Origin of the sequence: Micromonospora arborensis, from assembly GCF_003205615.1 — a bacterium.
Lineage (GTDB): Bacteria > Actinomycetota > Actinomycetes > Mycobacteriales > Micromonosporaceae > Micromonospora > Micromonospora arborensis.
Map to the genome: position 1 here is coordinate 1 of NZ_PYBV01000038.1, position 53,866 is coordinate 53,866.

Here is a 53,866-nt window from a genome sequence, read left to right on the forward strand (position 1 = left end):
GGCGCGGGTGGGAGTCGTGGGGGGGGGGGGGGGCGGGGGGGGGCCGGGGGGGGGGGGGTGGGGGGGGGGGGGGGGGCGGGGGGGGGGGGGGGGGGGGGTGGGGGCGGGGGGCGGGGGGGAGGGCGTGGGCGGGGTGGGGGGGGGTCTTGCAGGGTGGGGGTGGGGTGGTCAGCCAGGTGATGGCGGTGTCGCGGATCGGGGTGGGGATCTCGTGGCCGCCGTGGAACTCCTCGTAGGTGACCTCGTAGCCGAGGCCGTGCAGGTGTGGGACGAGCCGGCGGCTGCACACGTCGATGGGCAGCACCCGGTCGTCCACACCGTGCGACACGAAGATCCGTGGACGGCCGTGCGTCGCCGGTGGCGCGGCGAAGCCGGGTGAGAAGGCCAGCACCGCGTCGACCAGGTCGCCGTTGGCCAGGCCCAGCGACAGCGCGTACGAGGCGCCGTCGGAGAAGCCGCCCAGCGTCACGTCGCGCACCGGGTAGCCGTCGAAGGCGGACGCGAACAGGCCGTCGATACGCTCGACGTCCGCGCCGAAGCCGCCGGCGATCAGGTCCCAACTCGCCGCCGACGACTGTGGGGCGACCAGCAGCAGGTGGTGCGCGTCCGCGACAGGTAGGAGCAGGTCCAGCCCCTGCCGCGCCGAGCCGCCCGCACCGTGCAGGAGTAGCACCAACCGGTACGCCGAGGCGTCGGTTGCCGGCTCCGGGGCGTACGCCATCGCCAACCGCTCACCGTCGGGGCCGGTCATCGGCACGAGCCCGGTGGGTGCCGGTGCCACCGGCGGGTGGCGGCGAGCGGTCAACCGGCCGCGCCGAGGCCCCTGCGCGGGATCCCACTGCGACGGGGAGGAGTCGGACACGGCGTCCCTCCTCGCGGTCGACGGAATGCCCGACGCGGTTACCCGGCCCGCCAGGGGTTATTCGTCAGGGCTCGCCGGTCGGACACCTCGGCCGTCGTACACCGTTATTTGTCGAAGCGGATCTCGACCCGGCGGTTCTTCGCCCGGCCGGCCGGGTTGTCCCGGCCGTCCGGGGTGGTCTCCACGGCGATCGGCTCGTCCTCGCCGTGACCGGCGGCCTGCAGGGTCACCGAAACGCCGGCCAGCAGGGCGTCGAGCGCGGCCCGGACGCTTTCGGCACGCCGTCTCGACAGTTCCTGGTTGTCGGTCGGGTTGCCGATCCCGTCCGTGTGCCCGTCGATCCGGACCACGCCCCTGGCCTGCTGGCGGATCCGTTCGGCGACCTGAGTCAGCCGCTGCTGCGCGGCCGGAGACAGGTCGGCCTTGCCGAACGCGAACAGCACGTCGGCGCCGAGGATCAACTCGACCCGGTTGGAGCTCTCGGCCTCGGTGCTGTCACCCTCGACGCTGCCGGTGATGACGAAGACGTCCAGCGCCGGTGTCACCACGTCGAGCACCGGAGCTGTCACCTTCCCGTCGCCGGCTCCGAGCCGTGGCCCGTCCACCACCAGCGTCGGTGGGCCGAACATGTCGCCGGGTGCCGCCCACGCCGGCGCGGGGCAACTGAGCAGCAGACCGGCGACGACCGTGACGGCGACCGGCCCGCGTGGACGGCTAACCGAGCGGAACATTCTCGAACACCGGAATCTGCGGGATGGTCAGGTCGACGGCGGTCACGTCCGCCGGTGGGGCCCCGAACGTGGCGAAGAGATCGGTCGTCTGCTGCGGCTTCACGAACACCGCTTCCAAGTTGGACGAGGCGAGAAACTCCTCGTTGGCGTTCCGCGCCACCAGGTACTGCTTGTGGTTCTTGCGGTCCAGCAGGTACAGGCCGGAGAAGGCCTGTTTGTTGTTGACGCTTCTGGTCTGCCCGGCGAAGGTGTTGTCGATCTGCCAACCCGACGAGTTGCCCTGGCCTTCCGGCGTCAGGTTCGTCAGTCGGACGTTCACCGTCACGAAACCTTGGTCCCGGCGTGGCCCGAACAGCTCGACCTTGAGCGGTACGACGTGGCCCGCGTGGCTGACCTGCGCCTGGACCGTCGCGACGACCGGTGCCCGCTCGTCGGGCTTTCCCGGCGCACCGCCGCCGGCGGCGGCCTGCCCGCCGGCAGCGGCCTGGTCCTGATCCGACTTCGTCCCGAGCCCGCAGCCGCTGGTCACCAGGGTTGCGGTCAAGGCCAGCGTGAGCGCGGTGATCGCCTTGGACAGTCGCACCGTGGTCCTCATCATTCGTGTCCCCGTTTCCGGGCCTGGCGCCACGGCGGCGGAACCGTGCCCAGTTCCCTGGTTTGTTCCACCCTGCCATCCGTTGATCATGCCGCGTTCGCCAGGGGTGGGCATGGCCGCGCCGACCGCGTCGAGCGTTGCGTCTTCGGCGCCGGGCGTGGGGTTTCGGGCGCCGTCGCGTCACCGGATCCGTGACCGGGTGGCACCCCCGGGGTCAGGCGCTGGCCCGGGCCACCAGGGCGGACGGGAAGAGGGTCACCGGCACGGCCGGACGTCCGTCCAGCAGGGCGGTGGCCGCGGCGGCGGCGATCCGCCCCACCGGGTGACTCGCGGTGGTCAGCGCGGGGGCGGTCATGCCGGCCAGCGGGATGTCGTCGAAGCCGGCGACCGCGACGTCACCCGGCACGCGTACGCCGGCGTCCCGCAGGCCCGCGATCACCCCGAGCGCGGTGTCGTCGCTGATCGCGAAGATCGCGTCGACGTCCGGCCAGCGGTGCAGCGCCTCGCCGGCGGCCACCCGGCCGCGCGCTGCGGTGAAGTCCCCTGGCAGCTCCCGTTCCGGCAGGCCGGCGTGGCCCATGAGTCGACGGTACGTCTGCACGGGGCGCTGCGCGCAGGGCAGCCACCGGGGGCCGGTCACCATGGCGATGCGACGGCGACCCGTCGCGTACAGGTGGCGCAGCACCGCCTCGGCGCCGGCGCCGTTGTCGACGTCGAACGAGGGCACCGTCTGCGACCCGACGCCGATCGAGACCACCCGGCCACGGAGCGACCGGGGCACGGCATCCAGCACGTCCTCGGTGGTGTTGACCAGAATCACCCCGCAGACGGTGCGATCCCCGCCGAGCTGCTCGAGGCCACGTGGGTCGCCCAGGGGCAGCCAGTGCAGCGCCACCCCGACGCCGGTGGCCGTGCAGACCCGGGCGGCCGAGCCGACCACCTGGTGGACGTACGGGTCTTCCAGCACCGCCGCGCTGGTCCCCAGGACGGCCACGACCAGTCGTACGCCGCCGCCGCGGACCAGTGCCCGGGCGGCCGGGTTGGGGACGTAACCGAGCTGGTCGACGGCGGCCGTGACCTGTTGCCGGGCGGCCGGCGACGCGAACCCGGTGCCGGCGACCACCCGCGACGCGGTGGACCGGGACACCCCGGCGACCCGCGCGACGTCCTCGAGGGTGGCCGGTCGGTGTGCCGCTGTCGTCATCGTCGCCTCCTGCGGCGGCCCGTCCGGTCGGACAAACGCCTGCTCACATCATGCCCCGGCCGGCCCACCGCCGGTAAGGGGCGTATCCGCTTGTGGTGGTAGCGCTCTCAGGTGTGCGATCGTCCCGAGAGAACACCCCGAGAAAGAGGACCTGCCTCCGTGAGCGCCCCCACCAGTCGACCCGCTGCCCCGGCCACCGCACCGCCGCCTTCGCGGGCTGTGCTGCTCGCCCGCAACGGCGTCGCCGTCACCTTCACTCTCAACGGGCTGGCCGTCGGTAGCTGGTTCTCCCGGGTGCCGGCGGTCCGTGAGGCGTTGGACCTCTCCGCCGGCCGGCTCGGGCTGCTCCTGCTGGCGATGAGCGTCGGCGCGCTACTCGCCATGCCCACCTCCGGCCTGCTCGCCCAGCGACTCGGCGCCGCCCGCACGGTGACCCTGGCGACGGTGCTGGTCGCGGTCGGCCTCACCGTGGCGGGGCTGGGTGCCACGATGACCGGGTCGTTCGCCGTCGTCGCGCTCGGGTTGGCCACCTTCGGCTACGGCTCCGGCGCCTGCGACGTGGCGATGAACGTCGAGGGCGCGGCGGTGGAACGCCGGCTGGGTCGGACGATCATGCCCCGTTTCCACGCGGGGTGGAGCCTCGGGTCGGTGGCCGGCGCGGGGCTGGGCGCCCTGGCAGCCCGGTTCGACGTGCCGGTCGGCACGCATCTCGTGACGGTCGCGGTGGTCGTGTTGACCGGCACCGTACTCGCCGCCCGGACGTTCCTGCCCGTGGCCAACGATCACACCGGCGACCCGGCGGACGCCACCCCGGCTGCCCGTCGCCGTGCGCAGCTCGCCGCCTGGCGGGAGCCGCGCACCCTGCTGATCGGGTTGTTCGTGCTGGTGGCGGCGTTCACCGAGGGTGCCGCCAACGACTGGCTGGCAGTGGCGTTCATCGACGGACGGGACCTGAGCGAGGCCGCCGGCGCGGCGGTCTTCGGTGTCTTCGTGGTGGGCATGACCGTCGGGCGCACCGCCGGCACCATCGCGCTGGACCGGTGGGGTCGGGTGCCGGTGCTCACCGGCACCATCGGGCTCGCCGTCGTCGGGGCGGGCCTGGCCGTGCTGGCCGGGTCGGGGCCGGTGGCCATCGTCGGCGTCGCGCTGTGGGGCCTCGGGGCGTCGCTGGGCTTCCCGGTCGGGATGAGCGCGGCGGCCGACGAGGAGGCGCACGCGCCGGTGCGGGTGAGCGTGGTCGCGGTGATCGGCTACACCGCGTTCCTGGGTGGACCGCCGTTGCTGGGGCTGCTCGGCGACGAGGTCGGCACCCTGCGCGCGCTGCTGGTGGTGCCTCTGCTGCTGCTGCCGACCCTGCTGCTGGTGCGTGTGCTGCGCCCGCCGCACGCCGTCGAGACGGCTCCGTCAGCACACAAAAACTAACCCACGCCGCCGCCGAGCGGTATCGGGTGCGCGGCCGACTGCGCCGCGTACCCGTGCTGGCTATGGTCGCCCGATGCCAACCGACGAGATCACCGCCGCCGCGGCGGGCAACTGGACCCTGGGCGACCGGACCGTGCACCGGATGGGCTTCGGCTCCATGCGGATCACCGCGAACCCCGACCGCGACCGGGCCGTCGCCCTGCTGCGCCGTGCCGTGGAACTGGGTGTCAACCACATCGACACCGCCGCGTTCTACGTCTCACCCGGGGGCACCCTGCGGGTCGGCACCGGCCCGGCCCGCTACGCGACCGAGCTGATCCGCGCGGCGCTCGCCCCGTACCCGGAGGATCTGGTGATCGCCACCAAGGTCGGCTTCGGGTACGACCCGGTGGCCGGCTTCACCGAGGCGCTCACCCCGGCGCAGCTGCGCGCCCAGGTGGAGGAGAACCTCCGTCGGCTCGGCCGTGACCAGCTCGACGTGGTGAACCTGCGCCTCGGCCGGGGACCCGGAGCGGTGCCGCTGGTCGACCGGTTCGGCGCCCTCGCCGAGTTGCGCGCCGCCGGGCTGATCCGCCACCTCGGGCTCTCCAACGCGCGTCCCGAACAGTTGGACGAGGTGGCGGGTGTCGCGCCGGTGGTCTGCGTGCAGAACAACTACGGGGTGGACGCGTACCGGGAGCAGGACGGGTTCGTCCGGCTCTGCGGCGAGCGGGGCATCGCCTACGTGCCGTTCTTCGCGCTGGCCGGCACCGGTCGGGAGGCGGGCGCGAGCGCCGCGCAGACCGAGGCCGTCGAGGCGGTCGCCCGCGCCCACGGGGTCACGCCGCAGCAGGTACGCCTGGCCTGGACGCTGCACCAGGGCCCACACGTGCTGGCCATCCCCGGCACCGCAGACCCGGAACACCTGGAGCAGAACATAGCGGCCGGAGCCCTACGCCTAACCCCCGAAGACCAAACAAACCTGTCCTGACCCCCACCCGCCCCCATCCCACCCCGCCCCCGCCCCATCCCACCCCGCCCCCGCCCCAGCCCCCGCCCGGCCCCGGCCCGGCCTCTGGCCCCGGCCCTGGCCCACGTTGATCATGGGGTTATTGCCATCCAGTCCGGCGTGTCGCGGCAATAACTCCATGATCGACAAGGGCGGGGCGGGGCGGGGCGGGGCGGACGGGGGCGGGGTGGGTGGGTGGGTTAGGTGTTTAGCCAGACTCGGAGGGGGCCGGTTGGGGTGAAGCCTGCTTGCAGGGCTGGGGTCAGGTCGGGGGTGGATTCGTAGCCGACCAGTTGTGCTGCGGGCACGGTGGCGCAGACTCCGTGCCAGATGTCCAGCGGGTCGTTGGTGTGGGTGAACAGGTTGGAGACGCCGTACCGGCCGTCGTCGCCGCTGAGTATCGCGCCGCCGGTGAGCACACCCCGGTCGTCGTGGCGGGCGAGCACCCGTACCCGTGGGTCGGCCAGGAGCGCCGGGCGGAACAGGGCCCCGCCGCCGTGCGCCGCTGCCCAGGCCGCCAACTCGTCGGGGGTGCCGACCGGGGTGAGCGGCGCGTCGACCGGTGGTACCGCCGGTGGGCGGTGGATCCACTGGGCGTCGAAGAGCACCCGGAATCCGTACCCGGACAGGTCGAGGTCGGCGAAGCTGTCCTTCACCGACGCGCCGGGACCCGCGTCGATCCGGGCCAGCAGGGCTTCGGCGTCGACGCCCGGCCGCAGGGTGACTGCGTCCGGGTACCACGGCGGGGAGCGGCGGGGGACCGACCAGGCGTCGGCGTCGGTACGGCCGGCCAGCCCGTGGCTGCCGCAGACGATGTCGCACCATTCGGCGTTGTTCCGGGCCGCCGCCGGCCGCACGTCTTTCAGCACGCACGGCAGCGTAGTACTCCAGCTGTAGATCGTGATCTTGCCGCGAGGCGCTCAGTCTTGCGCCTGGGGCCAGGCGTCCAGTGCCAGTTCTGCCGTTTCGGTGAGCTCCATGGTCGTTGCGCCATCCCGGGCACGCTGTGACATGCCCTGGATGACTGCGGCAAAGTACGCGGCCAGCGCGCGAGGGTTGGCTGCGGCCGGTAGTTCGCCTTGCTGCTGCGCGGTCGTCAGGCGTGTTTCGAAGGCGGCCAGGTTCGCGTTGCGCAGATCGCGTAGGAATGCCGCGACCTCGGCGTCTTGGACGGTGACGTTGGTGGCGGCGCTGATGGTCAGACAGCCGGCCGGGTGGGAGGGGTCGGGGTAGACGGCTGCCGCCTCGCAGAGGATGCGGCGGAACGCGCCGTGGGCTGTGGGCTCCTCTTCCAGGGCGGTACCGATGAACGCACCGACGGGAGAGCGTCCGTAGGTGTGGACGACCTCTTTGAACAGGGACTTTTTGTCCCCGAACGCCGCATACAGGCTGCCGGGTTTGATGCCCATTGCCCGAGTCAGCTCGCCGACGGAGGTGGCCTCGTAGCCATGCTCCCAGAACAGTCGGGTGGCGGCCGTCAGGGCTGTCGTGCGGTCGAACGCCGGCGGTCGTCCTCGCTTTACGCCTGCTCCACTCATGCCGTTAATTATAGAGCGATCACTCAAGAACGTGTGCTACGTTCATTCTTGAGTCATCACTCAAAAATGCGGAGGCGGACAACAGCCATGGCAACAGGAGCACTTGAGGGCAAGGTTGCGCTGGTCACCGGCGGCAGCCGAGGCATCGGCCGGGCCATAGCGGAACGACTCGCCCGGGACGGCGCCGCCGTCGGCGTCGCCTACGCCCGCGATGAGACGGCGGCAAGCGAGACCGTCGAGCGCATCCGGAAGAACGGAGGGCTAGCCTTCGCGCTGCGCGCGGAGCTGGGACGGCACGGCGACGCGACGCGCCTGTGGGCCGCCTTCGACGCCGCGGGCAAGGACCACACGCCGGACGGGAAGCTCGACATCATCGTCAACAACGCTGGCATAGGACGCAGCGCGGCGCTTGCCTCGTTGACCGAGGACGGCTTCGACGAGGTCTTCGCCGTGAACGTGCGGGCGCCGTTCTTCATCGTGCAGCAGGGGCTGTCGCGTCTGCGTGACGGGGGCCGGATCATCAACATCTCCAGCGGTGCGGCCAGCCTGGCCATGCCGGAGATCATCGCCTACGGCGCCACCAAGGGCGCACTGGACACCTTCACCCTCAACCTCGCCAAGGAACTGGGCCCTCGGGACATCACGGCCAACTCGGTGGCCCCCGGGATCGTCGATACGGATGTCAATGCGGCCTGGCTTCGGGGCAATCCGCAGGCCGAGGCACATGCGGCATCCCTTGCCGCCCTTGGCCGCGTCGGGCAGCCAGCAGACGTGGCCGACATCGTGGCCTTCCTCGCCTGCAACGACGCGCGCTGGGTGACCGGCCGGGTCATCGACGCGACCGGGGGCGCCGGGCTGTGAGTCATTCCCCTTGGGCGGGAGCACCGCGCCGTGGTCTCCCGCCCGGGGGGCGTTGGCGGGCGGCGCTCGCTGAGCTGATGGGCCGGATCGCAGGCTGGTTCGCCCGGGTCGAACCACGATGAAGATCACGATCTACGGCTGGAGTACCAGGCGGGTGCCGCACGACCCGAGCACGTCGGCTCGGGCCGGGCGGCGTCGCGGCAGCTCATGGGGCGTAGACCAGGTCCATCGTGTCGGTGTGCCCGGACCAGCGCAGGTCGAGGTGCCAGCAACCGGCCTGCGGCATGTCGATGATCGACGGACCAGGACCGCCGGCGACCTCCCGGGTCACGCGGGTGTCGGTGCCGTCCAACGTCGCGGTGATCACCAGGGTCGCCGGTGCCGTCGGGTCGGGTGACGTCGTGGAGGCACGGGCCACCCAGAGGATCTTGTTGTTCGACCCGTCCTTCCGGTCCTGCCGCAGCGGGTGGGCGAACAGCACCGCCACGATGTCACCCGTTGCGCCGAACACGTGCGGCATCCGGGCGTCCCCGTGGAAACCGGCGTCCGCCCAGTCGGGCAGCGACCCCGTCTCGACCCGCGAACCGCAGCCCGCCGCGGCGCTCGCGGTGGTGGTGGCGCTCGCGGTGGTGACGGCGCTCGCCGTGGTGGCCTCAGCGCTCGTCGGCACGGCCGACCCGCCGCTGGTCGTGGTCGTGCACCCCGCCAGCAGGACCACCGACGACGCCAGCATCAACCTGCCCCATGCACCCATCTCGCCCCTCCCGGTACGCGGGCCGCGACCCCGGACTGGAGCAGGCCGGGCGTCGACGACTCGTCGTACCTTCACGACACCGACCGGGCCCGCCCGGTTCCCTAACGCAGCGATTGGGCGACCTCGATCGCCTCAACCTTGGAGAGGGCGCCCTCAAGTCGGTAGCTCACATCGTCGTCCTCCCAGATCAGGGTCGAGGCGGCCAGCCGGGCGGTCTCTTCGCGGACCTGTCCGGCACGGTCCACGTACGACAGCACGTGCGGGTGGTCGACCCACACGGCGAAGTCCCCGTTGACCTGGACCCACTCCACCCCGGGCGGGGTGGCCTTCTTGTGGAAGGCCAGATTGAGACGGCCATCGAACGCGTCGACGCGCAGCGCGCCCCCGCCGTAGAGCAGCGTCGCCACCCGGTAGGTGCCTGTCGGGTCGGGGTCGGCGACCAGCACCTGCTCGGGCGGACCCAGCTTCGCCGGTAGGCGGACCGGGAATCGTACCGACCGTTGGGCCTCGTCCAGGGCGACGGACCGCTGACTGGGCAACGGCGAGGGAGTGTCACCGGGCAACGTCCGGGTGGGCGTGGTGGCGATGCTGACACCGGCGAAGCGCAGCAGCCCCGTGACGGCGTCCGCGACGGCCGCACGGGTCGGCGGCACCACCGCCACGACGACGGCGACGAGCGCCGCCACGGCGAGCCGACGCCACGGGCGTGCCGGCCTGCTGAGCCGTACGCGCACCCGAGCGGTCACGTCGGGCGGGTCGGGTGTCTCCAACCAGGCGGACAGGTCGCGCAGTTCCCGTTCGAGGTCACCCATACCGGACCTCCTCCCGGTCGAGCAGGCCGCGCAACTTGGTCAGGGCCCGAGACGTACGCGACTTCACCGTGCCCCGGGGCCAGCCCAGCGCCGCCACCGTCTCCTCCTCGCTGAGGTCAAGGAAGAACCGGCAGACGATCACCTCGCGATCGCGTACCGGCAGTTGACGCAGGGCCTCGACCAGCGCGGTGCGGCGCTCCCCGGCGAGGACCGCGCTGACCGCCCCGTCCTCGGCGATCTCCGACGTCGGGTTCGCCGCGGCGGCCCGCAGGACGAGCCCGTCGCGCCGGCCACGGGAGCGGTGCAGGTTGCGGGTCTCGTTGGCGACGATCGCGAGCAGCCAGGACCGGAACGACGACTCGCCCCGATAACGGGACAGCTTGCGGTACGCCTTCACGAACGCCTCCTGGGTGACGTCCTCGGAGTCCGAGCCCGCGCCGAGCAGCACCGCCGTCCGGTACGCGGACGCGGTGTGCCGGGCGACCAGGAGGTCGTACGCCTCCAGGTCACCTGCCCGAGCGCGGGTGACGAGTGCGTCGTCGTCCAGGGCGAACCTCCGTTCCGGTCAACACCCATGACACCGCTCACGCGCCGCGGGTTCCAATTCCTGGTGGCGAAAAGCGGGTCAGCTGTCTCCCACCCGGCGTGCAGCGTATTTCCAGGAATCGGTGCTGCACTAAAGGGGCGTCGAGGAGAGGGGCTGGGCATGAGCTGGTTCAACCGCCGGTCACGGGGTGCCGAGGCGACCCCGACGAAGCTGGACCGCGAGGCGACCCGCGACGATCTCGCCGCGCTGGAGACGTTCGTCGCCTCTCGGCGGGGGGTGGAGTTCTACCTGGAGCCGGAGACCACCGCGACGGACACCACCGTGGTGGCGATCGCCCACGACGGCGAGTGGATCCGCCGCCGTACCGGCACGCCACGCGCGGCGGGGGCCATCGCCCGCAAGCACGCGGTGCCGCTGTACGAGGCGGCGCGCACCGGCTACCCGGAGCGGATGCGTACCTGGAACCGGGCCCACCCGGAACGCCACGCCCGCTGAGACTCGCACCCGTTGAACGCCGCCGCGCCGCCGCGCGCTCAGGCGCCGGCGGCTGAGCGGGCCTGCTCCAGCGTCATCGGCTCGGCGTGGCTGGAGACGTACCAGTGGTAGGTGTCGTCAAGCAGTCGCCGGACCAGGCCCAGGTCGAGGCCGTCCTCGGGGCGGCGCAGGTGTGCCGGCGGCGGGTAGAAGCAGTCGCCCAACAGCATGACGCCCGAGTCGGGCACCAGCACGACTGTCGAGTCCGGCGCGTGCCCGCCGCCGACGTGGCGTAGCCGAACCCCGACCGGCAACTCGTCCACGTCGGTGAAGGTCCGGGTCGGCGGCAGGACGACGAAATCCTCCCAGGAGTCCACCGCGCGTGTCCGGGCCCGGAAGCTCGGGCCGAGGCGGGGATTGGCGCGTATCTGCTCGCGCAGATAGTGGTGACTCCACGGTCGGGCGGCCTCGGCGCGAAGGAGCATCACGGCCGTTTCGTGCCCGACGATCTCGACCCCTGGCCAGGCGCAGGCGCCCCAGACATGGTCCCAGTGGTGGTGGGTGTAGACGAGCCAGCGCGGCTTCGGAAGGCCGGCGGCGGCCAACGCGGCCTGGATCTCGCGGGCGTGCGCGGGGCTCTGTCCGGCGTCGATCATCACACTGCCGCGTTCGTCGGCGACGACGGCGACACCGGCCTGGACCGCCTCCGGGTCGGGATTGCCCGGACAGAGCCAGACACGGCCGGCGAGGTGGCGGAACTGCATGGCGACGATGGTGATCGACCCCCGGCATTGATCGCGGACGCTGGTCCCGGCGATCGTCGATCCTAGGTGACCGGGCCGCCTGTCACCGCCCTGTCGGGCGATCGGCACAGGCCAGGGTACGTATACGCACCCTTTGCTCTGCTTCCACGGAGGCAACGAAAAGGTGTCGCCACTGTTGCCTCCGCGGAAGCAGAGCAAAGGGTGCGCGGCATTGACCCGGGGTCTTACGCGGGCCGGTTCTGCGAGCGAGCCAATCACCAGTCATCGATGAATGGGCCTTGCCCGGTGGTGCCGGGGTCGGCGTTGACCGGCGGCGCGGCGGTGTGGCAGCATTCGCGGCCTGACGGCAGTGAAGGAAGTCGGTGCAATTCCGACGCGGTCCCGCCACTGTCACCGGGGAGCGATCCCCCCTCGTGAGTCACGGCCGTGTGTCTGCGGTTGGAAGGCCGGGGGAGAGCGTCGATCCGGAAGCCAGGATACTTCGGCCGTCGGGACGTACCCCAGGGCGTGGACACCCGAGGAGGACCCGATGACGCACGGCGTCTCATTAATCGACGGACACCGTCATGGCCCGCACAGTGAGCGCTGCACCGCGCCCGTGACCGACCGCGCCCGCGTTCTCCGGGCCGGTTGCGTCGACGCGCTCCAGGTTGTCCGCCACCGGTCCCGTTGAGCTGCGCGCCCGGCGCTGGACGGCCCCGACGCACGCGTCGGTGAGCCGTCCGCCCGGCTGTCGTACCGGCTGACGCCGCACCCACTCGCATCGTCCAGGTCACCCCCCCGGTGGTGGCCAGGGCGTCACCTCCCGGAGCCTGCCGTGCACATCCTGTTGCTCTCCACCGCCGACACCGACCTGCTGGCCGCCCGCGCCAGCGGCGCCGACTACCGGCTGGCCAACCCCGCCCGGGTCGCCGCCGACGAGGTGCCCGCCCTGCTCGACGGGGTCGACCTCGCCGTCGTACGCCTCCTCGGGGGTCGGCAGGCGTGGCCGGACGGCCTCGCCGCGGTGCTCGCCAGCGGCGTCCCGACGGTCGTGCTCGGCGGCGAGGCGCTACCCGACGCGGAGCTGATGGCCATCTCCACCGTGCCGTCCGGGGTCGTCACCCAGGCGCTGGCGTACCTGGTCGAGGGTGGGCCGGACAACCTGGGGCAGCTGGCCCGGTTCCTGTCCGACACGGTGCTGCTCACCGGCGAGGGGTTCGCCCCGCCCGCACCGACTCCGGCGTACGGCGTGCACCGCGAGTACCCCACCAACCCGGAACAGCCCACCGTGGGGATCGTCTTCTACCGGGCGCACGCCCTCGCTGGCAACACCGATTTCGTCGACGTGCTGTCCGAGGCGGTGCGGGCAGCCGGCGGCAACCCGCTGCCGATCTTCTGCGGCTCGCTACGCGGGCTGACCGCGAGCGCCGGCCCGCTCGGGCTCTTCACCCGCTGCGACGCGCTGCTGGTCACCGTGCTCGCGGCCGGCGGCGCGGTCGCCGCGGACGCCTCCGGAGGCGGCGACGAGGACGCCTGGGACGTCGGCGCCCTGGCCGCCCTGGAGGTGCCGATCATCCAGGCGCTCTGCCTGACCAGCACCCGTGAGCAGTGGGCCGGCAGCGACGCCGGGCTGTCCCCGTTGGACGCGGCGATGCAGGTGGCCATCCCCGAGTTCGACGGCCGGATCATCACCGTGCCGTTCTCGTTCAAACAGATCGACGCGGACGGCCTCTCGATCTACGCCGCCGACCCCGAGCGGGCCGCCCGGGTCGCCGGCATCGCGGTGCGCCACGCCCGGCTGCGGTACCTGCCCAACCCCGACAAGCGGATCGCCGTGGTGCTCAGCTCGTACCCCACCAAGCACTCCCGGGTCGGCAACGCCGTCGGGCTGGACACCCCGGTCTCGGCGGTCCGGTTGTTCGCCGCGCTGGCCGAGGACGGCTACGACCTGGGCGACGCGCCGCCGCCCACCGACGGGGACGCGTTGATCCACGCGCTGATCGCCGCCGGTGGCCACGACGTGGAGTGGCTCACCCCGGAACAGTTGGCCGGCGCCGAGGCCCGGATTCCGGGGCAGACCTACCGGCGCTGGTTCGACCAGGTGCCAGCCGAGCTGCGCGAGCGAATGCGCGAGCACTGGGGTGAGCCGCCCGGCGAGCTCTACACCGACGGCGGCGACATCGTGCTCGCCGGGTTGCGCTTCGGCAACGTGGTGCTGCTGATCCAGCCGCCACGCGGCTTCGGGGAGAACCCGATCGCCATCTACCACGACCCGGACCTGCCGCCGAGTCACCACTACCTGGCCGCGTACCGCTGGTTGTCCGCGCCCGTCGCCGACGGCGGCTTCGGCGCGGACGCCGTGGTGCACCTGGGCAAGCACGGCACCCTCGAGTGGCTGCCCGGCAAGGGCCTCGGCCTGGCCGCCGACTGCGCGCCCGACGCCGTCCTCAGTGACCTGCCGCTGGTCTACCCGTTCATCGTCAACGACCCCGGCGAGGGCACCCAGGCCAAGCGGCGCGCGCACGCCGTGGTGATCGACCACCTGGTGCCGCCGATGGCGCGCGCCGAAACCTACGGCGACCTGGCCAAGCTGGAGCAACTCCTCGACGAGTACGCCACCGTGCAGGCGCTCGACCCGGCCAAGGTGCCCACCGTGCGGGCGCAGATCTGGGACCTGGTGCGTGCCGCCGAGCTGCACCACGACCTGCACGCCGAGGCGATGCCCGACGCGGACGACTTCGACGACTTCGTGCTGCACCTCGACGGGTACCTCTGCGAGGTCAAGGACGTGCAGATCCGTGACGGGCTGCACATCCTCGCCGACGCGCCCACCGGTGAGCCGCGGGTCAACCTGGTCCTCGCGGTGCTGCGCGCGCCACAGATCTGGGGCGGCGCCCGTGCCCTGCCCGGCCTGCGGCAGGCCCTCGCCGTCGCGTACTCCCTCGACGAGCAGGCGTTGCTCGCGACACCGGGACAGCGGCTGGCGCTGCCCACCGCGTTGACCGACGTGGTGGACGGGCCGGCCGGCACCGCCGCCGACGCCGTCGACCTGATCGAGGCCCTCGCCCGGCGGTTGGTCCTCGCCATGGAGACGCTCGGCTGGGACGCCGACGCCGTCGACACGGTGGTCGAGGAGGTGACCGGCCAGCGGATCCCGGACGTCGCCGCGGTGCTGCACTTCGCCGCCACCGAGCTGGTGCCCCGACTGGATCGGACCACCGACGAGTTGACCAACACCCTCCGCGCACTCGACGGCCGGTTCGTGCCACCCGGCCCGTCCGGCTCACCCACCCGTGGCCTGGTCAACGTGCTGCCCACCGGCCGTAACTTCTACTCCGTCGACCCGAAGGCCATCCCCAGCCGCAACGCCTGGGACGTCGGAGTGGCCCTCGCCGACTCCCTACTGGCCCGACACCTCGCCGACACCGGGGCGTACCCCCGCTCGGTGGGGTTGACCGTGTGGGGCACCAGCGCCATGCGGACCCAGGGCGACGACATCGCCGAGGTGCTCGCGCTGCTGGGCTGCCGGCCCGTCTGGGACGACCGGTCCCGGCGGGTCACCGGCATCGAGGTGGTGTCGACGGCCGAGCTGGGCCGGCCCCGCGTCGACGTCACCGTGCGCATCTCCGGGTTCTTCCGCGACGCGTTCCCGCACGTCGTGGCGCTGCTCGACGACGCCGTCCGGCGGGTCGCCGCCCTCGACGAACCGGACGAGGAGAACTACCTGCGGGCGCACGTCGCCGCCGACCTCGCCGAGCACGGCGACGAACGGCGGGCCACCGCCCGGATCTTCGGGTCGAAGCCCGGCGCGTACGGCGCGGGCCTGCTGCCCCTGATCGACGCCCGGACCTGGCGCAGCGACGCCGACCTGGCCGAGGTGTACGCGGTGTGGGGCGGCTACGCCTACGGCCAGGGCCTGGACGGGCGGGAGGCGCGCGCCGACATGGAACGCTCCTTCGCCCGGATCGCCGTGGCGGTGAAGAACCAGGACACCCGCGAGCACGACATCGTCGACTCCGACGACTACTTCCAGTACCACGGCGGAATGGTGGCGATGGTCCGTCACCTCACCGGCAGCTCGCCGCAGGCGTACGTGGGTGACTCGGCGATGCCGCACGACGTGCGTACCCGCACCCTGGGCGAGGAGACCCGGCGGGTGTTCCGCGCCCGGGTGGTCAACCCGAAGTGGATCGCCGCGATGCGTCGGCACGGCTACAAGGGAGCGTTCGAGCTGGCCGCCACCGTGGACTACCTGTTCGGCTACGACGCCACCGCCGGCGTGGTCGACGACTGGATGTACGAGCACCTGGCCGCCGCGTACCTCTTCGACGAGACGACCCGGGAGTTCCTGGAGCAGTCCAACCCGTGGGCGCTGCGGGGCATCACCGAGCGGCTGCTGGAGGCCGCCGACCGGGGGCTGTGGGCCAAACCCGAGCCGGCCACCCTGGACCGGCTGCGCGACACGTACCTGGCCAGCGAGGGTGACCTGGAGGACCGGGCATGACCACGTATCCGTTCAGCGCCGTGCTCGGCATGGCCGACATGCGACTGGCGTTGCTGCTCAACGCGGTCTCCCCGGCGATCGGCGGGGTGCTGGTGCGGGGCGAGAAGGGGACCGCCAAGTCGACGGCGGTGCGGGCCCTCGCCGCGTTGCTGCCGCCGGTCCGCCGGGTCGCCGGCTGCCGCTTCGGCTGTGACCCGGCCGAGCCCGACCCGGCCTGCCCGGATGGCCCGCACCCCGTCGGCGTCGCCGCCGAGACCCACCCCGCCCGGCTGGTGGAGCTGCCGGTCGGTGCCGCCGAGGACCGGGTGGTCGGCTCACTGGATCTGGAGAAGGCCCTCGGCGAGGGCGTCCGCGCCTTCGAACCGGGTCTGCTCGCCGCCGCGCACCGGGGTGTCCTCTACGTCGACGAGGTCAACCTGCTGCACGACCACCTCGTCGACCTGCTGCTCGACGCGGCGGCGATGGGCCGCAGCCACGTCGAGCGGGAGGGCGTCTCGGTCAGTCATGCCGCCCGGTTCCTGCTGGTGGGCACGATGAACCCGGAGGAGGGGGAGCTGCGCCCGCAGCTGCTCGACCGGTTCGGGCTCACCGTCGAGGTGGGCGCCAGCCGGGACCCGCAGATCCGGGTCGAGGTGGTCCGTCGCCGGCTCGCCGCCGACGCCGACCCGGCCGGCTTCGCCGCCCGCTGGGCCGACGCCGACGCGGAGGTCGCCCGCCAGGTCGCCGCCGCACGCCGCCGGCTTCCCGGGGTACGACTCCCGGACGCCGCGTTGCGGCAGATCGCCGAGGTGTGCGCCGCGTTCGACGTGGACGGTATGCGCGCCGACATCGTCACCGCCCGTACCGCCCTCGCCCACGCCGCCTGGCACGGCCGGGACCGGGTCACCATCGACGACGTCCGGGTGGCCGCCCGGCTGGCCCTGCCGCACCGTCGTCGCCGCGACCCGTTCGACACCCCCGGGTTGGACGACAAGCGCCTCGACGAGGCGTTGCAGCGTGCCCAGGACGCACACCCCGACGACCCGGACGACGGTGGCCCCGACGGCCGTGGCCCGGACGACACCGGCCCGCAGGGCGGTGGCCCGGCCGGCGGTGGTGGCCCGGCCGGCGGTGGTGGCCCGGCCGGCGGTGGTGGCCCGAACGGCGGTGGCCCGGCCGGTGACGGCGGCCCGAATGGCGGTCGCCCGGTTGGCGGCAGCGGCCCGCAGGGCGGTGACGGCGTCGACCAGGTTGAACCCGAGTCGGCCGGGCACTCGGCGCGGGACGGCAGTGGCCCGGACGGGCGCACCGACGGCCCGAACGGTGCCGACGGCTGGCCACAGCACCAGATGGGCGACCGGGGCGACGACGACGGCTGGCCGCAGCGCCCGGCGGACGACCGGCACGCCGACGGCCAGGACGCGCGCACGCGCGGGACCCGGAAGTCGGCGGCCGGTGACGACGACCCGACCTGGGGCGGCGGCGGAAAGTCCCAGCCGGTGGCCGTACCCCGGGGTGGGTTGAAGGCGCGGCTGCTCACCGCGCCCGGGGTGGGTGACGGGGTGCCCGGCCGGCGCTCACGGGCCCGCACCGGACGGGGCCGCACGGCCGGGGCCCGGGTGCCGACCGGCCGCGTCGCGGCGTTGCACCTGCCGGCGACCATCCGGGCCGCCGCGCCGCACCAGACGTCCCGGGGTCGGGCAAGCGGCCCGCTGCGATTGCGCCCGGACGACGTGCGCGAGGCCGTCCGGGAGGGGCGCGAGGGCAACCTGGTGCTGTTCGTGGTGGACGCGAGCGGCTCGATGGGTGCCCGGCAGCGGATGACCGCCGTGAAGGACGCGGTCCTCGCTCTGCTCACCGACGCGTACCAGCGGCGGGACAAGGTCGCGGTGATCGCCTTCCGGGGGGCCGAGGCTCGGACGTTGCTGCCGGCCACCTCGTCGGTGCTGGCCGCCTCGACCCGGCTGACCGAGTTGCCCACCGGTGGGCGTACGCCGTTGGCGGAGGGGCTGCTCGCCGCCGCCGACCTGCTGCGGGTGGAGCGCCTGCGCGACCCGAAGCGCCGCCCGCTGGTCCTCATCGTCACCGACGGCCGAGCCACCGCAGGCACCCGCCCGCTGGACCGCTCCGCGGGAGCGGCAGCGGTCCTCGCGGCGACGGGGGCCCCGTGCGTAGTGATCGACTGCGAATCCGGCCCGGTCCGCCTAAACCTGGCAAGCCGCCTGGCAACCCAGCTAACGGCCCCCCTACACCCCCTAACCGCCCTAACCCACCCCAACCCCCACTCCCACTCCCACTCCCGCGATCTTGCGAATCCTGTCGCGGCATAGGGGACGTAGTGCACTTATCGCAGACCGAAACTGCAAGATCGCGGGAGGAACGGGCGTGGGCGTGACGAGCAGGGGAGACAGCTGATGCCGCAGGGACAGCCGAGCAACGTGCCCGCCGACGGGTTGACCACCCGGCAACGGCGGCACCGGCCACTGCTGATGGTCCACACCGGACAGATGAAGGGGAAGTCGACGGCGGCCTTCGGGTTGGCGTTGCGGGCCTGGACGGCCGGCCTGCCGGTCGGGGTGTTCCAGTTCGTCAAGAGCGCCAAGTGGCGGGTGGGGGAGGAGAGCGCCTTCCGCGCGCTCGGTGAGGTGCACGAGCGCACCGGCCAGGGCGCACCGGTGGCCTGGCACAAGATGGGCGAGGGCTGGTCGTGGATCCAGCGCGGCGGCGATGCCGACCACGCCGCCGACGCCCTGGAGGGCTGGCGGCAGATCCAGCGTGACCTGGCCGCCGAGCGCTACGGGCTGTACGTGCTGGACGAGTTCACCTACCCGATGAAGTGGGGCTGGGTGGACGTCGACGAGGTGGTCGCCACCCTGGCCGACCGGCCCGGCTTCCAACACGTCGTCATCACCGGCCGCGACGCCGACCCGCGACTGGTCGCCGCCGCCGACCTGGTGGCCGAACTGACCAAGGTCAAGCACCCGATGGACGCCGGTCAGAAGGGCCAGAAGGGCATCGAGTGGTGAACGTCCCCACCGAACCGTGGCCGCTGCCCCGGGTGGTCGTCGCCGCGCCGGCCAGCGGTCACGGCAAGACGACGGTGGCCACCGGGCTGCTCGCCGCGCTGCGCCGTCGCGGCCTGACGGTCAGCCCGCACAAGGTCGGCCCGGACTACATCGACCCCGGCTACCACGCCCTCGCCGCCGGTCGGGCTGGCCGCAACCTCGACCCGTTCCTGGTCGGGGCCGAGCGGATCGCCCCGCTGCTGCGGCACGGCGCGAGCGTCCCCACGCCCGCCGACATCGCCGTGGTGGAGGGCGTCATGGGTCTGCACGACGGCGCGGTCGGCCGCCGCGGCTACGCCTCCACCGCGCACGTCGCCCGGCTCATCGAGGCGCCCGTGCTGCTGGTGCTGGACACCACCGCCCAGGGTCGTTCGGCCGCCGCGCTGACGCTGGGCATGGCCGCGTTCGACCCGGCCGTGCGCATCGGCGGCGTGATCCTCAACCGGGTCGGCTCACCCCGACACGAGACGCTGCTGCGCGACGCCCTCGCCGAGGTGGGCGTGCCGGTGCTCGGGGCCGTCACCCGTGCCGCCGAGGTCGCCGCGCCGGCCCGGCACCTCGGGTTGGTGCCGGTCGCCGAGCGGGCACCAGAGTCCCTGGCGATCGTCACCGCGCTCGCCGAGCTGGTCGAGGCCACCGTGGACCTCGACGCGGTGCTCGACCTGGCCCGTACCGCCCCGGCACTGACCACCCCGGCCTGGGACCCGGTGGCCGCCGTCGGCGGGCCGGCCGGCACCGAGCGGCCACGCGTCGCGCTCGCCGGTGGGCCGGCTTTCACCTTCTCGTACGCGGAGACCGCCGAACTGCTCGCCGCGGCCGGCGCCGACGTGGTCACCGTCGACCCGCTGCGCGACCCGGCGCTGCCCGCCAGCACCCGCGCGGTGGTGATCGGCGGCGGCTTCCCCGAGGCGTACGCCGAAGCGCTGGCCGGCAACGCCACCCTCCGCGCCGAACTGGCCGACTTCGACGGGCCGATCGTGGCCGAGTGCGCCGGGCTGCTCTACCTCGGGCGGTCCCTGGACGACGTGCCGATGTGCGGCCGGCTCGACCTGAGCGCCCGGATGACCGGCCGGCTCACCCTCGGCTACCGCGAGGCGGTGGCCGTCAGCGACTCCCCGGTGGCCCGCGTCGGCGAGGGCGTACGCGGCCACGAGTTCCACCGCACCACCACCGACCCGCAACACGGTGAGGCACCGGCGTGGCGGTGGGACGAGGCGGAGCACGGCTTCGTCACCGGCCGGGTGCACGCCTCCTACCTGCACACCCACTGGGCCGGTCAGCCCGCTGCCGCCCTGCGGCTGGTCGAGGCGTGCCGATGAACGCCGACGATCGTCGGGCCGCCGGGTCGGCCGACGCCACGCTGACCGGGGTCGGTGTCGGCCCGGGTGACCCGGAACTGCTCACCGTCAAGGCGGTGCGGGTCCTGCGCGAGGCCGACGTGGTCTTCGTACCCGTGATGGCGGACCGGGTCGAGACCACCGCGACCGCCGGTCCGACGCCGCCGGGCACGGACGCCGGGCGGGCCGAGCGGACCGTACGGGAGTACGTCGCGGCGGACCGGCTGCGCCGGCTGCCGTTCGCCCTGGACGACCGGGGCGGGGTGACCGCCCGCCGCGCGGCGGCCTGGGACGACGCGGCCCGGGTGGTGGTCGAGGCGATCGACGCGGGCGCACGGTCGTTGGCGTTCGCCACCATCGGCGACCCCAACGTCTACTCCACCTTCGGCTACCTGGCGCAGAGCGTCCGGGCGCTGCGCCCGACGGTCCGGGTGGCGACCGTGCCCGGCGTCACCGCCATGCAGGAGTTGGCGGCCCGCAGCGGCACCCCGCTCTGCGAGGGACGCGAACCGCTGACCCTGCTGCCCGCCACCGCGGGCCTGGCGCTGTTCGCCGAGGCCCTCGCCGGGCCCGGCACCGTGGTCGCCTACAAGGGCTGGCGGCGGCACCCGGAACTGCTCGCCGAGCTGCGCCGACAGGGCCGGCTCGCCGACGCGGTGCTCGGGAGCAGCCTGGGGCTGCCCGGTGAACGCATCGGACCGGTCGACGACACCGCGGACCTGCCATACCTGTCGACGCTGCTGGTCCCGGCCCGCCGCGACCACCGAGGAGGAAAACTGTGACCAGCGACGGCAAGGTGTGGTTCGTCGGAGCCGGCCCGGGTGCGGCGGACCTGCTGACCCTGCGCGCCGCCCGGGTGATCGCCGAGGCCGACATCGTGATCTGGGCGGCCAGCCTGGTGCACGCCGACGTGCTCGGGCACGCCCGCCCCGGCGCGGAGATCGTCGACTCGTCGCAGCTACCCATCGAGGGCGTGCTGCCGCTCTACGAACGCGCCGCCGAGCAGGGGCTGACCGTCGCCCGGATCCACTCCGGCGACCCGGCGCTGTGGGGCGCGGTGCAGGAACAACTGGACCTGTGCCGGGCACTCGACCTGGCCGTCGAGATCGTGCCCGGGGTCTCCTCGTTCACCGCCGTCGCGGCGATCGTCGGGCGGGAGCTGACCGTGCCCGAGGTGGCCCAGTCGGTGATCCTCACCCGACTCGAAGGCGGCAAGACCCCCATGCCACCCGGCGAGCGGGTCCGCGACTTCGCCCGACACGGCACCACCATGGCGCTGTTCCTCTCCGCCGCCCGCTCCGGGCAGGTGCAGGCCGAACTGCTGGCCGGCGGCTACCCGGCGGACACCCCGGCCGTGGTGGCGTACCAGGCGACCTGGCCGGACGAGCTGGTGGTGCGCTGCACGGTCGGCACCCTGGAGGAGACGGTCAAGCAGCACAAGCTGTGGAAGCACACCCTGTTCCTGGTCGGGCCGGCCCTCGCCGCCGAGGGCACCCGCTCGCACCTCTACCACCCCGGGCACTTCCACACCTTCCGGCGAGCTGAGCCGGCCGCCCGCGCCGAGCTGCGCCGCCAGGCCGGCGCCCGCACCGGGGGGACCGCCACACCGGGGCACACACCATGACGTACGCCGAGCCGCCGCTGCGCGAGCCGGACCTGCCGCGAACCGCGAAGGTCCGACCCGCCGCGCTGCGTACCGGTTGGACGACCGGCGCCTGCGCGACCGCGGCGGCCAAGGCCGCGGTCACCGCGCTGGTCACCGGCACGACCCAACGGGAGGTGGAGATCGGGCTGCCCGCCGGACGCCGGGTGCGTTTCCCGGTCGAACGCTGCGAAGTCACCGGCACCCCGCCGGCCCGCGCCGAGGCGGTCGTGGTCAAGGACGCCGGGGACGACCCGGACGTCACCCACGGGGCCGAGCTGACCGCCACCGTGGACTGGACCGACGTCCCCGGGCTGCGGCTCGCCGGCGGTGCCGGTGTCGGCACGGTCACCAAGCCCGGCCTCGGGCTCACCGTCGGCGGCCCCGCGATCAACGACACCCCGCGCCGGATGATCGGCGAGGCGGTGGCCGAGGTGGTCGACCTCACCGAAGTCGGCGTACGCGTGGTGATCAGCGTGCCCCGGGGCGAGATCATGGCCCGCAAGACCACCAACCGACGGCTCGGCATCCTCGGCGGGATCTCGATTCTCGGCACCACCGGGATCGTCCGTCCCTTCTCCACCGCCTCCTGGCGGGCCAGCGTCGTGCAGGCCGTGCACGTGATGGCCGCCCAGGGGGAGCGGACCGTGGTGCTCTGCACCGGCGGGCGAACCGAGCGGGCCGCCCGCGCGCTCCTGCCCGACCTGCCCGAGGTCTGCTTCGTCGAGGTCGGCGACTTCACCGGTGCCGCGGTGACCGCCGCCGTGGGCGACGGCATGACCGGCGTCGTCTTCGTCGGCATGGCCGGCAAGCTGGCCAAACTCGCCGCCGGAGTGCTGATGACCCACTACACCCGATCCAAGGTGGACCTGTCCCTGCTCGGCGCGGTGACCGCCGAGGCCGGCGGCGACCCGGCGCTCGTCGACGCCGTGACCGAGGCGAACACCGGGCGGCACGCGTACGAGCTGTGGGAGGCCGCCGGGCTGCTCGCACCGGCCGGCGACCTGCTCTGCCAGCGGGTACGCCAGGTGCTGCGACGCTTCGGCGGCCCGACGGTCACCGTGGACGTGGCGATGGTCGACTTCGCCGGGGCACACGTCGTCGCCTCGTCCGGCCGGTGGCCCCGATGACGCGGATGGAACCGGTGACCGTGGTCGGCCTGGACGCCGCGGGCGCCCCACCGCACCCCGCTCTCGCGCCGGTGCTGGCCGCCGCCGGGCTGGTCGTCGGGGCCGCCCGGCACCTGGCCGCGGTGCCCGTACCGGCCGGCGCCGACACCGTCACCCTCGGGCCGCTCGCCCCCGCCCTGCACCGGCTGGCCCGGGCGGTCGCCGCCGGGGTGCCGTCCGTGGTGCTGGCCAGCGGGGACCCCGGGTTCTTCGGCATCGTCCGGCGGCTACGCGCGGCCGGGCTGCCGTTGCGGGTGGTACCGGCGGTGTCCAGTGTGGCCGCCGCCTTCGCCCGCGCGGGGCTGCCCTGGGACGGCGCCGCCGTGGTCACCGCGCACGGGCGCGACCCCCGACCGGCCCTGAACGCCTGCCGGGCGCTGCCGTTGGTCGCGGTGCTCACCGCACCCGGCGCCGGTGCGGCCGAGCTGGGTGCCGGCCTCGCCGGTTGGTCCCGCCGCCTGCTGGTCGCCGAGCATCTGGGCACCGACGCCGAGCGGATCCGCGCGGTGACTCCCGAGCAGGCCGCCGCGCAGACCTGGTCCGACCCGCACGTCCTACTCAGCCTCGCCGCCCCGGACCCCGCCGAATCCGCACCCGACCCCGTCGCACCCGACCCTGCACCGGCACCTCGGGTCGCGGCCGGTGGGATGCGGTCGGACAACCAGCCGGCTGCCGCTCCGGCCGGCGGCTGGGCACTGCCGGAGACCCGGTACGCCCACCGCGACTCCATGATCACCAAGTCGGAGGTGCGGGCCCTCGTCGTCGCCCGACTGCGCCCCCGGCTCGGTCGGCTGGTCTGGGACGTCGGCGCGGGCAGCGGCTCGGTCGGCATCGAGTGCGCGCTGCTCGGCGCGGCCGTGGTCGCCGTCGAACAGGACCCGCAGGCCGGCGCCACCATCCGGGCCAACGCCACCGCGCACGCCGTAACCGTCCGCCTCGTTACCGGCCGAGCCCCGCAGGCGCTGGCTGGCCTGCCCGAGCCGGACGCGGTCTTCGTCGGCGGTGGCGGCGCCGACGTCCTCGCCGCCGTGGTGGCCCGCCAGCCCGAACGGGTGGTGCTCACCCTGGCCGCACTCGACCGGGTCGCGCCCGCCGTGGGTCTCCTGCGCGCCGCCGGCTACACGGTCGAGGGCAGTCAACTCTCCGCCGCCCGCCTCGCCGACCTGCCCGGTGGGTCGATCCGCCTCGCGGCCACCAACCCGGTGGTCGTCCTCACCGGGGAGCGCCCGTGAACGACCAGAACCCGCCCGCTCGCATCGGACTGGTGGCGGCCACCGCCGCCGGCCGACGGCACGCGGACACCGTCGCCGCCGCCTGGCCGCACGCCCGGCCGGTGGAGGGGGAGACCGTGGCCGACGCGCTGCGGACCGCCTGGGCGGAGTGTGACGCCGTGGTCGCGTTCCTGGCCACCGGTGCCGTGGTGCGGATCCTCGCGCCGCTGCTCGGCGACAAGCACAGCGACCCGGCCGTGGTGGTCGTCGACGAGGCGGCCCGGCACGCCGTGGCGCTGCTCGGCGGGCACGCCGGCGGCGGCAACGACCTCGCCGAACAGGTCGGCGCGGTACTGGACGCCCGACCGGTGATCACCACCGCCACCGACGCGGTCGGCCTGCCGGGGCTGGACACCCTCGGCTGGCCGGTGGAGGGTGCGGTCGCCGCGGTGTCCCGGGCCATCCTGGACGGCGAGCCGGTCCAGCTGATCGCCGACGCGCACTGGCCGTTGCCCGCCCTGCCCCCGAACGTCCACCCCCAACCCGCCGCTGCCGCCGAGCCCGCTGCCGACAGCGCCGCCACCGCCGACAGCGGCGTCGGTTACCGGCTGCTGGTCACCGACCGGGTGGTGCCGCTGGACGAGCGGACCGCCGTGCTCCGGCCCCCGTCGCTGGTCGCCGGCGTGGGCGCGAGTCGGGGCGTACCCGCCGTCGAGGTGACCGAGCTGCTGCACCGGGTGCTGGCTGAGGCCGGCCTCAGCCCGGCGAGCCTGCGCTGCCTGGCCAGCGCCGACGTCAAGGCCGACGAGGCGGGCATCCTGAGCACCGCCGACGCGATCGGCGTACCCCTGGTGACCTGGCCGGCGACGCGGCTGGCCACGGTCGACGTGCCGCACCCCAGCGAGGTGGTCCGCGCCGCGGTCGGTACGCCGAGCGTGGCGGAGGCCGCGGCGCTGCTCGGCCCGGCGGGCCGTCCGGGCGACGCCACCCTGCTGGTGGGAAAGACCGCGACGGCGATGGCCACCGTGGCGGTGGCCCGCCACGCGCCGCGCGGCCGACTGGCCATCGTCGGGCTCGGACCGGGCGCCGCCGACCTGCGCACCCCCCGCGCGGTCGCCGAGCTGCGTCGCGCCGCCGTGGTGGTCGGCCTCGACCAGTACCTCGACCAGGTCCGCGACCTGCTCCGCCCGGGAACCCGGGTGCTCTCCAGCGGACTGGGCGCCGAGGAGGCGCGGGCCCGCGCCGCCGTCGCCGAGGCCGTCGCCGGCCGGGCGGTCGCGCTGATCGGCTCCGGCGACGCGGGGGTGTACGCGATGGCCAGCCCCGCCCTGGAGTACGCCGACGAGCGGATCGACGTGGTGGGCGTGCCCGGGGTGACCGCGGCACTGGCCGCCGGCGCGCTGCTCGGCGCACCGCTCGGCCACGACCACGCCTACCTGAGCCTGTCCGACCTGCACACCCCCTGGGAGGTCATCGAGCGGCGGGTGACCGCGGCAGCCGAGGGGGACTTCGTGACGCTGTTCTACAACCCGCGCAGCCGGGCCCGGGACTGGCAGCTCGGCAAGGCGCTCGGCATCCTCGCCGCGCACCGGCCACCGGACACCCCCGTCGGTGTGGTGCGCAACGCGAGCCGTCCCGGCGAACGCGTACACCTGGCGACCCTGGCCACCCTCGACCCGGCCGTGGTCGACATGTACAGCGTCGTGGTGGTCGGCAGCAGCGACACGAGGTTGGTCGCCGGTCGGATGGTCACCCCGAGGGGGTACCGGTGGCGATCGTGACCATCGGCGCCTGCCAGGGCTGCGGCGCCTGCCTGCTCACCTGTCCCACGCACGCGATCCGCCCGGTCGCCGGTGGTCTGACCGTCCGCGCCGACCGCTGCACCGGATGCCTGGAGTGCCTGGAGATTTGCCCGGTCGACGCGATCCGCGTCGCCGAGCCCGACCCTTCTGGAGGATCCCGATGAGCCGGGTGGTGCACCCCATCGAGGTCGAGTCGTACCGCATCCTGCGCGAGCGCGTCGACCTGTCGCACCTGCCGCCGCTGAGCCGTGCGGTGACCGAGCGGGTGGTGCACGCCAGCGCCGACCTCGCGTACGTCGACGAGCTGGTCTGCGACGAGGCGGCCCTGGAATCGGGGTTGGCCGCGCTGCGCGCCGGGGCGCCCGTCGTCACCGACGTGGCGATGGTCGCCGCCGGCATCACCCGCGCCGGCCTGGAGCTGGTCTGCCCGGTCGCCGAGCCGGCCGCCGCCGAGCTGGGCCGCACGGCCGGGATCACCCGCTCGGCGGCGGCCGTGCGGATCGCGCTGGAGCGGGTCGGCCCGGGCGCGGTCTGGGTGGTCGGCTGCGCGCCGACCGCGCTTGTCGAACTACTCACCCTGGACGCCGCGCCGGCACTGGTCATCGGCCTGCCGGTCGGCTTCGTGGGTGCCGCCGAGTCGAAGGCGGCACTGCGGGCCAGCGGCCTGCCCGGGGTGTCCAACGTGGGCGAGAAGGGCGGTTCGGCGGTCGCCGCCGCCGCCCTCAACGCCCTGCTCTACGTCGAGGAGAAGTCATGACCGGGTTGGTCATCGTCGGGCACGGTACGCGCAGCGCGGCCGGGGTCGACCAGTTCGCCGCCCTCGTCGAGCGGGTCCGTCGTCGCGGTGACACCGGCGACGTCGAAGGCGGCTTCATCGAGCTGTCCCGCCCGCCACTGACCGACGCGGTCGGCGCGCTCGTCGCGCGCGGGCACCGGGCACTGGTGGCGCTGCCCCTGGTGCTGACCGCCGCAGGGCACGGCAAGGGCGACATCCCCGCCGCCATGGCCCGGGAACAGGAGCGGCACCCCGGGCTGAGCTACCGCTACGGTCGCCCGCTCGGCCCGCACCCGCTGCTGCACGACGCCCTCGAACAACGCATCGACGCGGCACTGGCCGGTGCGGACCGGGCCGACACTGTGCTGGCCGGTGCGGACCGGGCCGACGCTGTGCTGTCTGGTGCGGACCGGGCCGACGCTGTGCTGTCTGGTGCGGACCGGGCCGACACGTGGGTCGCGTTGATCGGTCGGGGGTCCACCGACCCGGACGCCAACGCCGAGGTTGCGAAGGTCGCCCGGCTGCTCTGGGAGGGGCGCGGCTACGCCGGCGTGGAGCCGGGCTTCGTCTCCCTCGCCCAGCCGTCGGTGCCGGCGGTGCTGGAGCGGCTGCGCCGACTCGGCGCACGGCGGATCGTCGTGGCCCCGTACTTCCTGTTCGCCGGCGTGCTGCCCGACCGGATCGTCGCCCAGTCGGCGGAGTTCGCCGCCGCCCACCCCGACCTGGACGTGCGGGTCGCCGAGGTGATCGGCGACTGCGACGCCCTCGCTGACCTGGTCCGGGAACGCTACGCCGAGGCGCTGGGCGGGGACATCCGGATGAACTGCGACACCTGCGCGTACCGGGTGCTGATGCCCGGCTTCGCCGACAAGGTGGGCCGCCCGCAACGCCCGCACGACCACCCCGACGACCCGGTCGGCCACCACCATCACGGCCACGACCACGGCCACGGCCAGCACCATGACCAGCACCACGAGCACGGGTCGGTCGCCGTGGTCGGCGGTGGGCCGGGACCCGACGACCTGATCACGGTACGCGGAAAGGCGCTGCTCGACGCCGCGGACGTCGTGGTGGTCGACCGGCTCGCCCCGCAGGGGTTGCTCGCCGGGCTGCGCCCCGACGTGCTGGTGGTGGACGCCGCCAAGGTGCCCCGTGGCCCGTCGATGGCTCAGGAGGCGATCAACGCGGCGCTGGTGTCGCACGCCCGCGCCGGCCGTCGGGTGGTCCGGCTCAAGGGCGGCGACCCGTACGTCTTCGGACGCGGCCACGAGGAGGTGCAGGCGTGCGCGGCGGCCGGCGTGCCGGTGACCGTGGTCCCCGGGGTGAGCAGTGCGATCGCCGCACCGGCCCTCGCTGGCGTGCCGGTGACGCACCGGGGCGTGGCGCACGACGTCACGGTCGTGTCCGGACACCTTCCGCCCGGGCATCCCGACTCGCTTGTCGACTGGGCGGCGCTGGCGCGCGCCCGGGGCACTGTGGTGTTGCTGATGGCCGTCGACACCATCGCCAAGATCGCGGCGGTGCTGATCGAGCACGGCCGGGCCCCAGAGACCCCGGTGCTGGCCGTGCAGGACGCCGGGTTGCCCGGCCAGCGGTCCGTGCCGGCCCGGCTGGACGAGATCGGTGCGCTCGCCGCTCGGGAGGGCATCGGCCCGCCTGCCGTCTTCGTGCTCGGCCCGGTGGTCGCTCTCGCGACCACCGGGCGCACGGACTGACTACTCGCTGCGGGCGGTCTCCGGACCGGTGATCCGTTCCAGCAGCGGCAGGGTGGAGGCGATGACAGCGAGGCAGGCGACCAACCCGACGACGACGATCACGTAGAAGCGTGGCTCCGGCGCGACCAGCGTGTAGTGCATCTGCGCCCGCAGGAACAGATGCGCGGCGAGCAGGCCCATCCCGATGGCGACGGCGGCGACGGCGAGCATCGGCACCGCGCTCTCCAGCGCCACCACCCGGCGCAGGACCCGCACCGGTGCGCCGCTGAGGCGTAGCAGGCTGAACGGTCGTCGGCGCTCGGTGAGACCGCCGATCACGCTGACCGCGAGGCTGCACCCGCCGAGGGCGAGGCTGGCGATGATGACGACGTTTGCCAGTTGTTCCCAGCCGCGCAGCGTGTCGGCGAAGTCCGACTCGAAGTCGCCGGGCACGTTCGGCCCGACCCAGAAGGCCGGGAAGGCGGCCTCGAGGACGGTACGTGAGCGTTCGATGGCGGCTGCCGAGCCGTCCGTGTCGACGAGGATCGACATCACCGGGAGCTGTTGAAGATTCCCGAGCGGGACCGACGCGGCAGGCCAGACTCGGGCGGACGACGCCGACTCCCGGAAGGGGATGAGACCCGTCGCGACCTCGGCGACGGTGGCGCCCTCGGCGCATCGGCCGTACGCGCTCGGGATCTCGGTGCACGCGATCAGGCCGGGCTCTCTGGCGTTCATCCAGTCCGGGTTCTCGCGCACCACGGTCGCGGACCGCACGCCGGTGATCGAGCGAAGCCCGGAGAAGAGCGTGTCCGGCGCTGCCGGCGCATCCTCGGGAAGGTAGAGAGACACCTGCCCCGCCTCGGTCGAGCCGACCGGCGCCGGACCGCGGTTGGCAATGATCGTGGTGATCACGCCGACGGCGACGCTCGTGACGAAAAGCGCGAGCATGATGCCGCTGATCGCCCGGAAGCCGGCCTTCGGGTTGTCGGCGAGGCGGCGCGCGGCGATGAGCGTGGCCGGGCGGTTGGCGTACCGGGCCAGGACGCGGGCGCCGACCATCGTCAGCCACGGGCCGGCGAGCACGAGGCCGGCCATGATGAGCAGTAGTCCGGGCAGGAACACCGCGGCCTGGCCGTCGGACGTTTCCGGCTTGAAGCCGATGGCGAAGAACAGCACGGCGACACCGAGTAGGGCCGGGATCAGCCGGTACGCGCGCGGTGCCCGTGGCGTGACCCGCCGGGTGACGCCCAGCGGCGAGATCCGTACGCGGCGCAGCGAGATCTGGGCAGCCACCGCCGCGCCGGCCGGCACGCCGAGCGCCACCAGCAGGACGTCCAGCACGCCCAGGGACATGTCACTGGGGAAGAACGGCATGCCGGTGAACGGGATGCCCGCGAGCGCGTCGCGGAAGGCGTAGAACAGGCCGAAGCCGACGGCGGTGCCGGCGACGGCGGCGGCGGTCGCCTCCACGGCGGCGACCATCGAGATCTGCCGGGGTGTCGCGCCGACCAGACGCAACGCGGCGAAGCGCTGCTCCCGGCGGGCGGCACTGAGCCGGGTGGCGGTGCCGATGAAGATCAGCACCGGAAACAGCAGCCCGCCGGCGATGACGCCCAGGATGAGGTTGACCGTGGTCTCGGGGAGGGCGGGGGTGTCGCCGACGCTGGTGATCTGCTTCGCGGCGGGCAGCTTGGCGACCTGGTCGGGCGCTCCGCCTACGACGACGAGCAGGGTGTCCGGCGAGGTCAGCGCGGCGGGTCCGACGGTGCCCAGGTCCCGCCCCGGGTAGCGTTCGCCCAGTTGGTCCGCCGGGTGGGCGGCCAGCAGGTCGCGCAGTGCGGGCGAGGCGTAGAACTCGCCGGGACCAGGGGTGGTGGGGACACCGACCGGGGTGGGCGCGGTCGAGCCGGTCGCGGCGACGTCGATCCGGATGATCTGCTTGCCGTGGAAGTAGTCGAACCGGGTCGACCACCACAGCGGGTCGGCGTCGCCGGCCGAGGCCTGGGGATACATCGACGCGTACCGGGTGAGCTGGGCGTTGACCGCGTTGACCCCGGCGAGGGTGGTCAGCAGCAGCCCGGCGCCGATCGCGACGGCGGCGGCGATGACGACCAGACGGGTGAGCGCCTCACGGCCACCGGCCAGGGCGAGGCGGAGCCCGAAGCGGATCATGAGGCGATCCGGTCCGGCGCGTTCACGCGTCCGTCGCGGACCATGACCTCGCGGTCGGCGTACGCGGCGATCCGGGGCTCGTGGGTCACCAGGATGACCGTGGTGCCCTGTTCGCGGGCGGCGCCGACCAGCAGGTCCATCACCTGCTCGCCGGTGAGCGAGTCGAGCGCGCCGGTCGGTTCGTCGGCGAAGAGCACCTGCGGCTCGGCGACCAGGCCCCGGGCCAGGGCGACGCGTTGCGCCTGCCCGCCGGAGAGCTCACCCGAGCGGCGCTGCTCCAGGCCGTCCAGGCCGAGGCGCGCGAACCAGGCACTCGCCTTCGGCAGCGCCTGCTTGCGGTGTACGCCGCTGAACAGCAGCGGCAGCGCGACGTTCTCCACAGCGGTCAGCTCGGGGACGAGTTGACCGAACTGGAACACGAAGCCGAACCGGTCCCGGCGCAGGCTGCTGCGCCCGGTCTCGGGCAGGGTGTCGATCCGGGCCCCGTCGAGGAGGATCTCGCCGGAGTCGGGCACCAGGATGCCGGCCAGGCAGTGCAACAGGGTGGACTTGCCCGAGCCGCTGGGGCCCATGACGGCGAGGATCTCGCCCGCCTCCACGGCGACGCTGGCGCCGCGCAGGGCGGGGGTCTGGCCGAAGGAGAACCGCACGTCACGTGCTTCGATCATGATGCTCACGGCCGTACCTCTTTCCGCAGGGCGTCCAGCCGGGCGCTGGTCATCTCGATCCACCGGAGGTCCGCCTCCAGGTGGTAGAGGCCGTGGTCGGCCAGCAGCGCGTCGACCAGGCCGCCGGCTCGCTTGATCTCGGTGAGCTCGCGCATCCGGTGCAGGTGGGCGCGGCGCTGGGTGTCGAGATACTCGGCGGCGGGACGGTCCAGCATCAGCGCGAGCACGACCTTGGCGAAGAGCACCGTCTGCAGGTGCGGCTCCGGGTCGACCGGTTGGGTCAGCCACTGCTCGACCTCGGTCGCGCCGACGTCGGTGATGATGTAGCGCTTGCGGTCCGGGCCGGAGCCGGGCGCGACATCGCTGATCACCACCTTGCCGTCGCGGGCCAGGCGGCTGAGGGTGGAGTAGACCTGGCCGAACGGCAATGGCTTGCCCCGGCCGAAGAAGGCGTCGTAGTCGCGCTTCAGGTCGTATCCGTGGCTGGGCTCTCGTTCGAGGAGGCCGAGAAGGGTCAGTGGCACGCTCATGGAAGGAGACTACACCGGGGGTATACCTCGCGTATATACCCCGGGCGTATTCTCGGTGGGTCTCCTGGTCCCGGCACGGTTTCCGCAGGTCAGCCCAGCAGGGCGCGGGTCAGGGCGTAGCCGGCGGCGGCTGCGGCGAGCCCGGCGGCGACACTGCCCACGACGTTGGCCAGCGCGAGGAGGCGGTGACCGCCCTGCGTCAGCCGCAGCGTCTCGTAGCTGAAGGTGGAGTAGGTGGTCAGCGCCCCGCAGAACCCGGTGCCGAGCAGCGCGGTGACCGCCGGGCCGGTCGGCCACCCGACGAGCACGCCGAGCAGCAGGGAGCCGACCACGTTGACGGTGAGCGTGCCCCAGGGGAACGCCGAGTCGTGCCGGGACTGGACCGCCCGGTCGGTGAGGTACCGCAACGGCGCGCCGACGGCCGCCCCCAGGGCGATGAGCAGCACGGTCATCGGGCCGCCCTCCGCCTCAGCAGCGCAGCCGTGCCGGCGTCGCCCAGCCCGACCGCGACGAGTGCCCCGAGCAGCGTCGCCGCCAGGTACGCCAGCGCGGTGCCCGGTGCGCCCGCGACAAGGGCCTGCTGGATGTCGACCGTGTAGGCAGAGAACGTGGTGAACCCGCCGAGCACCCCGACCCCGAGGAACGGGCGGGCCAGGGGGTGCCCACCGCCGCGGTGGGTGAGCACCGCCATCAGCACCCCGATCAGCAGGCAGCCGGACAGGTTGATGCCGAACGTCGCCCAGGGGAAGCTGGTCGGCGAATGCGGGGCGACGTGTTGCAGGCCGGCCCGGGCCAGCGCGCCGAGCACCCCGCCGGCCGCGATCGTGGCGAGAATCGTCGCGGGGCGCGCGGTCAGCTCGCGGCGGTCGGCGGGGACGCGCAGGTCGACGTCGGGGTCGCCACGCGACTCGGATGGCTCTGGCACGGGTCCTCAGCGTAGTGCCGGCGACAGCCGCGTCAGCGTACTGGCGCGTCAGCCGCGTCAGCCGCGTCAGCGCACCGCCGCGACGGCGGCGTCCGGGCCGCCGCGTGCGTCAACTCCGCGGCGGCCTTCGCCGGCTCACGCCGCCGAGCCAGACGCCCAGCGCGTTGCGCCCTGCACCGGTGCCGACCACCCGCTGACCGCCCCGCCAGCCGTCGCGACGGCGGGCGTACGGTACCCGCAGCCCCACCGGGACCGCCGCGCCAAGGAGGCAACCGATGCAGGACCGCACCCCTCGTCCGGAGGAGCTGGAGCCGATCGAGCGCGCCAGCATCGACGAGCTGCGGGCCCTGCAGGGAGAACGGCTGCGCTGGTCGTTGCGGCACGCGTACGACAACGTGCCGCACTACCGCCGCGCGTTCGACGCGGTCGGGGTGCACCCCGACGACTGCCGGGACCTCGCCGACCTGGCCCGCTTCCCGTTCACCGGCAAGGCGGAACTGCGGGAGAACTACCCGTTCGGCATGTTCGCCGTACCCCGCGAGCGGGTCGCCCGGCTGCACGCCTCCTCCGGCACCACCGGCCGGCCGACAGTGGTCGGCTACACCCGCGATGATCTGCGCACCTGGGCGCGACTGATGGCGCGCTCGATCCGCGCCTCGGGCGGTCGCCCTGGCGACCGGGTGCACGTCGCGTACGGCTATGGGCTCTTCACCGGCGGTCTGGGCGCGCACTACGGGGCAGAGGAGCTGGGTTGCACGGTCATCCCCGTCTCCGGGGGCATGACCGAGCGGCAGGTCATGTTGATCCGTGACTTCGAGCCCGAGGTCATCATGGTCACGCCCAGTTACATGCTGGCCATCGTGGACGAGATGCGCCGGCAGGGTGTCGACCCACGGGCCACCTCACTGCGGGTGGGCATCTTCGGCGCGGAGCCGTGGACCGAGGACATGCGCCGGGAGATGGAACAGCAACTGGACATCCACGCGGTGGACATCTATGGGCTCTCCGAGGTGATGGGCCCCGGCGTGGCCACCGAGTGCGTCGAGACCAAGGACGGGCTGCACCTCTGGGAGGACCACTTCTATCCGGAGATCATCGACCCGGTCAGCGGGGCGGTGTTGCCCGACGGCGAGCAGGGTGAGCTGGTGTTGACCTCCCTGACCAAGGAGGCGATGCCGGTGGTGCGCTACCGCACCCGGGACCTGACCCGGCTGCTGCCCGGCACCGCCCGCCCGATGCGCCGGATCGAGAAGATCACCGGCCGGACCGACGACATGATGATCGTGCGTGGGGTGAACATTTTCCCCACCCAGATCGAGGAGCTGATCCTGCGGACCCCCCAGCTGTCGCCGCACTTCCAGTGCGTCCTCGACCGGCAGGGTCGGTTGGACACCCTGACGGTCCGGGTGGAGCGCCGGGCCGGGTCCGCCGTGGACGCCGCCGAGCGGGCCGGCGCGACACTTGTCGAGCTGGTGAAGAACACCATCGGCGTGAGCGTGGCGGTCGACGTCCTGGCCCCGGATGCGGTGGAGCGGTCGGTGGGCAAGATGCGCCGCATCGTCGACCAGCGACCGGCCGGCTGAACGGCTGAACGGCTGGCAGCTCGGTAGGGCTGGGCGCGGCGTGTCGAGCCGCTCACCTGCCAGCGATCATCGGGGGCGCCCGAACTCGTCGTCGTCGACATAGGATTCTGCCCATGCGAGTGCTGGTGGTCTCCGCTCCGCTGGTCGGGCACGTCTTCCCGTTGGTGCCACTCGCCGTCGCGCTGCGCGACGCCGGCCACGACGTGTTGCTGGCCACCGGTGATGGCGGCCTTGCCGCCGCCGAGGCGGGCCTGCCGGTGCACGACATCGCGCCGGGCTTCGACTTCGGCCGGATCGCGATGCGGGTCCTTCTCCGGCATCCGTTGATCGCCCGCGCCGAGCTGGCCGGCACCGCCGGCACCCGGGGCGCCGGCCTGCTCTTCGGCGCGCTCAACGACCAGCTCACCGACCCGGTCGTCGCGCTGGCCAGCGAATGGCGACCGGACCTGGTGCTGCACGAGCCGTTCGCGGTGGCCGGCGCGGTTGCCGCCGCCCGGCTGGGCGTACCGGCGGTCCGCCAGGAGAACTCCCTCTTCGACGGTCGGGAGCTGGTGGGCGCCACCACGGCCCGACTCGGTTCCGCCCTGCGTCGGCACGGCCTGCGCGAGCTGCCCCCACCGGCCGCCGCCCTGGCCGTGGCCCCGCCCAGCGTGGCCACCCAGGAGGGTTGGCCGATGCGGCACGCCTCGTACGTCGGCGGTGGTGAGCTGCCGGCCTGGCTGCGCGAGCCGGGTGAGCGACCCCGGATCCTGGTCACCCGCAGCACCCTGACCGGCCCCGGCGACCAGGGGCCGATGCCCGCCGTGGTCGCCGCCGCCGCCGAGGTGGACGCCGAGATCGTGCTGGTCCGCCCGGACCGCCGTACGGCAGCCCGTGCGCTGCCCGACAACGTCCGCGTGGTCGACTGGATCCCGCTCGACGAGGCGTTGCCGGCGAGCGCGGCGCTGGTGCACCACGGTGGCGCGGGCAGCGCTCTCGGCGCCCTCGCCGCCGGGCTGCCCCAACTGGCCACGATGGGCCCGGGGGACCGGCGGCACAACGCCGAGCTGGTGGCCCGTCGGGGCGCCGGTCTGGCGCTGCGCCCCCGTGACATCACCGCGCAGTCGCTGACCCAACTGGTCAGCGACGACCGCCTCCGTACCGTTGCCGGGCAGGTCAGCCGCGAGATGGCCGCGATGCCGGCACCTGCCGACCTCGTCGCGCGGCTGGCGGCGCTGGTCTGACGATCGCCCCGCGAGCCGAACCGCACACGGCGTGGGGCCGGCGGGCCTGGGGCCCGAGCACCCGTAGCAGCAGGGCTGGGCCAATCCGACTCAGCGCGGCTGGTCGGATATCGTGGCGCCACCATCAAGATCGTTGAACGGGGTGGCCAGTGGCGACGACAGCGTTCGACGACTACGAGCGGTCGCGCTGGGCCGGGCGCGCGGCGGCGTTCGACCGCAGCTTCGCCGCGCTCTGCGCCCATCCCGCGTCCGCCTTGTTGGACGCCGCCGGCGTCGGTGCGGGCATGCGAGTGCTCGATGCCGGCACCGGGTCCGGGACCGTCGCCGGATTGGCGTGCGCCCGGGGCGCCGCCGTCGTAGCCGTCGACGCCGAGCCCAGCATGGTGGAGATGGCGCGCAGCCGGCTCCCGTCCGCCGAGCAGGTCCGCCTCGCGGCTCTGCCGCGCCTCCCGTTCCCCGACGGGGGTTTCGACGCGGCCGTCGCGAACTTCGTGATCAATCACGTGGGTGATCCGCTGGCCGCGATCGGCGAGCTTGGACGGGTCGTTCGGCCGGCGGGTCGGATCGCGGTGACGATCTGGCCCCACCCGCCGCCCGAGGCCCAGCGGCTCTGGGGTGAGGTCTTCGCTGCCGTAGGGGTCGAACCACCAACCGTGGTGCCGAGCGTGGACGCGGACAGGGACTTCCCGCGTACCTGCGACGGGTTGGCGGGGGTGCTCGACGCCGCCGGGCTCACCGACGTGCGCTGCGACACGATCACCTGGGTGCATCGCACCGACCCCGAGGCGTGGTGGAGTGGCCCCGCCAACGGCATCAGCAAACCGGGTCTGCTGATGGAGGCCCAACCGCCGGACGTGATCGTCCGCATCCGTGCCGCGTACGACGAGCTGACCGCCGCCTACCGGGACGCGGACGGCCTGCTCGCGTTACCTACCGCGGCGCTGCTGGCCTCGGCCTCCGTGCCGTAGCGGTCGCGGCGATCGGTGACCGGGCGGCACTCGGTGTGTCGGGGTGCTCCGCTGCCAACGATCGAGCGGTGGGCCCTCAGGCGGAGGCGGCCAGGTTCTGCGGCCGACCGATCGACGGTGGGCGAGGTGCGGCGCGCACCGGTCCGGGCGAAGTGCCGACACCGGCGCGCGTGCCCGGCACGGCCGCCCCCGGCACGGCCGCCCCCGGCACGGCCGCCCCCGGCACGGCAGGCACCGCGCGGATCGCCACCGGGGACGGGTCGACGTCCGCGGGCCAGTGCCCACCTGCATTGGCCCGCGCCGCGGACACCACTGCGGCCTGGGTCGCCACTGCGACCGGGGTCGGCGGCACGGCACCGGCCGACGCGACGGCTCGGAGCCGGCTGGGCGGACGGTTGGTCCGTTGCGTCAGCGCGGCCGGCGGAGTCGCCATCGTCGGGGTGGGGACGCGTCGGCGCGGCTGGCCGGATCGCGGCGCTGGGGCCGGCGTCGAGAAGGCGGCGTCGAGGCGGCCGGCTCCGGAGCGGACGGCATCGAGGCGTACGACCTCGGCGGACCGCGCGGCCGAGGCGCTGACGACCGCACCAACGGCGTCGACGGCAGCAGGGTCCGGCAGGAGAGCGTCCACCTGGACGTTGTCGAGGCGCGGGGCGTTCGCGGCCCGGCGGGCGAAGAGGGCCCGCAGCGCGCGGGGCAACCGCTCGGCAGCGACCTGGCGCAGCGCGGGAGCCGCGAACGCGTACCCGTCCGCGCGGTGGGGGAGCAGCAGCCCGGCGGTGACCAACCCGCGTAGTGCCGGTGCGGAGCGGCCGGGCGTCCAGCCGAGCGCCCGGTCGATCGTCGCGGACGAGATCACGCCGCCGAGGATGCCGGCGGCCATCAGGACCGCTCGCCGCTCACCGTCGAGCTGATCCAGTTCCGCGGCGACGGCCCGGCGTACCGCCTCAGGCAGCGGAAGCGCCACCAGGTCGGCACCGTCCACGATCGATGCCACGTACGCCGCCGCGTGCCCGGGGCGGCCGCCCACCAGTGGCAGCAGCCGGTCGACCAGGGCCACCGGCTGGCCGGCCCGGGTCAGCAGATGACGCAGCATCCGTCCGGACTGCACCGTGGCCAGCGGGTGGATCGTCACCCGCCGGGCCGGGCCGGGCTGGGTGTCGGTCCACTGCGGCTGGTGCAGGGTGAGCATGGCCAGCGGCAGTCCGCGCGCCGTCGCCGCGTTGAACAGTGCATGCAGGAAGCGGCTCACCGCCGACCCCGCCCGGTCCACGTCGTCCACGGCGACGACCAGTGGCCGGTGCGCGGCCAGACGCAGCAGCGCCTCCCGGCAGATCGCCGCGCCCGCCGACGCCACCGCCGTGCCGTCCGGGGTGCTCAGCAGACGCTGCAGCACCGGGACCGCCGACGCGACCTGCGTCGGCGGGAACAACGGCGTCAGGGTGGCGACCAACCGGTCGTGGACCACCGCCGCGCCGTCGCCGTGCCGGACCCCGGCGAGGCCGCGGAGCAGTTCGGCGACCGGCGCCAGGACCTGATCGGGGTACGGCTGGCAGGTCGTCACACACCAGCGCACCGGCAATCCGTCCACCGTGGTCAACCCACGGGCCAACTCGTGCAGTAGGCGGCTGCGGCCGCTGCCGGTGGGGCCGACCAGGGAGACCCAGCGTGGGTTCTGCGTGCGAACGGCCCAGCTCAACTGGTCGCGGACGGTCGCCAGCTCGCGGCGGCGACCGATCAGCGGACCGTCGTGCTGGTCGGCACCGGGGCGTACCGGACCGACGGCGTGCCAGACCGGCATCGGTGGCACCCGACCGGCGACCGGCGTGAGCTGACGCTGGGTGATGAGGCCGGCGGTGGCTCGGGCGGTGGCCGCGCAGAGTGCGACGGCGCCGGGTGGCGCGTACTCCTGCAGGCGTGCCGCGGTGGTGATCACCGCGCCGCTGGCCACGCCGTGCCCGCCACTGACCGCGCCACGCAGGTCGACGACGACCTCGCCGGTGGCGACACCGACGCGAACCCGCAGTTTGATGTCCTCGACCATCGGCCGGCGGTCCAGCGCGGCCTGGATCTCCAGCCCGGCGCGCACCGCGCGGTACGCGTCGAAGCCGTCGGAGTGCCGGGCGCCGAAGAGCGCCATCACCGCGTCCCCGACGTACTTCTCGACCACCCCCTGCCAGCGGTGCAGCACGCCGGCGACGGTGTCGAAGTAGACCCGCTGCAGTGCGCGGACGTCCTCCGGGTCGAGCCGGTCCACCAGCGCTGTGGAGCCGACGATGTCGGCGAAGAGCACGGTGACGGTGCGCCTCTCCTCCGGCACCGGCCAGTCCGGGGTGGTGGTCCGCTGTGCGTCGCCGCCGATGATGGTGGTGGTCATGGATGTCGCACCGGCCCTTCTCCCCGCTGATGCCTGATGACCTCCGGAGATTGGCATTCCTGGGCTGACGGGGGATCTGCCGAACGACGTATGTCGGCCACCTGCAACCTTTAGTCGCAAAGTCGACGCGAGGAGTACCACAAGCGCCGGATGGCCGTAGAACGGTTCGCGGACCTTTGATTAGGCTGCGTGCCATGGCCAGCGATGTGGACACCGCACCGCTCGTGGGCCGGGCCGAGCTGCTGCAGACGGTTCGGTCCGCGATGCTCGGTGACGCCGCGCACGGGCAGACCGCCGCCGTCTTCCTGACCGGTGAGAGCGGTGTGGGCAAGACCCGGCTGTTGGGCGAGATCGGCGACCAGCTGCGTGCGCAGGGCGCGGTGGTGCTCACCGGCAGCTGCCTGGACATCGGTGACGCCTCCCCGCTGCACCCGCTGCTGCAGGCGCTGCGCCGCTTCGACGCCGACGTGTCCACCTCGCACGTCCGCACCTCCTCGGCCGTGCGTGGGTTGCTGCAGATGTTCGCCGACGAGACCGCCGGCCCGGACGGCGCGGGCGCGTTGCTGGAGCGGGTCAGCCGAGGGCTGCACCTGATCGCCGAGGGCAGACCACTGGTGCTGATCCTCGACGACCTGCAATGGGTCGACCGCAGCACCCGGCAGCTGCTGCTCTACCTGTTGGCGGGGCTCGGCGACCTGCAGCTCTCCGTGCTGGCGGCCGTGCGCGCCGAGTCGTTGCAGGGTGCCCACCCGCTGCGCCGGGTGCTCACCGAGCTGCGTCGGTTGCGGACGGTGCGGGTGCTCGACCTGGCGCCGCTGGGCCGGACCGACACCGAGAAGCTGGCCGCCGCCGTGGTCGGCCGGACGCTGTCCGCCGAGGCGGCCGAGCAGGTCTGGCAGCGCAGCGGCGGCAACCCGTTCGTCATCGAGGAGTTGGCCCGCGATCTGCGGGACGGCCGCGACGGCCTGTCCGAGACGCTGCGGGAGATCTTCCTCGACCGGGTCGACGCGCTGCCCCAGCACGCGCACGCGGTGGTGCACGCGGTGGCCGCCGGCGTCGAGCCGGTGCAGCACTGGCTGCTGGCTCAGGTGCTGCGGTTGCCGGAGGACGAGCTGATCGACGCGGCCCGCGCCGCGGTGGCGCACCGGCTGCTGGTCGGCGCCGACGACGGCTACCGGCTGCGGCACCGGCTCGTCGCCGAGGTGCTGGCGCACGAGTTGTTGCCGGCCGAGCGTTCCGGGCTGCACCGTCGCTATGCCGAGGCGCTGACCGCGGCGCCGGGTGAGCTGCACCAGGCCCGGCTGGCGCACCACTGGCGGTTGGCCGGTGAGCCCGCGCGTGCGTTGCCGGCGACGGTGGCCGCCGCGCAGGAAGCCGAGCGGCTGCACGGTTACGCCGAGGCGCACCGGCACTGGTCGGCGGCGTTGCAACTGGCCGCCGACCCGGGTCCGCTGCCGGTGGACCGTGTCGAACTGCTCGAGAACGCCGCCGAGGCGGCCCACCACTGTGGGGAGCACGCCCGCGCGCTGGCCCTGCTGGAGGAGGTGGCCACGCTGCGCGGCGGCGAGCCGAGCTGCGCGCTGCACATCCGCCGGGCTCGCTACCTGGCCGCCGCCGGTCGTTCGGCGCTGGCCGAGGAGGAATACCAGCGGGCGTTGCAGGCGGCGGACTGCTCCCCCCGGGATCGGGCCGCCGCCGCCGCGCGCCTGGCCGAGCTGCTGCTGCACCTGGGTCGGTACGCCGATGCCGGACAGCGGGCCCGGGAGGCGTTGGCGTTGGCGGCCAATGTGGAGGGCACGGCCACCGAGGTGGTGCTGGCCAGCTCCGCGCTCGGCTTCAGCGACGCCTACCTGGAGGACCCGGACGCCGGCCTGGCGGTCATGCGCGACGCCCTCGACACCGCCGAGCGTGCCGGCCAGCCCGAGGACGTGGCCTGCGCGTACCTGCACCTGGCGGAGCTGCTGACCGGTCCACTGAACATCCTCGAAGAGGGCGTGGTGGTGGCCCGGCGTGGCGCCGAGCGGGTGACCGAGCTGGGGCTGGGCCGCACCTGGGGGACGCGGCTGCTGGCCGTCGCCATCAACGGGCTGTTCCGGGTGGGCCAGTGGGCCGAGGCGGAGAAGGTGGTCGCCGCCGCCCTGCGGCACCGGCCGTCCGGCGCGGACGCCGTCGAGCTGCTGCTCGCCCGGTGCCGGCTCTCGGTGGGCTACGGCGACATCGAGGCCGCCGGTCGGGACCTCGACGCGGTGGCGACCCTGCTCGCCGGCGGCGGGGCGCGGCACGTCATTCCACTGCTCACCCTGCGCGCGGGGCTGGCGATGTGGGAGGGCCGCCACGATGTGGCGCGGTTGGCGGTGCAGCGCGGTCTGACCGAGAGCCGTTCCGACGACGTGACGATCCTGTCCGCGCTGGTCTGGCATGGTCTGCGCGCCGAGGCTGAGGCGCACGCCAGCCGTACCGTGGCCGTGGACCCGACGGCGGTACGCCGACTGCGGGACGTGGCTGAGCGGGTGGCCCGCAAGAGTGTCGGCGCCGCTCGGCCGGTGCGGTCGGTGGTGGAGGGATTCCTGGCCCTCTGCGCCGCCGAGGTGAGCCGCCTCGACGGCAGCGACCCGGAGCTGTGGGCCGCGTCGGTCACCGCGTGGGACCGACGCCATCACCCCTACCCGGCGGCGTACTCGCGGCTGCGGCAGGCCGAGGCGCTGTTGGCGCGCCGCAGTCGGGTGGCGACCGCCGGCAAGTTGCTGCGTGAGGCGTACCGGGTGGCGCAGGGGTTGGGCGCGGTGCCGTTGACCTCGGAGATCCGCGAGCTGGCCGGGCGGGCCCGGGTGTCGCTGGAGGAGCGCGAGACTACCGCTGGCACGCGGGGCGTACCCGTTGAGGCGTCCGACGACGAGTTGGCGGCGCTCACCGTACGGGAGCGGGAAGTGCTCGCTCTCGTCGCGGAAGGGTTGACCAACAAGGAGATCGGGCAGCGGCTGTTCATCAGCGAGCGGACCATCGGGGTGCACGTGTCGCACATCTTCGACAAGCTCCAGGTCCGTACCCGCGTTCAGGCCAGCGCGATCCAGTTGCGCAACGTTCGGGGCTGACCGACCGCTCCGTTTTCCGACGCGTGTGCGCGCCGGGATACGTCGTTCTACTGATCCGGCGGCCGGGTGTCGGCTGAAAGGCTGAGCCGCGTCGACGACGGCACGGGGGATGCCGCCGACCACCATGGAGGAGAGATGACCGAACCGGTCTGGGGGCCCGTGCACCGGGACATCGTCGACCTGCTCGCCGACCATCCCGCGGACGTGCCGGCCGTGGTCGATCACCTCACCAAGCTTCAGGACATGCTGGTGCGGCTGCCTCCGCTGGAGGACAGTTGTCCGCTCGCCGACTTCAACCGGCTCTACCTGACCATCACCAGCAGTGTGCTCGACGGGTTGTACGACGACCGCTTCGTCGATCCGGTCTTTCTGTCCCGGCTCGACGTCGAGTTCGCCGCGCGGTATTTCGACGCGATGCGGATGTGGACCGACTCCAGCCCGGGCACACCGAAGGCGTGGTCGTGCCTCTTCGAGCGGATGTGCGGGCCGGATGTCCGCCCGTTGCCGTCGGCGGCGGCCGGGGTCAACGCGCACATCAACTTCGACCTGCCGTTCGCCTTGGTGACGACGTTCGACCACCTGGAGTCGGAGCCCGTCGACGGCAGCGACCAGCACCACGACTACCTCGAGATCAACAAGATCTTCGCGGACAAGATCCCCGGCCTGCGCCGTGGCTATCTGGAGCGGTGGCAGCTGCTCATCGACATGCTCAACGGTGACATCGACGACTGGTACCAGGGGGAACTGGTCGAGTACACCCGCGATGTCGCCTGGCGTAACGCGCAGAAGATCTGGCGGTGCCGGCACGATCCGGACGCCCGCGAGTGTGAGCGCACGCGGTTGGACGACAACGCCGCGGCGCTCGGCCGGCTGCTGCTCTCGCCCCTGGGGGCGTTCCTGCAGTAGCCGGGACGGGGGGTCCCCGCGCTCCGCCCCGTGGGGGGCGGCGGAGCGCGGGGACGCGTCCCACCAGTTCCGCCCACCCCGGGTGGCCGCCGAAGGCTCGGTCGACCCCAGGGGGTACAGCCGGTCGGCTCCGGGGGGTGTCGACCGTCTGCCACCGTCGGCCGGCTCGGGGGGTGCCGGCCGGCGGTGGGGGAGGGGCGTCGCGCTCCAGCCGAGAGTCGGTGTTTCCGGGGGTGTCGGCGGGCTCGTACCGGGTACGCCCGCGCCATGACCGTCCTGGCCCGGCGCCGGCCCTCCGCCCGCCCCCGACCCGCGCGGCCCGGCCCCCTGCGGCCGGGTGGCCCGGTGCCACGACCCACCGCTCGGCCTGGTGCGCGGTGACCGGCGTCGCGACGAGGTTTCCGTTCCGCTTCGACCCGGCGTTCCGCCCCGTGTTGGCGCTGCTGGGGGTCCGCCCGGCGACGGCCTGGGTCGCCGTCACCGACCGCGACCTGCTGATCCGGTACGGGCCGTGGCGGCTGCGGACCGACCGGGCGAACGTGACCGCCGTCGAGCTGAGCGGCCCGTACCGCTGGTGGCGGGTGATCGGGCCGCACCTGTCGATGGTCGACGGGGGTGCGAGCTTCGGCAGCAGCACGGCCGGCGGGGTCTGCCTGCGCTTCGGCGTACCGGTGCCGGCCCTGGTGCCGGGCGGGCGGCCACGACACCCGGCGGCGACGGTGACCGTCGCCGATCCGCCGGCACTGGCCCGGCTGCTCGCCGTCTCGGACCTGTCCTGAGCAGGCCACCCACCTCCCCGGTTCCGCCGGCCGGGCCCCGAGCTAGCGCCTACCGTCGGATCAGGACCTGTGAGGGTGGGACTGGCGATGGGTGACGAGCACCGGGCGAAACCACGACGCTGGAATGGACGCCGCCACGCGCCGACCGGGCCGGACCCGGCACTGCGGGCGGCCCGCGACCCGGCCCGCCCCAACCGGGGCGGCCGGCAGGGTGTCGTGGTGCCCGAACGCGTGGCCACCGCGGCCCGGTCGGCGCCACCGGCCAGCCCACTGCGCCGGTGGCTCTTCCAGCACCAGGTGCAGCCGCCCGGCCCGGAGACGACCGAGGGGCAGAACCGTCGGCACGCCTGGTGGCAGGTGATGTGCCTGACCGGCGTCGACTACTTCTCCACGCTGTCGTACCTGCCGGGCATCGCGGCGTTGGCGGCCGGCGCGCTCTCCCCGCTGGCAACCCTGTTGATCGTGGCGCTCACCCTGTTCGGCATGCTGCCGATGTACCGGCGGGTGGCCCACGAGAGTCCGCACGGGCAGGGGTCGGTGGCGATGCTGGAACGGCTGCTGCCGTTCTGGCGGGGCAAGGTCTTCGTACTGGTGCTGCTCGGCTTCGTGGCCACCTCCTGGATCATCACGATCACCCTCTCCTCGGCCGACGCCACCGTGCACCTGATGGAGAACCCGTACCTGCCGGACGCCCTGCACGGCCCTGCGGCCCCGGTCGTGGTGACAGTGGTGCTGCTGCTCGTCCTCGGCGGGGTGTTCCTGCTCGGCTTCCGCGAGGCGGTGGTGGTGGCCATCCCGCTGGTCGCGGTCTTTCTGGTGCTCAACGCGGTGATCGTCGTGGTCGCGGTGACCCGAATCGTCGACGACCCGGGCATCGTGTCGAGCTGGACCGCCGCGTTGACGGCGACCGGCGGCGGGCCGGGCCATGTGCTGCTCACCGCGGTGCTGGCTTTCCCGCTGCTGGTGCTGGGCCTGTCCGGTTTCGAGACCGGGGTGAGCATGATGCCCCTGGTCTCGGCCGAGGGGCCGGACCGGCAGGCTCGGCTCGCCGCCCGGATCCGCAACACGCGCCGGCTGCTCACCACCGCCGCGCTGATCATGTCGGTGTACCTGATCTCGACGACCTTCGTGACCACGGCGCTCATCCCGCCGGAGGAGTTCAAGCCCGGCGGCTCCGCTAGCGGGCGGGCGCTGGCGTTTCTGGCGCACACCTACCTGGGTGAGGTGTTCGGCAGTGTCTACGACGTGAGCAGCGTGCTCATCCTCTGGTTCGCCGGTGCCTCGGCGATGGCCGGGCTGATCAACATCGTGCCGCGCTACCTGCCCTCGTACGGCATGGCACCGGAGTGGGCGCGGGCGGTGCGGCCGGTGGTGATCGTCTACACCGTGGTCAGCATCGCTTTGACGATCGCCTTCCGGGCCGACGTCAACGCTCAGGCCGGGGCGTACGCGACCGGCATCCTGGCGATGATGGTCTCCGCGGCGGTGGCGGTGGCGATCTCCGCGGCGCGTCACCACCAGCGCGTCTTCGCGATCGGTTTCACCGTGCTCACCCTGGTGCTGCTGTACGCGTTGCTGGAGAACGTGATCGAGCAGCCGGACGGGATCACCATCTCCGCGCTGTTCATCCTCGGCATCATCGTGGTCTCGTTGGTCTCCCGGGTCACCCGGACCACCGAGCTGCGCGCCGAGCGAATCGAGTTCGACGAGCCGGCCCGTCGATTCATCGCCGAGTCGCTGGCCCACGACGGGCAACTGCATCTGATCGCGAACAAGAGGCAGAGCGGGTCGGTGAAGGAGTACACGCTCAAGGAACGGGGGCAGCGCGGGATGAATCCGGTGCCCGGGGCCGCGGACGTGCTGTTTCTGGAGATCGACGTGGTCGATCCGTCGGAGTTCAGTCAGGTGCTGCGGGTGCACGGGGTCGAGGTGGGTGGCTTCCGGGTGTTGCGGGCCAGCAGCCCAGCCGTGCCCAACGCGATCGCCGCGATCCTGCTGGCCCTGCGGGACGCCACCGGGGTTCGGCCACACGCGCACTTCGAGTGGTCGGAGGGGAGCCCGATCGCGCACCTGGCGCGCTATCTCATCCTCGGTCGCGGCGACACCCCGCCGGTGGTACGGGAGATCATCCGCCGGACCGAGCCGGACCCGTTGCGTCGTCCCGGCATCCACGTCGGCGGGTGAGCTGCTGCCCGTTTGGCGGGTGCAAAGATGAATAGGGGCACTATTCACGTTCACACCTTCCTGTCCGTATTGCGGACCTATCGTGACGTTTGGTGGCCGGCGGTACGTCGAGCCCCCCGCGCCCGGATCGGCGCGCGGTCACGTCAGGCAGGCAGGAAGGCAGGCACCTTTGATGTCCTCGTACCGAAAGGGCGACCGCGAGATTCGACCCAGACGGCGGTCCCGGTGGCTCTTAGCCAGCGGCTTCCTGGCGGGGAGCCTCGTCGTGGGGGCGGCCGGGGCGGCCGGCGTGGCCGCTGCCGCCGACCGTGCCCTCTCCCTCCCCGGTCTGAGCCGGCTGTCCCCGACGGCCGGAAGTGACGACGACCGCCACGCCGGCGACCAGGGCACGGCGGAACGCGACCAGGACGGTGCCGAGCGGACCCGTCCCACCACCCCGGGCACCGGCAAGCACGGCGTGGTGTCGGTGCCCTGCGACGCGGCGAAGCTGGTGGCGGCGCTGGTGACGGCCAACGCCGAGGGTGGCGCGGAGCTGCGGCTCGCCCCCAAGTGCCGGTACGTCCTCACCGAGGCGTTCCACGAGACCGACCAGTACGACGGCGGGATCCGGGACGCACGGGAGGCGGCCGACGCCGCGGAGACCCCGGGTGACGCCGACGCGCCGCCGCACAACCCGGCCGACGACACCGCCGGCCTGCCGGTGATCTACCAGCCCATCACCATCGACGGCGCGGGCGCCACCATCGCCCGGGACGCCCAGGCCGCCGCGTTCCGCTTCTTCACCGTCCGCGACGGCGGCGAGTTGACGTTGCGCGACGTGGAGCTGCACAACGGCCGCTCGGCCATCGAGGGCGGCAGCGTGCACGTGGTGCACGGCGCCACCGCCGTGGTGGAACGGGTCACCGTCACCCAGAGCACGTCGCTGTCGCCCGAGGGGGGCGGCGGGGGCATCTTCAACGACGGCAACATGGTGGTCACCGATTCCACGTTCGTCGGCAACAGCGCCGCCGGCGCCGCGGGCAAGGGCGGGGGCCTGCTCAACGGTGGTGTGCTGACGCTGAAGCGTTCCGAGTTCCACCGCAACAGCGCCAACGCGTACGGCGGCGGGCTCGGCAACTACCGTGGTGCGGCCGACGTGGAGAGCGTCTCCTTCACCCAGAACAGCGCCGGTCAGGGCGGTGGGCTGGCCAGCTTCTCGGCCCGGACGAAGGTCGTCGACACCGAACTGCTGAACAACACCGCGCAGATCGGCGGCGGTGCCGCGAACTCCGACGCGGTGCTGGTGATGCGCAAGATGACCATCCGCGGCAACACGTCCACCGTGAACGGTGGCGGCATCTCGACCGTGAAGGGCCTGACACCGCTCGACGACAGCGTGGTCGACGGCAACACCACCCACGGTCTCGGCGCCGGCATCTACACCGAGAAGGCGAACCTGCAGGTCCGCGGCAGCGACGTGACCCGCAACGAGGCCGTTGGCGCCGCGTCCAGCGGCGGCGGCATCTACGCGAACGCGGGCTCGGTGGCGATCTACACCAGCAAGGTCACCCACAACGCGTCGACGGTGAAGCCCGGCGGCATCTTCGCCGTGCACGCCCAGGTCAAGCTCGACGACGAGAGCGTGGTCGTCGAGAACGAGCCGACCAACTGCGAGGGCAGCACGGTACCGATCGCGCGCTGCTTCCGCTGAGCAGGACCCGCGCACCCACCCCGGGCGCGCACCCGGGCCGCCCCGACGATCAGTCGGGGCGGCCCGGCGCGGATGTGCTCGGATCAGCCCAGCGCGCGGAGGCGGCCGGAGAGGTCCGCGGCGAAGAAGTTGAGGAAGCCGTCCGGGTCGGGGCCGGCGTTCTGCAGGACGATGTGGTCGAAGCCCGCCTCGACGTACGACCGGACCTTGGCGACGTGCGGCTCCGGGTCGGGGCCGATGGCGAAGAGCTGGCGGATGTGCTTCTCCTCGACGTATGCGCTGGCCGCGTCGAAGTTGACCGGGTTCGGCAGCTCGCTCATCACCTTCCAGCCGGTGACCATCCACCGACTGGTCTGCAACACCGCCTGCACCGCCTGGTGCTCGTCGCTGGCCCAGGCCAACGGCGCCTCGGCGTAGCGCGGGCCGGACCCACCGGCGCGTCGGTAGTGCTCGACGATCGACGCCTCCGGCTCGGTGGCGAACAACCCGTCGCCCAACTCGGCGGCAAGACGGGCCGATGCCTCGCCACTGGCCGCGACCGCGATCACCGGCGGGGTGTCCGGCAGGTCGAAGACCCGGGCGTCCTCCAGTTGCAGGTGCCTACCCTCGTACGACTGGTAGCCACCCTGCCAGAGCAGCCGGATGATCTCCAATGCCTCGCGCAGCCGCTCGTGCCGGCCCCGTACGCTCGGGAAGCCCTGCCCGACCACGTGCTCGTTGAGTCGCTCGCCGGCCCCCACTCCGAGGGTGAACCGCCCGTCGGAGATCAGCGCCATGGTCGCCGCGGCCTGCGCGATGATCGCCGGGTGGTAGCGGACGGTCGGGCAGGTGACGCCGGTGGCCAGGCGCAGGGTGCTGGTCCTGGCGGCGATGGCGCCGAGCACGCTCCAGGTGAAGGACGAGTGTCCCTGCGCGTCCAGCCAGGGGTGGAAGTGGTCACTCATCTCGACGAAGTCGAAACCAGCCTGTTCGGCCTGGACGGCCTGCCGGATGATCTCCTGTGGGCCGTAGCCCTCTGCGGCCAGCTTGTAGCCGATCTGCATGCCACGCTCCCGATTCCGTCCTCCGACTGACGCCGGGTCGGTTCCCGACCTCGGCACCGACAAACGCCGTCCCACCTGCAAACCAGCCTCCTAGGATGCCGTACGGGGTGTGCGGCGGCAGTCACCCGCGTCGCAGCTGAGCCACCCCTGAACGTACGCCGGCCCGTACCCCCGCAGCAGGGGCACGGGCCGGCGCGTGGCAGTGTCCTACTTGGACGGCTCGGGCAGCTTGCAGTCGACCTTGGGGTTGGCGCCGATGTAGTTCAACGGCCCGGCCACGATCGTGACCAGGATGGTGCCGGCCTCGGCGCAGTTGGTGTCGTCGCCGCTGTAGTAGCCACGCTGGCCGGCGGCGATCGCGCCGATCAACAGCCAGATCACGACGATAACTCCGAGTATCGAGGTGCCGCGCATCGCTGCCTCCAGAAGTATGTGGTGGATGTGAGGTGCAGGCGTTGTACCCAATCGGGTCGCGCGGCTAACGGCTGCGCGTCGAGGCCGCGCTGGATCGTCCGTCCGGCCGGCGTCGTCCGCCGTTGAGTACACCCGGGCATCGGCCGCCCGCACCGGGTAGCGCCGGGCGGCTATCGGATCGGCGACCGACCCCGCCGTCGTAGCGGTCGGCGGACGTAGAACTGCCTCACGGCCCCGCCGAGGAGGACTCATGGACGCCCCGACACCGCCCCTGTACATCGACCGTCCCGAGGACGTCGCGGTCGCCGCCCGCGCGTTGGCCGGCGGAGCGGTCGTCGCGGCGGCGTTCGCCAACTTCTACGTCATCGTCACGCGTCCCGACGCGGACACCGTCGGTCGGGTCAACCTGGCCAAGGGCCGCCCGGTCCATCAGGTCGGCAGCATCACCACCGTGATCGGCCGGATCCCGGGGATGTTCGACTGGACGCGGATCTCCCCGCGGTTGCCGGTGGGCCGGGTGCGGGCGTTGATGGACGCGCTCTACGGGGCCGGGCCGTTCGGCTTCCGCGGCCCGGCGGCGGAGCGGTTGCCCGAGCACCTCACCCAGGTCGACCGAGGAGTGCGGACCACACAGGTGATCGCGCCCGGCCTGACCTGCCCGTCCAACGCGTTCTTCGAGCGGGCGCTCGCCGAGACCGGCTCGGACCACCTCTACATCACCTCGGCGAACCGGTCCCGGCATCACACCGGCGCCGCCGAGGAACCGGCGCACTGGAAGGTCGGTGCCCTCGCCGCCGACTTCGCCCACGTCGACGACCTGGTGGTGCTCGCCCACCGGGACGAGGCGGCGGCCCGCGCCGCGTACCCGGGCTACCTCACCACCTCGGTCACCCTGCTGTCCTTCCACGCGCCAGAGGGTGAGCTCGAGGAGCCGCCGGTGCTCAGCGTGGACCGGCACGGGTCACTGCACCTGGACGACGTACGCCGCGCCGCCGCGCCGCTCGGCCTGCAGGTGCGCCTCGGCGCAACCGCCGGGCAGCGGTTGCAGGTCCGGGGGTACACCGGGGCCCTGGTGTGAGCACCCACCGCATCGGCCTGGTGGTGCCCAGTTCGAACACCACCATGGAGACCGAGATCCCGGCGATGCTGCGCCGACGCGAGACCGTCGACCCGACGGTGCGCTTCACCACGCACAGCAGCCGGGTACGACTGCGTCAGGTGACCCCCGACGAGTTGGCCCGGATGAACCGCTCCGCTCTCCGGTGTGCCGCCGAGTTGGCCGACGCCCGCTGTGACGTGCTCGCGTACGCCTGCCTGGTGGCGGTGATGTGTGAGGGCGCTGGCGCGCACGAGCGGGCCGAACGGCGGTTGGGCCGCGCGGCCGTTCGGGCCGGTCACGACATGCCGGTGGTGACCAGTGCGGGGGCGTTGGTCGCCGGGCTGCGCGCGTTGGGTGCCCGCCGGGTGGCCCTGCTGGCGCCGTACCTGCCGCCGTTGACCGCGACGGTCGTCGCCTACCTCGCCTCGCACGGTGTGCGGGTGACCGAGGCGGTGAGCCTGAGCGAGCCGGACAACGTGGCGGTCGGGCGGATTCCCACGGCTCGCCTCGTGGAGTTGGCCGATCGGTTGGACCTGACCGACGTGGACGCGGTGGTCCTCTCCGCCTGCGTGCAGCTGCCGTCGTTGGGGGCGGTGCCGCAGGTGGAGGCCCGGCTCGGTCGTCCGGTGCTCACCGCGGCCACCGCCACCGTGCACCAGCTACTCACCAGTCTGGGTGTCGAGCCGTACGTTCCGGATGCCGGCCGGCTGCTGGCCGGGTCGACTCCGCGCTGAGCGGCCCGGGGTTGGCCAGGTGGGCGTCGGCCGTTCAGTGCGGTGGGGCCGGGGCCTCCGGTGGTTTGCCGTAGCTGCGCCGGAAGTCCGCGTAGGCCACGCCGGCCAGCACCAGGAGGGCGCCGAGGGAGGCGAACACCGGCGCCAGGAACAGCACGGCGGGCGCGATGGTCAGCAGCGCCAGCACGCCGCCGGGGCGGGACGGTGACACCCGGCTGAACACCTCGTACTCGAAGGATGCCCGGCCAGCCAGGAAGAGTGCCGGGCCGCCGAGGATCACCGCCGCCCAGGCCGGTGGCGTCCGTCCGGTCGGTTCGTGCAGCACGAGGTCGAACCCGGAGGCCGTGGTCACCACCCCGGCAACCATCAGCAGGTGGGTGTACGGCGCGGTGAACAGGAACTTGTTCGGTGAGGCCGAGCCCTTGATGGCCAGCGGCAACAACTGGCCGGACTTGTGCACGTAGATCCGCCAGAGCAGCAGGGTGGTCAGGAACGTCACCGCGAACACGGCGATGTTCTCCGCCTCGTTGTGCGCCGTGCTGAACATGCTGCCGATGGTCAGGATGGCGTCGCCGAGGGCGATGATGAAGAACTGCTGGTAGCGCTCGGAGAGGTGCTCCGCCGTGACGTTGCGCTGCTGTTCGGGCACCACACCGAGCCCGGGCACCGGGTAGGCGAGCCGGAAACCGATGTAGTCGATGGCGAGCGCGATGGTCCAGCACACCAGGCGGACGTCGTCGCTGACGAACGCGCCGATGAGCCACGGGATCGCCGACACGACGAACCAGAGGAAGATGCGTACCGCGCGGCGCTGGGTCTGCGGTTCCCGGCGTACGGCCGGCATCAGGAACAGCCCGCGCCCGAGATGGATCGCCACGTAGGTGGCGGCGAAGACGATCCCGCGGTCGTCGAACGCCGCCGGGATCGCCGTGGTCATCAGCAGCGCGCCGAACATCACGGCGCTGATCAGCAGCTTGATCTCGGTGCGTTCCGGGTCGTACAGGTCGGTGACCAGGGTGGTGATCACCCACGTCCACCAGACGGCCGCCAGCATGATCAGTGCCTGCGCGGCCCGGTGCCAGTCGAGGTGGTCGACCATTCCCCGCGAGATGAGCGCCAGGGCGACCACGTACACCAGGTCGAAGAAGAGTTCGAGGAGGGTGACCCTGCGCGGGGCCTCCGGGTCACGCACCGGGGGGCGGCGGGCCTGCGGGGACCCGGGCTCCGGCGCGGGGAGGTGCACGGGCTGCTCCTGCGGTACGGGTCGACACGACGGACCCGACCGGTCCACCTCAACCGACGGTAACGATGGACCGATTGCGGGACGCTGGATTCGTCGCGTCTTCCCCCGGCCGAGTCGATCACCCGCGTCTCCGCGCCGGAGGATCTTCCGCCCCAACGGCCGAGCCCCCGGCCTGCCGTCGCGGTGGACGGCAGCCGGGGGCTCGATGTCAGGCGTCAGGACTGGTCGCCGCCCGGCAGCACCGCGGCCATCTCGTCGCCGGCACCGGCGAGCACGCGGGCCTGCTGCGGCCAACTGGCCAGCCCGGGTGCGGCGCGCAGGCCGGCGGCCCGGATCAGGTCGCGCAGCGCCGGTTCGTCCAGCTCACCGAGCTGGCCGTACGTGCGTACACCGGCGTCCTGCAACGCGGCCGCCATCTTCGGCCCGATCCCCTGGATCCGGCGGAAGTCGTCGGCCGGGCCCGTCGGGTCCGCGTCCACGCCGCTGGTGGTGGTGTCGGCGGCGGTACGCACCGGCGGGGTCGCGCTGGCGGTCGGCCGGACCGGAGGCGTGGCCACCACCGGCCGCGTCGGCTCGGCGTCGGCGTCCACCGACTCGGCGCTCACCGGCGTCTCAGCCGGCAGCGGGTCGACGGCCGTGACCTCGGCCGGCGCGTCGTCGGCCGGGAGGTCGTCGGCGGGCAGGCGGGGGGAGACCACGGCCGCCGGAGCGGGCTGTTCCTCGACCGCGACCGGCTCGGGGGTCGATTCCACGGCGGGCTCGTGCAGTTCGGTCGCGTCGACCGGCTCGGCGGTGGGGACCGGCGGCGGGGCGTCGGTCAGTGCCATGTCGGCCGGGTCGACGCTGCTCGGGGTCTCCGCCGGGGTGGGGTCGACCGGCGCGGTCACCGCGGCCGGCGCGCTGACCGTGTCCACCGGCACCGGCTCGTCGGCGACCGCGGTCGGGGCCGGGTCGACGGCGGCTGCGGGCTGGGCCTCGTCGGTGGTGGCCGCCGTCGTCGGCGTGGAGATCACGGCCAGGCCGGCGACGGGATCACCGTCCACGATCGACCGACCTTGCCCACTGCCCTGTGCGCCCCGCCGGCCGCGCAGCAGCCACCCGGCGGCCAGACCCAGCACCAGTGCCAGCACCACTATCAGCGAGTGTCCGATAGACCACGCCACGGCGAACCTCCCTCTCATGTCGTCGGATAAGTCGCGAGAAAAACTCGCCGCAGCTTCGCACACGCGTATTTCCGATGACAGAGAGGATCGGTCGATGGCGTTTCGGATGAGACACCCCACGTCAGGGGGTGTCTGCCCAGTGACGCAGCGTCGTGCCTGACGGTGAAGGGCAGCGCCGAGGCGGACACTCAACTCCTACGACACCGTCGGGACACGTCCCGAGACCGCCGCCAACTTCGTCCGCGCGTCGCCGCCGGTTGATCTAGCTAGGTCCTGACTCAAGACCGGGCTGCGGGCGCAGCGAGCGCTCGCCATCCGTTGTGGCTGCCTGCCATCTCAACGTGCTGTTGAGCGGTATACC

The 53,866-nt window shown here is 73.4% G+C and carries 46 protein-coding genes and 1 riboswitch; of the genes, 26 read left to right on the forward strand and 20 right to left on the reverse strand.

Annotated elements, in window-relative coordinates:
* The 4 genes from C7C45_RS26450 to C7C45_RS26465 all read right to left on the reverse strand — a co-directional run.
* Window positions 1-862, reverse strand: an 862-nt coding sequence (locus C7C45_RS26450) for an alpha/beta hydrolase (protein WP_244200585.1), incomplete at its 3' end; no start/stop codon positions are given.
* Window positions 863-966: 104 nt separating this feature from the next.
* Window positions 967-1,593: an OmpA family protein gene (locus C7C45_RS26455; protein ID WP_110566445.1), complete on the reverse strand. Its 627-nt coding sequence runs from the start codon at window positions 1,591-1,593 to the stop codon at window positions 967-969.
* Window positions 1,577-2,188, reverse strand: a complete 612-nt coding sequence (locus C7C45_RS26460) for a hypothetical protein (protein ID WP_167454838.1) — start codon at window positions 2,186-2,188, stop codon at window positions 1,577-1,579. The genes C7C45_RS26455 and C7C45_RS26460 overlap by 17 nt, the downstream gene beginning before the upstream one ends.
* Window positions 2,189-2,402: 214 nt before the next feature.
* Window positions 2,403-3,392, reverse strand: coding sequence for a LacI family DNA-binding transcriptional regulator (locus C7C45_RS26465; RefSeq protein WP_110566449.1), 990 nt, complete (start codon window positions 3,390-3,392; stop codon window positions 2,403-2,405).
* A gap of 159 nt (window positions 3,393-3,551) precedes the next feature.
* Here C7C45_RS26465 and C7C45_RS26470 point away from each other — a divergent pair, with 159 nt between their 5' ends.
* Together C7C45_RS26470 and C7C45_RS26475 are read left to right on the forward strand one after the other, a co-directional pair.
* Window positions 3,552-4,814, forward strand: a complete 1,263-nt coding sequence (locus C7C45_RS26470) for an MFS transporter (protein ID WP_110566451.1) — start codon at window positions 3,552-3,554, stop codon at window positions 4,812-4,814.
* Window positions 4,815-4,887: 73 nt separating this feature from the next.
* Complete coding sequence (locus C7C45_RS26475) at window positions 4,888-5,784, forward strand: aldo/keto reductase (protein ID WP_110566453.1); 897 nt, start codon at window positions 4,888-4,890, stop codon at window positions 5,782-5,784.
* 218 nt (window positions 5,785-6,002) lie between these two features.
* Here the strand turns inward: C7C45_RS26475 and C7C45_RS26480 are convergent, their stop codons facing one another.
* Together C7C45_RS26480 and C7C45_RS26485 are read right to left on the reverse strand one after the other, a co-directional pair.
* Window positions 6,003-6,671: a hypothetical protein gene (locus C7C45_RS26480; RefSeq protein WP_110566455.1), complete on the reverse strand. Its 669-nt coding sequence runs from the start codon at window positions 6,669-6,671 to the stop codon at window positions 6,003-6,005.
* A 51-nt stretch (window positions 6,672-6,722) separates the two neighbouring features.
* Window positions 6,723-7,340 carry a TetR/AcrR family transcriptional regulator gene (locus C7C45_RS26485; protein ID WP_208641364.1) on the reverse strand — a complete coding sequence of 206 codons (618 nt, stop codon included), beginning with the start codon at window positions 7,338-7,340 and terminating at the stop codon, window positions 6,723-6,725.
* A 66-nt stretch (window positions 7,341-7,406) separates the two neighbouring features.
* Between C7C45_RS26485 and C7C45_RS26490 the strand changes: the two genes are divergently transcribed.
* Window positions 7,407-8,201: an SDR family oxidoreductase gene (locus C7C45_RS26490; RefSeq protein ID WP_244200586.1), complete on the forward strand. Its 795-nt coding sequence runs from the start codon at window positions 7,407-7,409 to the stop codon at window positions 8,199-8,201.
* Window positions 8,202-8,406: 205 nt separating this feature from the next.
* On the opposite strand, the gene C7C45_RS26495 is transcribed toward C7C45_RS26490, so the two are convergent.
* The 3 genes from C7C45_RS26495 to C7C45_RS26505 all read right to left on the reverse strand — a co-directional run bounded on the left by C7C45_RS26495 (window position 8,407) and on the right by C7C45_RS26505 (window position 10,314).
* Window positions 8,407-8,955 (reverse strand): hypothetical protein, encoded by a 549-nt coding sequence (locus C7C45_RS26495; RefSeq protein WP_110566459.1) that lies wholly within the window; start codon window positions 8,953-8,955, stop codon window positions 8,407-8,409.
* Window positions 8,956-9,056: 101 nt separating this feature from the next.
* Complete coding sequence (locus tag C7C45_RS26500) at window positions 9,057-9,767, reverse strand: hypothetical protein (protein ID WP_110566460.1); 711 nt, start codon at window positions 9,765-9,767, stop codon at window positions 9,057-9,059.
* Window positions 9,760-10,314 carry an RNA polymerase sigma factor gene (locus C7C45_RS26505; protein ID WP_110566462.1) on the reverse strand — a complete coding sequence of 185 codons (555 nt, stop codon included), beginning with the start codon at window positions 10,312-10,314 and terminating at the stop codon, window positions 9,760-9,762. Before C7C45_RS26505 ends, C7C45_RS26500 begins: the two co-directional genes overlap by 8 nt.
* Window positions 10,315-10,473: 159 nt before the next feature.
* On the opposite strand from C7C45_RS26505, the gene C7C45_RS26510 reads away from it, so the two are divergent.
* Entirely contained in the window at window positions 10,474-10,809 is a 336-nt protein-coding gene (locus C7C45_RS26510) for a hypothetical protein (protein ID WP_110566464.1), read from the forward strand.
* Window positions 10,810-10,847: 38 nt separating this feature from the next.
* On the opposite strand, the gene C7C45_RS26515 is transcribed toward C7C45_RS26510, so the two are convergent.
* The gene (locus C7C45_RS26515; protein WP_110566466.1) at window positions 10,848-11,552 is read right to left on the reverse strand and encodes an MBL fold metallo-hydrolase; all 705 of its coding nucleotides are present in this window, start codon (window positions 11,550-11,552) and stop codon (window positions 10,848-10,850) included.
* Between the two features lie 327 nt (window positions 11,553-11,879).
* A riboswitch (cobalamin riboswitch) is annotated at window positions 11,880-12,056 on the forward strand.
* Between the two features lie 313 nt (window positions 12,057-12,369).
* Here C7C45_RS26515 and cobN point away from each other — a divergent pair.
* The 12 genes from cobN (at window position 12,370) to cobA (ending at window position 28,733) form a co-directional block, all read left to right on the forward strand.
* Window positions 12,370-16,038, forward strand: coding sequence for a cobaltochelatase subunit CobN (cobN, locus tag C7C45_RS26520; protein WP_110566468.1), 3,669 nt, complete (start codon window positions 12,370-12,372; stop codon window positions 16,036-16,038).
* Window positions 16,035-18,347 carry a magnesium chelatase subunit D family protein gene (locus tag C7C45_RS26525; protein WP_110566470.1) on the forward strand — a complete coding sequence of 771 codons (2,313 nt, stop codon included), beginning with the start codon at window positions 16,035-16,037 and terminating at the stop codon, window positions 18,345-18,347. The genes cobN and C7C45_RS26525 overlap by 4 nt, the downstream gene beginning before the upstream one ends.
* Window positions 18,348-18,431: 84 nt before the next feature.
* Window positions 18,432-19,043, forward strand: coding sequence for a cob(I)yrinic acid a,c-diamide adenosyltransferase (gene cobO, locus C7C45_RS26530; protein WP_110566472.1), 612 nt, complete (start codon window positions 18,432-18,434; stop codon window positions 19,041-19,043).
* On the forward strand, window positions 19,040-20,401 hold the full coding sequence (locus tag C7C45_RS26535; protein ID WP_110566629.1) for a cobyrinic acid a,c-diamide synthase CobB: 1,362 nt from the start codon (window positions 19,040-19,042) through the stop codon (window positions 20,399-20,401). Before cobO ends, C7C45_RS26535 begins: the two co-directional genes overlap by 4 nt.
* On the forward strand, window positions 20,398-21,201 hold the full coding sequence (cobI, locus tag C7C45_RS26540) for a precorrin-2 C(20)-methyltransferase (protein WP_110566631.1): 804 nt from the start codon (window positions 20,398-20,400) through the stop codon (window positions 21,199-21,201). The genes C7C45_RS26535 and cobI overlap by 4 nt, the downstream gene beginning before the upstream one ends.
* On the forward strand, window positions 21,198-22,043 hold the full coding sequence (gene cobM / locus C7C45_RS26545; RefSeq protein WP_110566474.1) for a precorrin-4 C(11)-methyltransferase: 846 nt from the start codon (window positions 21,198-21,200) through the stop codon (window positions 22,041-22,043). The genes cobI and cobM overlap by 4 nt, the downstream gene beginning before the upstream one ends.
* Window positions 22,040-23,191: a cobalt-precorrin-5B (C(1))-methyltransferase gene (locus C7C45_RS26550; protein WP_110566476.1), complete on the forward strand. Its 1,152-nt coding sequence runs from the start codon at window positions 22,040-22,042 to the stop codon at window positions 23,189-23,191. The genes cobM and C7C45_RS26550 overlap by 4 nt, the downstream gene beginning before the upstream one ends.
* A complete protein-coding gene (cbiE, locus tag C7C45_RS26555) occupies window positions 23,179-24,462 on the forward strand; it encodes a precorrin-6y C5,15-methyltransferase (decarboxylating) subunit CbiE (RefSeq protein WP_425271175.1) in 1,284 nt (427 codons plus the stop codon). Before C7C45_RS26550 ends, cbiE begins: the two co-directional genes overlap by 13 nt.
* On the forward strand, window positions 24,459-26,222 hold the full coding sequence (gene cobJ / locus C7C45_RS26560) for a precorrin-3B C(17)-methyltransferase (protein ID WP_110566477.1): 1,764 nt from the start codon (window positions 24,459-24,461) through the stop codon (window positions 26,220-26,222). The genes cbiE and cobJ overlap by 4 nt, the downstream gene beginning before the upstream one ends.
* Window positions 26,210-26,407, forward strand: a complete 198-nt coding sequence (locus tag C7C45_RS26565; RefSeq protein ID WP_110566479.1) for a DUF362 domain-containing protein — start codon at window positions 26,210-26,212, stop codon at window positions 26,405-26,407. The genes cobJ and C7C45_RS26565 overlap by 13 nt, the downstream gene beginning before the upstream one ends.
* Complete coding sequence (locus C7C45_RS26570) at window positions 26,404-27,000, forward strand: precorrin-8X methylmutase (protein ID WP_110566482.1); 597 nt, start codon at window positions 26,404-26,406, stop codon at window positions 26,998-27,000. The genes C7C45_RS26565 and C7C45_RS26570 overlap by 4 nt, the downstream gene beginning before the upstream one ends.
* Window positions 26,997-28,733: a uroporphyrinogen-III C-methyltransferase gene (cobA, locus tag C7C45_RS26575; RefSeq protein WP_110566484.1), complete on the forward strand. Its 1,737-nt coding sequence runs from the start codon at window positions 26,997-26,999 to the stop codon at window positions 28,731-28,733. Before C7C45_RS26570 ends, cobA begins: the two co-directional genes overlap by 4 nt.
* Here cobA and C7C45_RS26580 read toward each other — a convergent pair whose 3' ends face one another.
* The 5 genes from C7C45_RS26580 to C7C45_RS26600 form a co-directional block, all read right to left on the reverse strand.
* Window positions 28,734-30,887 carry an FtsX-like permease family protein gene (locus C7C45_RS26580; RefSeq protein ID WP_110566486.1) on the reverse strand — a complete coding sequence of 718 codons (2,154 nt, stop codon included), beginning with the start codon at window positions 30,885-30,887 and terminating at the stop codon, window positions 28,734-28,736.
* On the reverse strand, window positions 30,884-31,564 hold the full coding sequence (locus C7C45_RS26585) for an ABC transporter ATP-binding protein (RefSeq protein ID WP_110566488.1): 681 nt from the start codon (window positions 31,562-31,564) through the stop codon (window positions 30,884-30,886). Before C7C45_RS26585 ends, C7C45_RS26580 begins: the two co-directional genes overlap by 4 nt.
* Window positions 31,561-32,085 (reverse strand): PadR family transcriptional regulator, encoded by a 525-nt coding sequence (locus C7C45_RS26590; protein ID WP_110566490.1) that lies wholly within the window; start codon window positions 32,083-32,085, stop codon window positions 31,561-31,563. The genes C7C45_RS26585 and C7C45_RS26590 overlap by 4 nt, the downstream gene beginning before the upstream one ends.
* An 89-nt stretch (window positions 32,086-32,174) precedes the next feature.
* Entirely contained in the window at window positions 32,175-32,537 is a 363-nt protein-coding gene (gene crcB / locus C7C45_RS26595) for a fluoride efflux transporter CrcB (protein WP_110566492.1), read from the reverse strand.
* Window positions 32,534-33,010, reverse strand: coding sequence for a fluoride efflux transporter FluC (locus tag C7C45_RS26600; protein WP_110566494.1), 477 nt, complete (start codon window positions 33,008-33,010; stop codon window positions 32,534-32,536). Before C7C45_RS26600 ends, crcB begins: the two co-directional genes overlap by 4 nt.
* A 275-nt stretch (window positions 33,011-33,285) precedes the next feature.
* On the opposite strand from C7C45_RS26600, the gene paaK reads away from it, so the two are divergent.
* From paaK to C7C45_RS26615, 3 genes are all read left to right on the forward strand, one after another.
* The gene (gene paaK / locus C7C45_RS26605) at window positions 33,286-34,593 is read left to right on the forward strand and encodes a phenylacetate--CoA ligase PaaK (protein WP_110566496.1); all 1,308 of its coding nucleotides are present in this window, start codon (window positions 33,286-33,288) and stop codon (window positions 34,591-34,593) included.
* Between the two features lie 113 nt (window positions 34,594-34,706).
* Window positions 34,707-35,816, forward strand: a complete 1,110-nt coding sequence (locus tag C7C45_RS26610) for a nucleotide disphospho-sugar-binding domain-containing protein (RefSeq protein WP_110566498.1) — start codon at window positions 34,707-34,709, stop codon at window positions 35,814-35,816.
* 149 nt (window positions 35,817-35,965) lie between these two features.
* Entirely contained in the window at window positions 35,966-36,784 is an 819-nt protein-coding gene (locus C7C45_RS26615; RefSeq protein WP_110566500.1) for a class I SAM-dependent methyltransferase, read from the forward strand.
* A gap of 76 nt (window positions 36,785-36,860) precedes the next feature.
* Here the strand turns inward: C7C45_RS26615 and C7C45_RS26620 are convergent, their stop codons facing one another.
* Window positions 36,861-39,158 carry an AAA family ATPase gene (locus C7C45_RS26620; protein WP_110566502.1) on the reverse strand — a complete coding sequence of 766 codons (2,298 nt, stop codon included), beginning with the start codon at window positions 39,156-39,158 and terminating at the stop codon, window positions 36,861-36,863.
* A gap of 194 nt (window positions 39,159-39,352) precedes the next feature.
* Here C7C45_RS26620 and C7C45_RS26625 point away from each other — a divergent pair, with 194 nt between their 5' ends.
* The 5 genes from C7C45_RS26625 (at window position 39,353) to C7C45_RS26645 (ending at window position 47,809) form a co-directional block, all read left to right on the forward strand.
* Complete coding sequence (locus tag C7C45_RS26625) at window positions 39,353-42,250, forward strand: helix-turn-helix transcriptional regulator (protein WP_110566504.1); 2,898 nt, start codon at window positions 39,353-39,355, stop codon at window positions 42,248-42,250.
* Between the two features lie 135 nt (window positions 42,251-42,385).
* Window positions 42,386-43,156 carry a DUF5995 family protein gene (locus C7C45_RS26630; RefSeq protein WP_110566506.1) on the forward strand — a complete coding sequence of 257 codons (771 nt, stop codon included), beginning with the start codon at window positions 42,386-42,388 and terminating at the stop codon, window positions 43,154-43,156.
* Window positions 43,157-43,533: 377 nt separating this feature from the next.
* Window positions 43,534-43,935 carry a hypothetical protein gene (locus tag C7C45_RS26635; RefSeq protein WP_110566508.1) on the forward strand — a complete coding sequence of 134 codons (402 nt, stop codon included), beginning with the start codon at window positions 43,534-43,536 and terminating at the stop codon, window positions 43,933-43,935.
* A gap of 87 nt (window positions 43,936-44,022) precedes the next feature.
* Complete coding sequence (locus C7C45_RS26640) at window positions 44,023-46,119, forward strand: APC family permease (protein ID WP_110566510.1); 2,097 nt, start codon at window positions 44,023-44,025, stop codon at window positions 46,117-46,119.
* Between the two features lie 172 nt (window positions 46,120-46,291).
* Window positions 46,292-47,809: a right-handed parallel beta-helix repeat-containing protein gene (locus C7C45_RS26645; protein ID WP_110566512.1), complete on the forward strand. Its 1,518-nt coding sequence runs from the start codon at window positions 46,292-46,294 to the stop codon at window positions 47,807-47,809.
* A gap of 83 nt (window positions 47,810-47,892) precedes the next feature.
* On the opposite strand, the gene C7C45_RS26650 is transcribed toward C7C45_RS26645, so the two are convergent.
* Complete coding sequence (locus C7C45_RS26650) at window positions 47,893-48,852, reverse strand: TIGR03557 family F420-dependent LLM class oxidoreductase (RefSeq protein ID WP_110566514.1); 960 nt, start codon at window positions 48,850-48,852, stop codon at window positions 47,893-47,895.
* A 207-nt stretch (window positions 48,853-49,059) separates the two neighbouring features.
* Complete coding sequence (locus tag C7C45_RS26655) at window positions 49,060-49,266, reverse strand: hypothetical protein (protein ID WP_110566517.1); 207 nt, start codon at window positions 49,264-49,266, stop codon at window positions 49,060-49,062.
* Window positions 49,267-49,516: 250 nt separating this feature from the next.
* Here C7C45_RS26655 and C7C45_RS26660 point away from each other — a divergent pair, with 250 nt between their 5' ends.
* Window positions 49,517-50,344 (forward strand): hypothetical protein, encoded by an 828-nt coding sequence (locus C7C45_RS26660; RefSeq protein ID WP_110566519.1) that lies wholly within the window; start codon window positions 49,517-49,519, stop codon window positions 50,342-50,344.
* Window positions 50,341-51,099 carry a maleate cis-trans isomerase family protein gene (locus tag C7C45_RS26665; RefSeq protein ID WP_110566521.1) on the forward strand — a complete coding sequence of 253 codons (759 nt, stop codon included), beginning with the start codon at window positions 50,341-50,343 and terminating at the stop codon, window positions 51,097-51,099. Before C7C45_RS26660 ends, C7C45_RS26665 begins: the two co-directional genes overlap by 4 nt.
* 34 nt (window positions 51,100-51,133) lie before the next feature.
* Here the strand turns inward: C7C45_RS26665 and C7C45_RS26670 are convergent, their stop codons facing one another.
* Together C7C45_RS26670 and C7C45_RS26675 are read right to left on the reverse strand one after the other, a co-directional pair.
* A complete protein-coding gene (locus C7C45_RS26670; RefSeq protein ID WP_110566523.1) occupies window positions 51,134-52,342 on the reverse strand; it encodes a low temperature requirement protein A in 1,209 nt (402 codons plus the stop codon).
* 215 nt (window positions 52,343-52,557) lie between these two features.
* Window positions 52,558-53,505 (reverse strand): hypothetical protein, encoded by a 948-nt coding sequence (locus C7C45_RS26675; RefSeq protein WP_244200588.1) that lies wholly within the window; start codon window positions 53,503-53,505, stop codon window positions 52,558-52,560.
* Between the last annotated feature and the right edge of the window lie 361 nt (window positions 53,506-53,866).

Coding starts and splice junctions, on each gene's coding strand:
- C7C45_RS26455 (WP_110566445.1), bottom strand. CDS start 1,593: ATGTTCCGCTCGGTTAGCCGTCCACGCGGGCCGGTCGCCGTCACGGTC.
- C7C45_RS26460 (WP_167454838.1), bottom strand. CDS start 2,188: ATGAGGACCACGGTGCGACTGTCCAAGGCGATCACCGCGCTCACGCTG.
- C7C45_RS26465 (WP_110566449.1), bottom strand. CDS start 3,392: ATGACGACAGCGGCACACCGACCGGCCACCCTCGAGGACGTCGCGCGG.
- C7C45_RS26475 (WP_110566453.1), top strand. CDS start 4,888: ATGCCAACCGACGAGATCACCGCCGCCGCGGCGGGCAACTGGACCCTG.
- C7C45_RS26485 (WP_208641364.1), bottom strand. CDS start 7,340: ATGAGTGGAGCAGGCGTAAAGCGAGGACGACCGCCGGCGTTCGACCGC.
- C7C45_RS26490 (WP_244200586.1), top strand. CDS start 7,407: ATGCGGAGGCGGACAACAGCCATGGCAACAGGAGCACTTGAGGGCAAG.
- C7C45_RS26495 (WP_110566459.1), bottom strand. CDS start 8,955: ATGGGTGCATGGGGCAGGTTGATGCTGGCGTCGTCGGTGGTCCTGCTG.
- C7C45_RS26500 (WP_110566460.1), bottom strand. CDS start 9,767: ATGGGTGACCTCGAACGGGAACTGCGCGACCTGTCCGCCTGGTTGGAG.
- C7C45_RS26510 (WP_110566464.1), top strand. CDS start 10,474: ATGAGCTGGTTCAACCGCCGGTCACGGGGTGCCGAGGCGACCCCGACG.
- C7C45_RS26515 (WP_110566466.1), bottom strand. CDS start 11,552: ATGCAGTTCCGCCACCTCGCCGGCCGTGTCTGGCTCTGTCCGGGCAAT.
- C7C45_RS26525 (WP_110566470.1), top strand. CDS start 16,035: ATGACCACGTATCCGTTCAGCGCCGTGCTCGGCATGGCCGACATGCGA.
- cobO (WP_110566472.1), top strand. CDS start 18,432: ATGCCGCAGGGACAGCCGAGCAACGTGCCCGCCGACGGGTTGACCACC.
- cobI (WP_110566631.1), top strand. CDS start 20,398: ATGAACGCCGACGATCGTCGGGCCGCCGGGTCGGCCGACGCCACGCTG.
- C7C45_RS26550 (WP_110566476.1), top strand. CDS start 22,040: ATGACGTACGCCGAGCCGCCGCTGCGCGAGCCGGACCTGCCGCGAACC.
- C7C45_RS26570 (WP_110566482.1), top strand. CDS start 26,404: ATGAGCCGGGTGGTGCACCCCATCGAGGTCGAGTCGTACCGCATCCTG.
- cobA (WP_110566484.1), top strand. CDS start 26,997: ATGACCGGGTTGGTCATCGTCGGGCACGGTACGCGCAGCGCGGCCGGG.
- C7C45_RS26580 (WP_110566486.1), bottom strand. CDS start 30,887: ATGATCCGCTTCGGGCTCCGCCTCGCCCTGGCCGGTGGCCGTGAGGCG.
- C7C45_RS26590 (WP_110566490.1), bottom strand. CDS start 32,085: ATGAGCGTGCCACTGACCCTTCTCGGCCTCCTCGAACGAGAGCCCAGC.
- crcB (WP_110566492.1), bottom strand. CDS start 32,537: ATGACCGTGCTGCTCATCGCCCTGGGGGCGGCCGTCGGCGCGCCGTTG.
- paaK (WP_110566496.1), top strand. CDS start 33,286: ATGCAGGACCGCACCCCTCGTCCGGAGGAGCTGGAGCCGATCGAGCGC.
- C7C45_RS26610 (WP_110566498.1), top strand. CDS start 34,707: ATGCGAGTGCTGGTGGTCTCCGCTCCGCTGGTCGGGCACGTCTTCCCG.
- C7C45_RS26620 (WP_110566502.1), bottom strand. CDS start 39,158: ATGACCACCACCATCATCGGCGGCGACGCACAGCGGACCACCACCCCG.
- C7C45_RS26625 (WP_110566504.1), top strand. CDS start 39,353: ATGGCCAGCGATGTGGACACCGCACCGCTCGTGGGCCGGGCCGAGCTG.
- C7C45_RS26630 (WP_110566506.1), top strand. CDS start 42,386: ATGACCGAACCGGTCTGGGGGCCCGTGCACCGGGACATCGTCGACCTG.
- C7C45_RS26640 (WP_110566510.1), top strand. CDS start 44,023: ATGGGTGACGAGCACCGGGCGAAACCACGACGCTGGAATGGACGCCGC.
- C7C45_RS26645 (WP_110566512.1), top strand. CDS start 46,292: ATGTCCTCGTACCGAAAGGGCGACCGCGAGATTCGACCCAGACGGCGG.
- C7C45_RS26650 (WP_110566514.1), bottom strand. CDS start 48,852: ATGCAGATCGGCTACAAGCTGGCCGCAGAGGGCTACGGCCCACAGGAG.
- C7C45_RS26655 (WP_110566517.1), bottom strand. CDS start 49,266: ATGCGCGGCACCTCGATACTCGGAGTTATCGTCGTGATCTGGCTGTTG.
- C7C45_RS26660 (WP_110566519.1), top strand. CDS start 49,517: ATGGACGCCCCGACACCGCCCCTGTACATCGACCGTCCCGAGGACGTC.